The 57,263-nt window shown below is 72.2% G+C and carries 48 protein-coding genes, 1 other RNA gene, 1 pseudogene and 1 riboswitch (1 of these 51 running past the window's edge); of the genes and pseudogenes, 14 read left to right on the top strand and 36 right to left on the bottom strand.

Annotated features, from left to right (window positions below; genetic code table 11):
• Window positions 1-83, bottom strand: partial view of an immune inhibitor A domain-containing protein gene (locus AB0C36_RS11560; protein WP_358352546.1) — the 5' end (the start) only. It extends 1,819 nt beyond the left edge of the window; the window shows 83 of its 1,902 coding nt (coding positions 1-83); the start codon lies at window positions 81-83; its stop codon lies beyond the left edge, outside the window.
• A gap of 171 nt (window positions 84-254) precedes the next feature.
• On the opposite strand from AB0C36_RS11560, the gene AB0C36_RS11555 reads away from it, so the two are divergent.
• A complete protein-coding gene (locus tag AB0C36_RS11555; RefSeq protein ID WP_358352544.1) occupies window positions 255-500 on the top strand; it encodes a hypothetical protein in 246 nt (81 codons plus the stop codon).
• 112 nt (window positions 501-612) lie between these two features.
• Here the strand turns inward: AB0C36_RS11555 and AB0C36_RS11550 are convergent, their stop codons facing one another.
• The 5 genes from AB0C36_RS11550 to hppD form a co-directional block, all read right to left on the bottom strand.
• Window positions 613-1,308: an RDD family protein gene (locus tag AB0C36_RS11550; RefSeq protein WP_358352543.1), complete on the bottom strand. Its 696-nt coding sequence runs from the start codon at window positions 1,306-1,308 to the stop codon at window positions 613-615.
• A gap of 68 nt (window positions 1,309-1,376) precedes the next feature.
• Window positions 1,377-2,300, bottom strand: a complete 924-nt coding sequence (locus tag AB0C36_RS11545) for an RDD family protein (protein WP_358352541.1) — start codon at window positions 2,298-2,300, stop codon at window positions 1,377-1,379.
• 60 nt (window positions 2,301-2,360) lie between these two features.
• A complete protein-coding gene (locus AB0C36_RS11540) occupies window positions 2,361-2,948 on the bottom strand; it encodes a DUF4240 domain-containing protein (protein WP_358352539.1) in 588 nt (195 codons plus the stop codon).
• A 65-nt stretch (window positions 2,949-3,013) separates the two neighbouring features.
• Window positions 3,014-4,411 carry an FAD-binding oxidoreductase gene (locus AB0C36_RS11535; RefSeq protein ID WP_358352537.1) on the bottom strand — a complete coding sequence of 466 codons (1,398 nt, stop codon included), beginning with the start codon at window positions 4,409-4,411 and terminating at the stop codon, window positions 3,014-3,016.
• 210 nt (window positions 4,412-4,621) lie between these two features.
• Window positions 4,622-5,755, bottom strand: a complete 1,134-nt coding sequence (gene hppD / locus AB0C36_RS11530) for a 4-hydroxyphenylpyruvate dioxygenase (protein ID WP_358352535.1) — start codon at window positions 5,753-5,755, stop codon at window positions 4,622-4,624.
• A gap of 218 nt (window positions 5,756-5,973) precedes the next feature.
• Here hppD and AB0C36_RS11525 point away from each other — a divergent pair, with 218 nt between their 5' ends.
• Window positions 5,974-6,444, top strand: a complete 471-nt coding sequence (locus AB0C36_RS11525) for an Lrp/AsnC family transcriptional regulator (RefSeq protein WP_358352532.1) — start codon at window positions 5,974-5,976, stop codon at window positions 6,442-6,444.
• Between the two features lie 69 nt (window positions 6,445-6,513).
• Here the strand turns inward: AB0C36_RS11525 and AB0C36_RS11520 are convergent, their stop codons facing one another.
• From AB0C36_RS11520 to AB0C36_RS11510, 3 genes are all read right to left on the bottom strand, one after another.
• A complete protein-coding gene (locus AB0C36_RS11520) occupies window positions 6,514-7,281 on the bottom strand; it encodes a S16 family serine protease (protein ID WP_358352530.1) in 768 nt (255 codons plus the stop codon).
• 7 nt (window positions 7,282-7,288) lie between these two features.
• Window positions 7,289-8,002, bottom strand: coding sequence for an IclR family transcriptional regulator (locus AB0C36_RS11515; RefSeq protein WP_358352529.1), 714 nt, complete (start codon window positions 8,000-8,002; stop codon window positions 7,289-7,291).
• Between the two features lie 734 nt (window positions 8,003-8,736).
• Window positions 8,737-10,521, bottom strand: a complete 1,785-nt coding sequence (locus AB0C36_RS11510; protein WP_358352527.1) for a DEAD/DEAH box helicase — start codon at window positions 10,519-10,521, stop codon at window positions 8,737-8,739.
• Window positions 10,522-10,884: 363 nt separating this feature from the next.
• On the opposite strand from AB0C36_RS11510, the gene AB0C36_RS11505 reads away from it, so the two are divergent.
• The gene (locus AB0C36_RS11505; protein WP_358352525.1) at window positions 10,885-11,550 is read left to right on the top strand and encodes a hypothetical protein; all 666 of its coding nucleotides are present in this window, start codon (window positions 10,885-10,887) and stop codon (window positions 11,548-11,550) included.
• Between the two features lie 30 nt (window positions 11,551-11,580).
• The gene (locus AB0C36_RS11500) at window positions 11,581-11,991 is read left to right on the top strand and encodes a hypothetical protein (protein ID WP_358352523.1); all 411 of its coding nucleotides are present in this window, start codon (window positions 11,581-11,583) and stop codon (window positions 11,989-11,991) included.
• 134 nt (window positions 11,992-12,125) lie between these two features.
• Here the strand turns inward: AB0C36_RS11500 and AB0C36_RS11495 are convergent, their stop codons facing one another.
• Window positions 12,126-13,601, bottom strand: coding sequence for an MFS transporter (locus AB0C36_RS11495; protein ID WP_358352521.1), 1,476 nt, complete (start codon window positions 13,599-13,601; stop codon window positions 12,126-12,128).
• A gap of 148 nt (window positions 13,602-13,749) precedes the next feature.
• Window positions 13,750-14,412 carry a DUF4097 family beta strand repeat-containing protein gene (locus tag AB0C36_RS11490; protein ID WP_358352520.1) on the bottom strand — a complete coding sequence of 221 codons (663 nt, stop codon included), beginning with the start codon at window positions 14,410-14,412 and terminating at the stop codon, window positions 13,750-13,752.
• A gap of 249 nt (window positions 14,413-14,661) precedes the next feature.
• Between AB0C36_RS11490 and AB0C36_RS11485 the strand changes: the two genes are divergently transcribed.
• Window positions 14,662-15,396 (top strand): helix-turn-helix domain-containing protein, encoded by a 735-nt coding sequence (locus AB0C36_RS11485; RefSeq protein WP_358352518.1) that lies wholly within the window; start codon window positions 14,662-14,664, stop codon window positions 15,394-15,396.
• Window positions 15,397-15,414: 18 nt separating this feature from the next.
• Here the strand turns inward: AB0C36_RS11485 and AB0C36_RS11480 are convergent, their stop codons facing one another.
• A complete protein-coding gene (locus AB0C36_RS11480; protein WP_358352516.1) occupies window positions 15,415-16,626 on the bottom strand; it encodes an MBL fold metallo-hydrolase in 1,212 nt (403 codons plus the stop codon).
• Window positions 16,627-16,676: 50 nt separating this feature from the next.
• A complete protein-coding gene (locus AB0C36_RS11475; RefSeq protein ID WP_358352514.1) occupies window positions 16,677-17,603 on the bottom strand; it encodes an SDR family oxidoreductase in 927 nt (308 codons plus the stop codon).
• A gap of 104 nt (window positions 17,604-17,707) precedes the next feature.
• On the opposite strand from AB0C36_RS11475, the gene AB0C36_RS11470 reads away from it, so the two are divergent.
• Window positions 17,708-18,385 carry a TetR/AcrR family transcriptional regulator gene (locus AB0C36_RS11470; protein WP_358352512.1) on the top strand — a complete coding sequence of 226 codons (678 nt, stop codon included), beginning with the start codon at window positions 17,708-17,710 and terminating at the stop codon, window positions 18,383-18,385.
• A gap of 124 nt (window positions 18,386-18,509) precedes the next feature.
• On the opposite strand, the gene AB0C36_RS11465 is transcribed toward AB0C36_RS11470, so the two are convergent.
• The 5 genes from AB0C36_RS11465 to AB0C36_RS11445 all read right to left on the bottom strand — a co-directional run bounded on the left by AB0C36_RS11465 (window position 18,510) and on the right by AB0C36_RS11445 (window position 24,333).
• Window positions 18,510-20,699, bottom strand: coding sequence for a xanthine dehydrogenase family protein molybdopterin-binding subunit (locus tag AB0C36_RS11465; RefSeq protein ID WP_358352510.1), 2,190 nt, complete (start codon window positions 20,697-20,699; stop codon window positions 18,510-18,512).
• A 4-nt stretch (window positions 20,700-20,703) separates the two neighbouring features.
• Entirely contained in the window at window positions 20,704-21,978 is a 1,275-nt protein-coding gene (locus AB0C36_RS11460; protein ID WP_358352508.1) for a (2Fe-2S)-binding protein, read from the bottom strand.
• Between the two features lie 165 nt (window positions 21,979-22,143).
• Entirely contained in the window at window positions 22,144-22,959 is an 816-nt protein-coding gene (locus tag AB0C36_RS11455) for an FAD binding domain-containing protein (RefSeq protein WP_358352591.1), read from the bottom strand.
• A 317-nt stretch (window positions 22,960-23,276) separates the two neighbouring features.
• Window positions 23,277-23,567, bottom strand: a complete 291-nt coding sequence (locus AB0C36_RS11450; RefSeq protein ID WP_358352507.1) for a DUF3039 domain-containing protein — start codon at window positions 23,565-23,567, stop codon at window positions 23,277-23,279.
• Window positions 23,568-23,775: 208 nt separating this feature from the next.
• Window positions 23,776-24,333 carry a YqgE/AlgH family protein gene (locus AB0C36_RS11445; RefSeq protein WP_358352505.1) on the bottom strand — a complete coding sequence of 186 codons (558 nt, stop codon included), beginning with the start codon at window positions 24,331-24,333 and terminating at the stop codon, window positions 23,776-23,778.
• 277 nt (window positions 24,334-24,610) lie between these two features.
• Between AB0C36_RS11445 and murA the strand changes: the two genes are divergently transcribed.
• Window positions 24,611-25,954, top strand: a complete 1,344-nt coding sequence (gene murA / locus AB0C36_RS11440; RefSeq protein ID WP_358352503.1) for a UDP-N-acetylglucosamine 1-carboxyvinyltransferase — start codon at window positions 24,611-24,613, stop codon at window positions 25,952-25,954.
• 332 nt (window positions 25,955-26,286) lie between these two features.
• On the opposite strand, the gene AB0C36_RS11435 is transcribed toward murA, so the two are convergent.
• The gene (locus tag AB0C36_RS11435; RefSeq protein WP_235057057.1) at window positions 26,287-26,568 is read right to left on the bottom strand and encodes an HU family DNA-binding protein; all 282 of its coding nucleotides are present in this window, start codon (window positions 26,566-26,568) and stop codon (window positions 26,287-26,289) included.
• Between the two features lie 350 nt (window positions 26,569-26,918).
• Window positions 26,919-28,328, bottom strand: coding sequence for an NAD-dependent malic enzyme (locus tag AB0C36_RS11430; protein ID WP_358352501.1), 1,410 nt, complete (start codon window positions 28,326-28,328; stop codon window positions 26,919-26,921).
• Window positions 28,329-28,900: 572 nt separating this feature from the next.
• Here AB0C36_RS11430 and AB0C36_RS11425 point away from each other — a divergent pair.
• From AB0C36_RS11425 to AB0C36_RS11415, 3 genes are read left to right on the top strand one after another with little or no spacing between them, the layout of a single operon-like run.
• Entirely contained in the window at window positions 28,901-30,160 is a 1,260-nt protein-coding gene (locus AB0C36_RS11425) for an AGE family epimerase/isomerase (protein ID WP_358352499.1), read from the top strand.
• Window positions 30,157-31,170, top strand: a complete 1,014-nt coding sequence (locus AB0C36_RS11420; RefSeq protein WP_358352498.1) for a carbohydrate kinase family protein — start codon at window positions 30,157-30,159, stop codon at window positions 31,168-31,170. The genes AB0C36_RS11425 and AB0C36_RS11420 overlap by 4 nt, the downstream gene beginning before the upstream one ends.
• Before the next feature lie 14 nt (window positions 31,171-31,184).
• A complete protein-coding gene (locus tag AB0C36_RS11415) occupies window positions 31,185-31,409 on the top strand; it encodes a KTSC domain-containing protein (protein WP_358352496.1) in 225 nt (74 codons plus the stop codon).
• A 139-nt stretch (window positions 31,410-31,548) separates the two neighbouring features.
• Here AB0C36_RS11415 and ssrA read toward each other — a convergent pair.
• The 6 genes from ssrA to ftsE form a co-directional block, all read right to left on the bottom strand.
• Window positions 31,549-31,916: a transfer-messenger RNA gene (gene ssrA / locus AB0C36_RS11410) on the bottom strand.
• 180 nt (window positions 31,917-32,096) lie between these two features.
• Window positions 32,097-32,609, bottom strand: coding sequence for an SsrA-binding protein SmpB (gene smpB / locus AB0C36_RS11405; RefSeq protein WP_358352494.1), 513 nt, complete (start codon window positions 32,607-32,609; stop codon window positions 32,097-32,099).
• A 149-nt stretch (window positions 32,610-32,758) separates the two neighbouring features.
• Window positions 32,759-33,946 carry a S41 family peptidase gene (locus AB0C36_RS11400; RefSeq protein ID WP_358352492.1) on the bottom strand — a complete coding sequence of 396 codons (1,188 nt, stop codon included), beginning with the start codon at window positions 33,944-33,946 and terminating at the stop codon, window positions 32,759-32,761.
• A gap of 83 nt (window positions 33,947-34,029) precedes the next feature.
• Entirely contained in the window at window positions 34,030-35,289 is a 1,260-nt protein-coding gene (locus tag AB0C36_RS11395; protein ID WP_358352490.1) for a M23 family metallopeptidase, read from the bottom strand.
• A 192-nt stretch (window positions 35,290-35,481) separates the two neighbouring features.
• Window positions 35,482-36,396, bottom strand: a complete 915-nt coding sequence (ftsX, locus tag AB0C36_RS11390) for a permease-like cell division protein FtsX (protein ID WP_358352488.1) — start codon at window positions 36,394-36,396, stop codon at window positions 35,482-35,484.
• 160 nt (window positions 36,397-36,556) lie between these two features.
• Entirely contained in the window at window positions 36,557-37,246 is a 690-nt protein-coding gene (gene ftsE, locus AB0C36_RS11385) for a cell division ATP-binding protein FtsE (protein WP_358352486.1), read from the bottom strand.
• Between the two features lie 333 nt (window positions 37,247-37,579).
• On the opposite strand from ftsE, the gene AB0C36_RS11380 reads away from it, so the two are divergent.
• Complete coding sequence (locus tag AB0C36_RS11380; protein ID WP_358352484.1) at window positions 37,580-37,768, top strand: hypothetical protein; 189 nt, start codon at window positions 37,580-37,582, stop codon at window positions 37,766-37,768.
• Window positions 37,769-37,944: 176 nt separating this feature from the next.
• On the opposite strand, the gene AB0C36_RS11375 is transcribed toward AB0C36_RS11380, so the two are convergent.
• The 5 genes and pseudogenes from AB0C36_RS11375 to AB0C36_RS11360 all read right to left on the bottom strand — a co-directional run bounded on the left by AB0C36_RS11375 (window position 37,945) and on the right by AB0C36_RS11360 (window position 44,124).
• On the bottom strand, window positions 37,945-38,676 hold the full coding sequence (locus tag AB0C36_RS11375; RefSeq protein WP_358352483.1) for a hypothetical protein: 732 nt from the start codon (window positions 38,674-38,676) through the stop codon (window positions 37,945-37,947).
• 291 nt (window positions 38,677-38,967) lie between these two features.
• Window positions 38,968-40,080 carry a peptide chain release factor 2 gene (prfB, locus tag AB0C36_RS11370; RefSeq protein ID WP_358352481.1) on the bottom strand — a complete coding sequence of 371 codons (1,113 nt, stop codon included), beginning with the start codon at window positions 40,078-40,080 and terminating at the stop codon, window positions 38,968-38,970.
• Window positions 40,081-40,179: 99 nt separating this feature from the next.
• Entirely contained in the window at window positions 40,180-41,133 is a 954-nt protein-coding gene (locus AB0C36_RS43370; protein WP_494410245.1) for a DUF8189 domain-containing protein, read from the bottom strand.
• A 6-nt stretch (window positions 41,134-41,139) separates the two neighbouring features.
• Window positions 41,140-42,315: pseudogene (locus AB0C36_RS11365) on the bottom strand (serine/threonine-protein kinase); the annotation flags it as partial.
• 183 nt (window positions 42,316-42,498) lie between these two features.
• Window positions 42,499-44,124, bottom strand: a complete 1,626-nt coding sequence (locus tag AB0C36_RS11360; RefSeq protein ID WP_358352480.1) for a serine/threonine-protein kinase — start codon at window positions 44,122-44,124, stop codon at window positions 42,499-42,501.
• A gap of 284 nt (window positions 44,125-44,408) precedes the next feature.
• Here AB0C36_RS11360 and AB0C36_RS11355 point away from each other — a divergent pair, with 284 nt between their 5' ends.
• Window positions 44,409-47,051: an FHA domain-containing protein gene (locus AB0C36_RS11355; RefSeq protein ID WP_358352478.1), complete on the top strand. Its 2,643-nt coding sequence runs from the start codon at window positions 44,409-44,411 to the stop codon at window positions 47,049-47,051.
• Window positions 47,052-47,078: 27 nt separating this feature from the next.
• On the opposite strand, the gene glyA is transcribed toward AB0C36_RS11355, so the two are convergent.
• Window positions 47,079-48,371, bottom strand: a complete 1,293-nt coding sequence (glyA, locus tag AB0C36_RS11350; protein WP_358352476.1) for a serine hydroxymethyltransferase — start codon at window positions 48,369-48,371, stop codon at window positions 47,079-47,081.
• A gap of 87 nt (window positions 48,372-48,458) precedes the next feature.
• A riboswitch (ZMP/ZTP riboswitch) is annotated at window positions 48,459-48,550 on the bottom strand.
• Between the two features lie 287 nt (window positions 48,551-48,837).
• Between glyA and AB0C36_RS11345 the strand changes: the two genes are divergently transcribed.
• Window positions 48,838-49,218 (top strand): hypothetical protein, encoded by a 381-nt coding sequence (locus AB0C36_RS11345; protein WP_358352475.1) that lies wholly within the window; start codon window positions 48,838-48,840, stop codon window positions 49,216-49,218.
• Window positions 49,219-49,228: 10 nt separating this feature from the next.
• Here the strand turns inward: AB0C36_RS11345 and AB0C36_RS11340 are convergent, their stop codons facing one another.
• The 3 genes from AB0C36_RS11340 to AB0C36_RS11330 form a co-directional block, all read right to left on the bottom strand.
• Window positions 49,229-50,239, bottom strand: a complete 1,011-nt coding sequence (locus AB0C36_RS11340) for an LppU/SCO3897 family protein (protein ID WP_358352473.1) — start codon at window positions 50,237-50,239, stop codon at window positions 49,229-49,231.
• Window positions 50,240-50,545: 306 nt separating this feature from the next.
• Window positions 50,546-55,426, bottom strand: coding sequence for an NAD-glutamate dehydrogenase (locus AB0C36_RS11335; protein ID WP_358352471.1), 4,881 nt, complete (start codon window positions 55,424-55,426; stop codon window positions 50,546-50,548).
• 331 nt (window positions 55,427-55,757) lie between these two features.
• Window positions 55,758-56,030 (bottom strand): isoamylase early set domain-containing protein, encoded by a 273-nt coding sequence (locus AB0C36_RS11330; protein WP_358352469.1) that lies wholly within the window; start codon window positions 56,028-56,030, stop codon window positions 55,758-55,760.
• A gap of 219 nt (window positions 56,031-56,249) precedes the next feature.
• Between AB0C36_RS11330 and AB0C36_RS11325 the strand changes: the two genes are divergently transcribed.
• Entirely contained in the window at window positions 56,250-56,816 is a 567-nt protein-coding gene (locus AB0C36_RS11325) for a DJ-1/PfpI family protein (RefSeq protein WP_358352467.1), read from the top strand.
• A gap of 177 nt (window positions 56,817-56,993) precedes the next feature.
• Here the strand turns inward: AB0C36_RS11325 and AB0C36_RS11320 are convergent.
• Window positions 56,994-57,263: aldehyde dehydrogenase family protein (locus tag AB0C36_RS11320; RefSeq protein WP_358352466.1), on the bottom strand; the 270-nt coding region annotated here is incomplete at its 5' end.

Genomic DNA, 57,263 nt, shown 5'->3' with positions numbered 1-57,263 from the left:
GTGGCGCCGCCCGGGCCCTGTCCGGTACCCGCGAGAAGGCAGCAGGCCAGCCCCGCGACGGCCAGGGCGGCGGCCGGGCGCACCCCTCGGTGCGTCCTTCCGTTCCCCGGGAGATTCCTCAAGTCACCCATGGCAGCTCCGTGTTCGCGGTGTTCGCCGACAGCTTCCGGTGGGAACGCCTACGGGGGACGGAGTACCGTGGCCCGAGGACCCGGGCCATGAGGCCCCGGCCAAGGCGGGGAGGTGGGCCGGCCGTGAACCGACTCGACATCACCCATCTGTCGTTTGGAGCGCTGGTCGCAGTCACCGCGACCGCGTTGTTCCTCGTGCTCTCCGGAACCCGGTCTCCGGGCGGCGCCGCGGTCGCGGCACTGCTCGGGGTCGTGCTCGGGACGGCGACTGTCCTGCATCTGACCCGGGCTCCGGTCCGGTCGAGGGCAGTGCGCCGCAGGAGCCACGGGACGGGATCGGGCCGTACGCCGTCGGACCGCCGGCGTTAGGGCTCTGTCGCGTCCCCCGGGGGCCGAAGCCGCCCGAGGGAGCCACCAGGGAAAGGCGCGGTGCCGGGCCACGTTGGGAGTGGCCCGGCACACCCGCGTTCGGGGCCGCACGTCAGACGCGGATCACTGTGGTCTTCGCGGCCTTGTCGTGCAGGCACTGCTGCCACGGCTGGTCCCACAGGTGCCACAGGCAGTTCACCACGAAGAAGACGATGCCGGCGCACGGCACGACGAGCGGCAGCGCGAACACGCCCGCTCGCGTCCAGGCCGGCGAACCCTGGACGGGGCCGCCGTCGGCGACCCGGACCACGCGGATCTTGGTCGCCATCTTGCCGAGCGTCTGGCCGTTGTTGTTGAGCATGAAGCCCTCGTACAGGAAGTACAGGACCGTGGCCACGGCGCCCGCCCCGGCCTGCTTGCCGAAGTCGACGTCGTCGGGGTCGGTGCCGACGAACGCGAGGCCGATCGCACAGCTGAAGGCGAGGTACACCAGCAGGTCGACGAGGCGCGCGAGGAAGCGGCGTCCGCTGCCCGCGAGCACGGGGCCGGCGTTGAAGCCGGTGTCGTAGCCGCCCGGCGGGGGCGGCATCTGGCCGTACGGCGGCTGCCCGTACGTGCCGCCGGGAGGCTGCTCGCCCGGCGGTCGGCCGTACGGCGGCTGCTGCCCGGGCGGCTCCTGGCCGTACGGCGGCTGCCCCGGCCGGTCCTGGCCCGCGCCCTGCCCGAACGGGTCCTGGCCGGCCGGATCCTGGCCGGCGGGATCCTTCCGGAAGGGGTCCGGGGGCTCCGGGGGTTCGCTGGTGCTCATGGCGACCAGTAGAAGCGATGGTTAGTACGTTTTTGTGCAAATAGCCCATTTGAGGGCATGGCGCGTCGTCACCGGCGCGCCCGGCGCCGCCCGCCCGCGGTGGCGGCACTCGCCGCGCGGCCGCGCGCCGCACCATTGCCCGCCGCGCCGCGTGAACCGCCGGCCGGGCCGCTCGGGCCGCCGCCCGAGGCCGCCGCGCGCCGCTCGCTCTCCCCGCCCACGAACGTGCGGGCCGCCTGGTCGTGCCACATCCGCCGCGCGGGCGCGTCCAGCGCGCCGCGCACCAGGCCCACGACGCCCACCAGGAGCAGTCCCGGGACCACGAACACGAGCCACCGCACCGTGGACTGACGGAACGTCGGCGGGGCGTGCGTACCCACGTCCGCGACACGCAGCCCGAACACCCGTTTGCCGAGCGAGCGGCCCCAGCGCCAGGTGGGGAGCACCTCGTACAGGAACATCGCGGCCAGCACGGCCCCCAGGACGCCCAGCGCGGCGGCCGTGGTGGTGCCGTCGACCAGCCACACGGTCTCGGTGCGGCCCTCGTAGCGCACCCGGTCCATCTTGTCCCGCACGTGCTCGACGGCCGGCGGGACCATGACGGCCGCGACCCCGGCGCCGACGCCGAGGGGCACGACCAGGTCCACGAGCCGCGCGAGGAACCTGCGGGACAGGACCGCGGGCCGCCAGCGGGGCTGCGGGAACAACTCCTGCCGGGGCGGGGGGATGAACGGCACGTCGCCGTGGGCCGGTCCGCTCTGCGGTCCGCCGGCCGGGCGTGCGGCCTCCTCCGGCGCCAGGTGGTCGAACGGCACCGACTCGGCCGCGATGACCTCGCCCTGGATGATTCGACCGTGCGCCTGCTCGAAGTCGGCGCTAGGCCGGCTCGATTCCGGATCCCAGGCCGCACCGTCCCAATAGCGCACGTATCCGTCGTGCTCGGGATCGGGATACCAGCCCGCGACCGGTATCGAGGAGTGAGGCGTCGCCATGGCCCAGCATCTTGCCGCACGCCCGCTCCCCCGCGCACGGCAACAACCCCGGCCCGGCGCTCAACCACGCACGAACAACGCAGCGAGGCGAGGCAATCTGCGGCGCATCTCGTCGTCGTCGAAGCGGAAGTACTCGCCCATGGAGTCGTCGCCCACGTCGCCCACGGCCTCGGCGGCGCCCGCACCGGCGCCCGCCTCCTCCTCGTGTCGCTCCAGTGCGGCGTGGAAACCGTCCAGGTCGCCGGTGACCCGTTCGTACGCCATGGCGGCGGCGTAGCCGACCTCCTCCTGCGCGAACACCTCTTCGAGGCGTGCGCCCGACCGCTCGGCCGCGTCGGGGTGGCCGGCGAGACAGTCCGGATCGGCGGCGGCCCGTTCGTACCAGGTGCGGCCCGCGGCGATCAGCCCGGCGCGGAAGTCGACGAAGCCGTCGTCGGAGCAGCCGCCGAAGATCAGGTACGCCGCGGCCCACATGTCCCAGCGGTAGACCGCGTCGTGGGCCTCGTCGTAGCGCACCCCGTACGCCAGGATCTCCGGTACGGACAGCTCCGAGAGCCGGTCCACGAGCACCTCGTGCACCGGCACGCCGCTCTCGCGCGCCGCCGTGCGGGCGTCCTCGACGATGGCCCAGAACCGATCGATGTCCATGAGCCCGCACTGTGCCAGGCGCCTGCGACGCCCGCGGCGGCGGGCGCTCCGAAGCTGACGAACCGTCAGGAAGCGATGACCTTGCCCGGGTTGAGGATGCCCAGGGGGTCGAAGGCGGCTTTGACGGCCTGGTGGACGCGTACCCCCACCGGGCCCAGTTCGCGGGCGAGCCAGTCGCGCTTCAGGGAACCGACGCCGTGTTCGCCGGTGATGGTCCCGCCCAGCGCGAGACCGAGGCCCATGATCGCGCCGAACGCGGCGGACGCGCGTTCCGCGGCGGCCGGGTCGGCGGCGTCGAAGATCACGATGGGGTGGGTGTTGCCGTCGCCCGCGTGCGCGCACACACCGATGACGGTGTCGTGCTCCTCGGCGATCCGGGCGACGCCGTCCAGCATGTCGGCCAGGCGCGAGCGCGGCACCGCGACGTCGTCGATCATGCCGGTGCCGAGCCGTTCCAACGCCGGGAGGGCGAGGCGGCGGGCGGCCAGGAACATCGCCGACTGCTCGGCGTCGTCGGCGGCCAGCACCTCGAACGCGCCGGCCTCCTCGCACAGCCGTCCGATGGCGGCGAGTTCGGGGCCGGGGTCGGGCGTGTCCACGGCGACCATCAGCAGCGCCGCGGTCTGCGCCGGCAGGCCCATGTTGGCCAGGTCGTTGACGGCCCGCACGGTGGTCGCGTCCATCAGCTCCATGAGCGACGGGACGTGCCCCGCGGCGGTGACGGCCGCGACCGCGCGCCCCACGGCGGCGGTGCTGTCGAACTGCGCGACGAGGGCGAGCGCGGGCGGCGGGGTGGGGCGGAGCGCGAGGGTCGCGCGTACGACCACCCCGAGGGTGCCCTCGGCGCCCACGAACAGGCGTGTCAGGTCGTATCCGGCGACGCCCTTCGCGGTACGCCGCCCCGTGCGCAGCAGTTCGCCGTCGGCGAGGACGACGTCGAGGCCGAGGACGTACTCGGCGGTCACGCCGTACTTGACGCAGCACAGGCCGCCCGCCCCCGTGCCGATGTTCCCGCCGATCGTGCAGGTCTCCCAGCTCGACGGGTCGGGCGGGTACGTCAGCCCGAACTCCCCCGCGGCCTTGGACAGATCGGCGTTGACGACACCGGGTTCGACGACCGCGACCCGGTCCACCGGGTCGATCTCCAGGATGCGGTCCATCCGGACCAGCGACAGCAGGATGCAGCCGTCGACCGCGTTGGCCCCGCCCGACAGGCCGGTGCGGGCGCCCTGCGGCACGACGGGCACGCGCAGCCGCGTGGCGACCCGCATCACGTGCTGCACCTGCTCGACCGTCTCGGCCAGCACCACCGCCGCGGGACGTCCGGCGGCGCACAGATTCGCCATGTCGTGCGCGTACGAGGCCGCCACGTCGGGGTCGGTGACCAGCACTCCGTCCGGCAACCCGTCCCGCAACGCGGCGATCGTGTCCTCGGGACCGCGCATATCCGCCACCTCCGCCATAACCGCAGGGTAGCGCCGGGACACGGCAGGTGCCGGGGACGCCCGGGGCCGGGCCACCCGCGTTCGAGCCCTGTGTTCAAGCCCTGTGTTCAAGCCCTGTGCTCAAGCCCCGCGGGCGGGACCTGCGAACGGAGCCTGCGGACGGCGTACGCGAAGAGACCGGCCGCTCGGGCGCCGAACGGCCGGTCTCCTGACGGGAACTACGCGGGATCAGAGGTTGCCGCGCTTCTCCTGCTCGCGCTCGATGGCCTCGAACAGCGCCTTGAAGTTGCCCAGCCCGAAGCCCTGCGAGCCGTGCCGCTCGATGATCTCGAAGAACACCGTCGGGCGGTCCTGCACCGGCTTGGTGAAGATCTGCAGCAGGTAGCCGTCCTCGTCGCGGTCCGCGAGGATCTTCAGGTCGCGCAGCGTGTCGACGGGCACATGGGTCTCGCCGACCCACTCGCCGAGGGTGTCGTAGTACGTGTCGGGCGTCGCCAGAAACTCCACTCCCGCGTCGCGCATCGCGCTCACCGTGGCCACGATGTCGTCGGTGGCCAGGGCGATGTGCTGGACGCCGGGCCCGCCGTAGAACTCCAGGTACTCGTCGATCTGCGACTTCTTCTTCGCGACCGCGGGCTCGTTGATCGGGAACTTGACCTTGCGCGTGCCGTCGGCGACCACCTTGGACATGAGCGCGGAGTACTCGGTGGCGATGTCGTCACCGACGAACTCGCGCATGTTCGTGAAGCCCATGACCCGGTGGTAGAACTCCACCCACTCGTTCATCCGGCCGAGTTCGACGTTGCCGACGCAGTGGTCGATGCCGGTGATCCACGGCTTGTCGGGGGCGGGGGCGAGCGGCCCGCGCGCGGTGTATCCGGGAAGGTACGGGCCGGCGTAGTCGTGCCGGTCGACCAGCGAGTGGCGGGTGACGCCGTACGTCGCGATCGCCGACCGCACCACCGTGCCGTTGTCGTCGCGCAGTTCGACCGGCTCCTCGACGCCGGTCCCGCCATGGCCGGTGGCGAAGGCGTACGCGGCCCGCGCGTCCGGCACCGCGATCGCGAGGTCGACGACGCCGTCGCCGTGCTCGGCGACGTGCCGGGCCAGGTCGGTGTCGGGGTGCAGCGGCGCGGTGACGACGAAGCGCGCGTCGCCGGACTCCAGGACGTACGAGACGCTGTCGCGGTTGCCGGTCTCCGGTCCCGAGTAGGCGACGCAGCGGAACCCGAAGGCGGTCGAGTACCAGTGGGCCGCCTGGCGCGCGTTGCCGACGGCGAAGACGACCGCGTCCATCCCGAGCACGGGGAAGGGGTCCTGAGCGGTGTTCCCGGCCTCGGCGCGGTGCAGCATCTCGGTCATGACGACTCCCGGGTCGATCGGGTGAACAGGTTCGGTCGGACGGGTGCGGGGCACGTACGCACGGGCGCATGCCGTCGGCGAGACGGACCGTGCCTCTCCTTGCAGCGTCTCCCCACCTGGCAAGTTGCGCAACAGGTGACGATTTCGCTGGGCAATATGTACAGTCAGGCCGGGGAGTCAGCGGGATTTCTGTACACCCTGACCAGAGGGAGTGGACTGTGGCCATCGACGGCCTCGACGCCGCGCTGATCCGGCTGCTCGACGAGGAGCCCCGCATCGGCGTCCTGGAGTGCTCGCGGCGGCTCGGCGTCGCGCGCGGCACCGTGCAGGCGCGCCTCGACCGGCTGCACGCCCGCGGGGTGGTGCGCGGCTTCGGGCCGCACCTGGACCCGGCGGCGCTGGGGTACGCCGTGACGGCGTTCGCGACGCTGGAGATCCGGCAGGGCCGGGGGCCGGACGTCCGTGCGCACCTCGCGTCGATCCCGGAAGTGCTGGAGCTGCACACGATCACCGGGCGCGGCGACATGCTGTGCCGGCTGGTCGCCCGGTCGAACGCCGACCTGCAGCGGGTGATCGACCACGTGGTGGAGTTCGAAGGCATCCTGCGCGCGTCGACGGCCATCGCGCTGGAGAACCCGGTGCCCTACCGGGTGCTGCCGTTGGTCGAGGCCGCGGTCACGGAGGACTGACGGCGCGCGGCCGGAGCCGTCGGGCCGCCCGGGGCCTGGGCCGGCCAGGGCACCCGCAGGGCCCGGCCCTCAGCAGGACGGGACCTTGCCACCCGTCTGAAAGGCGATCAGGGCGTCGACCGCGCCGTTCAGGGTCTCGACCGGGATGAGCCGCAGGCCCCCGGGGGCGACCTCCTTGGCCTTGTCGCACTCCTGCTTCGGCAGCAGGAACGCGACCGCGCCGTCGCGCTTGGCGGCCTTCGTCTTCAGCTCGACGCCGCCGATGGGCCCGACCTTGCCGGCGTCGTCGATGGTGCCGGTTCCCGCGATGATCCTGCCGCCGGTGAGGTTCTGCGTGCCGAGCTGGTCGACGATGCCGAGCGAGAACATCAGGCCCGCGCTGGGTCCGCCCACGTCCGCGAGGTTGAGCTTGACCTTGACCTGGTTCGGGTCGAGGCCCAGATGGTTCAGCGCGGCGATGGCGGCGTGGTCCTGGGACTCGACCATGTCCTTCGTGTTGTCGGCGATGATCTCCTTCTTCGACTTGCCCTCGGCGTAGACCGACTTCTTGGGCACCACGGCCTCGTCGTCGTCGAACCACGCGTCGAACAGGTCGGAGAGGTACAGCTTTTCGTCCGGGTCGGTGGCCCGGATGGTGACCAGCAGCAGCTTGCCGTCGGTCGGCTGCGGCGTCGCGCCCTCGATCTGGATCACCGGCACCCCGTTGTCGGTGCCGAGGGTGTCGGCCGTGTCGCCGGGGATGACCAGCGTGTACGGCAGCGGTACGGCAAAGCTGAACACGCCGAGGATCACGACGAGCAGGACCGACAGGACGAGGTTGCGCTTGGAACGGGCCACCCGGAGATTAAATCAGCGCGCTCTCGTCCGGCACCGCCTCCTCCTCGCGGGGCGCCGGCACCTTGGGGCCGCCGCCCAGCGTCTCGGCCAGTTCGAGGGCCGCCTCGGCGACCCGCGGGCCGAACCGCTCGCTGTCCAACTCACTGAAGGACAGCACTCCGACGCTCGCCTCGACCCCGGCCAGCGCGGGCACCGCCGCGGCGATGCCGGGGGCCGACCGGTGGCCGTCGCCGGGCACGTGCACGTACGGCACGGCCGGGTCGAGTCCGGCGCGCACCCGGCGCGCGGTGAGGATCGCCAGGCCGGCCGCACCCTGTTCGAGGGGGTGGCGCGAGCCCACGCGGTACGCCACGTGGTAGTCGGTCCAGGTCGGCTCGGCGACCGCGACGGCCAGCGCGTCGAGGCCGTCCACGATGGTCAGGTGCGCGGTCGCGCCGGTCTCCTCGGCGAGACGGCGCAGGCACGGCACGGCGGCGTCGCGCACCAACGGGTGTGCGCGCCGCGCGAGTTGCAGTGCCCCGAGGCCCAGACGCGTACGCCCCCCGGCGTCGCGGCGTATCAGGCCGTGCTGTTCGAGCGTCGCGAGTATGCGGTACACGACGGTACGGTTGACACCGAGCGCCGCCGAGATCTCGGGCACGGTGAGCCCTTCGGGGGCGTCGGCCAGTTGTGCGAGGACCTTGAGTCCCCGGTCCAGGGTCTGTGATGTCTCCGCGGCCACGAGAAGCCTCCCTTGCACGCGTGCTCTGCATTCCCGGGATTACCAAATCCCCGGGTCCCCACCGGCGCGACTCCGGGCGCGGCCTGGTGGCGGACGCCGGGGTCACGATGCTGTTGCGCGGCGCCAGGTCGTGGTTGCGCGGACAACTCGTCTACCGCCCTCGGCCAGGGCAGGTTCGGGCGGTATGTCGGCTGCCTGGGGCTCTTGTCCCTGGCGCGGCCGTCGTCAATCACGGTAATTCGGGGTCAGCCCCCAGGTAAGCGAGTTTCCGGAATGTGGACGGATTCTCAGCGAGATCTCAGTGTCAAAGAGCCTCAAAGCTGGGCAAAGGTCGCAGTTTCCTGCGAGGTGACACGTGCGACACGAGAAGTTGATCTCATGATGTGGACGACCGGACGTCCGAATGGCACGCGTACCGTCCGGTAGGCGGAGCCGTTGCACCGATTCAACGCGCGTGGACTGCGCGAAGCGTCCCGCGTTTCAAGATCGTTTGCAAGATTCCCCGTGTGAACCCCTTATTACAAAACGATCTTTCGCAAACTCGTGGAAAGTCGCGAAGGAAGCCTGCAAAAGGGGTGGCTCACGCAACGTGCGGATCCGGTCGGCGCCGTGCGCGGTGCCTGCGGACGGCGTCCGCGGGTCGTCGCCCGACCGCGGCGCGGTGTGCCACGCGTGTCGCACCACGTGTCGGCACACCATGTCAGCAGCCGATGTCAGCGCGCAATGGCGACGCGTCACCGCGACGATGTGGCCCACTGCTGGATCTTCGAGATCCGGTCCTGCAACTGCCCCGCCGACGCCTGCGCGGTCGGCGGGCCCCCGCACACCCGGCGCAGCTCGTTGTGGATGACGCCGTGCGGCTGCCCGCTGCGATGGTGCCAAGCCGCGACGAGGGTGTTCAGCTCCTTGCGGAGACCGGACAACTGACGGTGCGTCACGACGGGACGCTGGGCCGCCGTCTTCTCCGAGAGGTCGGCCTCCTCGTCCGGCTTCTTCCGGCTGCGCGCGAGCTGCCGCGCCTGCCGGTTCTGCAGCAGCATCTGCACCTGGTCCGGCTCCAGCAGGCCCGGGATGCCGAGGTACTCCTCTTCCTCCTCGCTGCCCGTGTGCGCCTGGAGGCCGAACTCGTTGCCGTCGTACAGCACCCGGTCGAACCGGGCCTCGCTCTCCAGCGCCTCGAAGGAGAACTGCTCCTGCTCGCCGGGCGTGTCCTTCTCCTGGTTCGCCTCCGCGAGCAGCGCGTCCTCGGCGTCGTAGAGGCCTTCCTCGGCCTTCTTCTGCCGGTCGAGCACGTGGTCGCGCTCGACCTCCATCTCGTTCGCGTGCTGGAGCAGCGTCGGGACGGACGGCAGGAAGACGGACGCCACCTCGCCGCGCCGCCGGGCGCGTACGAAACGGCCGACCGCCTGCGCGAAGAACAGCGGCGTCGAGATCGTGGTGGCGAACACCCCGACTGCGAGGCGCGGTACGTCGACGCCCTCGGAGACCATGCGCACCGCGACCATCCAGCGGGAGTCGTCCGCGCTGAAGTCCTCGATCTTCTTGGAGGCGCCGGTGTCGTCGGACAGCACGACGGTCGCGCCGTGCCCGGAGATCTCACGGATCATCTTCGCGTACGCGCGGGCCGACTCGTGGTCGGTCGCGATGACGAGCGCCCCCGCGTCCGGCACGGATTTGCGTACCTCGGTCAGGCGTTTGTCGGCGGCCCGCAGCACCTGCGGCATCCACGACCCGTGCGGGTCGAGCGCGGTCCGCCAGGCCTGGTTGATGGCGTCCTTGGTCATCGGCTCGCCGAGGCTGGCGGCCACCTCGTCGCCGGACTTCGTACGCCAGCGCATCTCGCCCGAGTAGGACATGAAGATGACCGGCCGCACGACGTGGTCCGCGAGGGCGTGGCCGTAGCCGTACGTGTAGTCCGCGGCGCTGCGCCGGATGCCGTCCGAGCCCTCGATGTAGCTGACGAACGGAATCGGGTTGGTGTCCGAGCGGAAGGGCGTACCGGTGAGGGCGAGGCGGCGGGTGGCCGGCTCGAACGCCTCGAACACCGCGTCGCCCCACGACTTGCTGTCGCCCGCGTGGTGGATCTCGTCCAGGATCACCAGCGTCTTGCGGTTCTCCACCCGGCGGCGGTGCAGCATCGGGTGCACGCCGACGCCCGCGTACGTCACCGCGACGCCGTGGTACTCGCGGTTGGCCGGCCCGGAACTGCCGGAGTAGTTCGGGTCGATCCGGATCCCTATGCGGGCCGCCGCCTCCGCCCACTGCTTCTTCAGGTGCTCGGTCGGCGCGACGATCGTGAGCTGTTGGACTATGTGGCGGTCCAGGAGCTCGGAGGCGATCCGCAGCGCGAACGTCGTCTTGCCGGCGCCGGGCGTCGCCACCGCGAGGAAGTCGCGGGGCTGCCGCTCCAGGTAGGTGTCCAACGCCCCCTGCTGCCAGGCACGCAGCTTGCCGGCGGTGCCCCAGGGAGCACGCGCGGGAAAGGCCGGGGACAGATGCGACGCGGCTGAAGTACTCACTGCGGGAGATGCGCTCCGGGCATGCGGGGGCCGCGCTCCGGACGGCTTCCGGAGGCGTCCCGGGGGGACGGGCGGGAACGGCTCAGGCTACCCGAGCGCATGAGCCGTCCGAGGCAGCGACGCGGTTGGCAGTGGGGGTAATTGGTCAGCTTTTAGGGTGGTTTGGAATGGCTTTTCGCGTGCCGGAGAGCACCCTCCGGCCTCCCGCGCGCCGGTGGCCGCCGCTGTCGGCGGCTCGTGCGGACAGCCCGTACCGCACGCCGAATTCCCGTACGCTGCTTGGGCATCGCCGACCACCGACGGCAAGCGCGCACGCGGGCCCTCGGGTACCGCACCCCACCCCCGCCGCGACGGAGGCGCCCCATGACCGAGACGACGCGTTGGGTGTTCGTCTGGGACGGCTACTTCTGGTATCCGCAGCGGATCCCCCGCGCGGATCCCAACCTCGTGACGGCGGTCGACACGATCCTGACGCCGGCGTGCGACGTCGAGCGGGCCGACATGCTCGTGGACGCGTGGGCGGAGAACGAGGCCAACGGCGTGCTGCCGTGCCGGATCGGCACCGAGGGCGGGATCGCCGAGCGGGTGTCCGCCCGCGAGGTCCGCCTGCAGGACCTGTGGAACCAGTTCGAGGACACCGTGATGGCCGCCGACGAGTTCGCGGGCGTGCTGGACGCGTACGCCCATGCCCTGCGGACGACACCGGTCTGGACGTTCACGCGCCGGGAGGGCCGGCCCGCCGGGTACCGGCTGCCGGAGACGCCGGCGTGCCTGCGCACCGTCGCCGAGATGTTCCTCGCCCCGCTCACCTCCTCCGAGCAGGTCGAGGCGCTGCTCGACGACTGGCGCGAGCAATTGGTGGACGAGGAGGACCCGTACGCGGCCGAGTCCGGCGGGGTCGTCGCGCGGCGCCTCGACGGCGTCCGGATCACGCTCACGGACCTGAGCAAGAAGTTCGACGTGGTGTGGGTGTCCAACGCCGAGTTCGAGCACATCCTCGACGCCTATGCCAAGACGCTACGGTCCTGACAAGGACTCCCGGGAAGGACGGCGGCATACGTGTCCATGTGGTTGCACCTCGCCAAGGTCGACGCCGCGGTCGCGGCGGATGTGCGGTCGAATCCGGACCTCGTCGACGACCTTTTGGACGGCGCCCATCCGGCGGACGAGACGCACGGTGAGGACTACCGGGCCGTCGACCAGATCGCCGAGGGCCGTGCGGACGTCGAGGAGGGCGCCGCGGATTGGCGCGAGGCCTACCCCTGGCTGGGCAAGGCGACCGGCGAAGGCGGCGGCGAGATCGACGGCACCGACTTCGGCTACGGGCCCGCGTTCCTGCTCGACGCCGACGAGGTCCGGCAGGTCGCGGACGGACTCGCCGCCGAAGGCTGGTCCCGCTTCCTGGAGTTGGGGCCGTTCTACGCGAAGGCGGCGGCCGAGGGGAAGTGCGTCGTCGGCGCCCTGATCTGAGCCGGCCGAGGGCCCGCCGTCCGTGGCAGGCCCTGGCGTACCGCCGCGCGCCGCGCCCTTGTTCGGTTGCCCGACCGTCGCGGGTCGAGTCGGTGCGACCGCTGATGCCTCGGGTCCGGTGGACCACGACGGGGTCAGCCGGTCCTCCGGGGGCCGCGGAGCCCGGGGTGACGGGGTGGCCGGGGGTCCGCCGCCGAGCGGGGCGGGCGTACGCGCGGGGCTATGAGGGAGCCCAGCAGGGCTATGCCGAGCATGACGGCGAAGATGAGCGTGAACACGTCCGCGTCGCGGCCCTCGCTCTCGTGGAGTGCGGCGAACAGCGCGCCGCCGAGCGACAACAGCGTCACCGTGCCGAGCGCGTCCGAGACCTGCAGGGCCGCCGAGTTGCCGCCGGCCTCCTTGGGTGCGGACAGTTCCAGCGTGAGCGTGCTCATCGCCGACATCGCCATGCCCATGCCCATGCCGCCCAGGAACCACGCGGGCAGCACCGCGTACGCCGTCACTCCCGGCACGAGTGCCAGCGCGGCCCCGCCGATCGCGCACGCGACCAGGACGAAGCCGACCGCCACGAGGTAGGGCCGCCGCCGCGCCGAGGTGCGGCCCTGGAGCCACGAGCCCAGCGCCCACGACAACGCCCCCGTGGTGAGGGTGAGTCCGGCCTTCGTCGGGGAGAAGCCGTGCTCGCTCACCAGCATGAGCGGCACGAACGACTCGACGGTGAAGAACGTCCCCGCGATGATGCCGCGCGACAGGATCACCGTCGGCAGCCCGCGCCGGGCACGCAGCGTGCCCTTCGGCAGGAGCCGCGGCACGGTCGGCACCATGCACGCGAAACCCGCGAGCAGCACGACCACGCCTGCCACGGTGAGGTGTTGCCCGCCGTACTGCACGAGGCCGGTCCCGAGTGCCGCGCCCGCCGCCGCGCCGATCAGCCGGCGGTCGATGCGCGGTCCCGCGTCGCCGGAGGCTATATCGGCCGCGATCTCCGCCTGGACACGGCGCAGTTGCGGCACGATCGCCAGCATCGGCAACACGACGAGCGCGGGGATCGCGAGGAACACCCAGCGCCAGTGCAGGTGGTCGGTCACCGCACCCGACACCGGCGGTCCGACGATCGACGGCAGCACCCACGCCGAGGCGAACGCGGAGAACACCTTCGGGCGCAGGGAGTCGGGGTACGCGCGGCCCACGACGACGTACAGCGCGACGATCACCAGCCCGCCGCCGAGCCCCTGCACCGCGCGCCCGAGGACGAACGGCCACATCGACTGGGCGGCCCCGGACAGCACGAGCCCGATCGCGAACGCCGCGATCCCGCCCAGCAACGGCACCCGCGGCCCGCGCGTGTCGCACCACTGGCCGGAGAACACCATGGCCGGCAGGCTCGTCGTGTAGTACGCGGAGAAGGCGAGGCCGTAGAGCGCGGTGCCGTCGAGATCGTCCACCGCGACCGGCATGGCCGTGCCAACGGCCATGGCCTCGAACGCGATGAGCAGGATCACCGAGACGATCCCCAGGGTCAGCGCCCGGTACGGCCGCCGCATCACCGAGGCAGGCAGGCCGGTATCGGCGGTGTCCGGGGATATCTCCCCCTTGTCCAGGGTCGTCACCGGGACAGCCTAAGTGGCCCTGCCGACCTCGCCGTCCCGCGCCGACCCCGGCTCGTGCGTCCGTCCCCTCCGGGAAGGGCCGGGAACGACGGAGGGGACCGCGCTGCCGCCCGGAGCGGCGTGGCGCGGTCCCCTCGGGGCCGACGGTTCAGAGGCTGCGGGCGGTGATGTCGCCCTGCATGGTGGTGGCGCGGATGTCGAGTCCGATGGTGCCGTCGTTCTTGAGGCTGTTGTCGATGCGGCCGTACGAGGTGCGTGCGTCGAGCGAGCCCGAGACGCCCGCGGCGGCGGCGACGGTGATGTCGCCGGACTGGGTGCCGAGCACGACGGTGCCGCGGCCGGCCTCGGCGACGGTGATGTCGCCCCGGGTGGTGCTGACGTCGGCGTCGCCGGTCAGCCGGCCGATCTCCACGTCGCCGTCGACGGCGGCGAGCCGGACGCCGGCCGCCTCGTCGATCTTGATCTGCCGGTACGCGCCCTCGACGGCGACGTCGCCCAGGCGGCCGACGGCCCGCAACTCGCTTGCCGCCGCCTTCATTTCGATGCGGGAGCCGGCGGGCAGCCGCACGGTCACCTCGATCGCGCCCGACGGCCCGACGTACTGGTTCTTGACCGGGACGTCGATCCGCAGGACGCCGTCGGCGTAGTCGACCGCGGTCTGCTCCGCGGCCTTGGCGTCACGGCTCTTCGAGGCGTTGAACGGCCGGATCTCGACGGTGGTGTCGGCGCGGTCGGCGGCGATGACCTGGATGCGCCCGGCGGGGACGTTCAGGACGGCGGCGATCGGGGCGGGGGTGGCGAAGGTGTTCATCGTGGGCTCCTTGTCGGCGGGGCCGGTTGTCGGCGGGTCCGGCTCGTTGTTTCGAACGATGGAAAAGCTACGTTGCATTCGGACTCGCGGCAACACGAACGTTGCAAGATAGCCACGTTATTGCAGGTCAAATGGGTTAATTCGTTGCATCGACCCTGACGATAACGCAACACTCATCCATAGCTTCGTTGCAATAGGATGCGCCCGAACGCTACGCTGCGGACCACAAAACACACCCAGGAGGCCGTGATGCCGGGAGGCAGACTCACCCAGCCGGAGCGCCGGCAGATCGCGCAGGGCCTGGCCGACGGCCTTGCGTACGCCGAGATCGCCAGGGGGTTGGGGCGTCCGACCTCGACGGTCACCCGGGAGGTGATGCGCAACGGCGGCCCCACCTCGTACCGCGCGGACCTGGCCCACCGCGCCACCGAACGCCGCGCCCACCGCCGCAAGCCCGCCGGCGTGCAGGGCGGGCAGGAGGCACCGCAGCCGTACGGGCGCGACCCGGACGCGGTGCGCGACTACGAGGAGCGGTTCACCACCGTGATGATGCAGTCCGGCCTGCCCGGGACGATGGCCCGCGTGCTGACCTGCCTCGTCACCGCCGACACCGGCAGCCTGACCGCGGCCGACCTGGTACGCCGCCTCCAGGTCAGCCCCGCCACGATCTCGAAGTCGATCGCGTTCCTGGAGAGCCAGACCCTGGTACGCCGGGAGCGCGGCGACGGCCGCCGCGAACGCTACGTCGTCGACGACGACGTCTGGTATCAGTCGATGCTCGCGAGCGTCCGCTCCCTGACGCAGCAGGTCGAGATCGCCAAGGAGGGCGCCGGCGTCCTCGGCCCCGCCACCCCGGCCGGCGCCCGCCTGGAGAACATCGCCCGCTTCCTCGACTTCGTCGCCGAAAGCCTCGCCCGCGCCGCCGACCAGGCCCGCGAAGTCCTCAACACCAAACCCGCCTTCCGCCCCTCCGACCAGGACTGACGGAAGACACCCCGCCCGTCACGCAACCGAGTGCGTCTCCTCCCGCATGGCAACAGCCTGGGAAGTCGCCCCCGCCGCACGGGCATTGGCATTCGGGGCCGCGGGGGCTTCGGGGGTGGCGGTCAGGGGGCGCCACCAGGGGGTGCCGGGGAGGTGGGCGGTGGTGGGTTCGAAGGGCTCGCCGGGGCGGGGGATTGCCACGGAGGTGCCGGTATTTGCGGCTGCTTCGACAGTGCCTTCGGCGGGCTCCGCCCAGGGGTGCATGGCGAGGTTGAAGGTGCCCCAGTGGATCGGCATCATCACGCCGTCGGGCCGGCCGCCTTGCAGGTCGAGGTGCGCCCGCAGGCCCTCGGCGGGGGTCATGTGGATGTCGGGCCAGTACTCGCTGTACGCCCCCACCTGGATCATCGTGGCGTCGAACGGCCCGTGCCGCTCGCCGATTTCGCGGAATCCCGGGAAGTACCCGGTGTCGCCGCTGTGGTAGATCCGGTGCCGCGGGCCGGCCACCGCCCACGAAGCCCACAGCGTGTGCTGCTTGTTGCGCAGGCCGCGGCCGCAGAAGTGCCGTGCGGGGGTGGCGGTCAGCTCGATGCCGGCGACGGTGGCCGACTCGTTCCAGTCGAGTTCGCGGAGCCGGTCCGGGGCCACGCCCCAGCGCTCCAGATGCGCCCCGATCCCCAGCGGCACCGCGAACACCGTGTCGGTACGCGCCAGTCGCCGGATCGTGGGCAGGTCGAGGTGGTCGTAGTGGTCGTGCGAAATGACGACGACGTCGACCGGTCCGAGGTCGTCGAGCGGCACCGGAACCGGGTGCAGCCGCTTGGGGCCGACCAGCGACGACGGCGCGACGCGCTTGCCCCACACCGGGTCGAAGAGCACCCGGCTGCCGTCGATCTCGGCCAGCACGCTGGAGTGGCCCATCCAGGTCAGCCGCAGCCCGGTGGACGGCGGTCGGTGCAGCGCGGCGAGGGTGTCGGGGTGGAGCGGGATGTCCCCGGTCGGCCTGCGGCGTACCCGCTGCTCCCGGTCGAGGTACGACTTCACGAACCCCGGCATGCGGTCGCGTGGCGGCCCGATCCGCACGCCGACCGGGTTCTGGAACCTGCCGTCGGCGAAGTTCGGCGAGCGCCGGATGCGGTCCATGCGCTCGCCCGAGGGGTCGGCGCCGAAAGCGGGCAGCCGCAGGGCGCGGAGCGGGGAGCGGCGGGGGGTGGTCGTGCGGGCGGTCATCGGATCTCCTGGGTGCCGTTGGGGCGGGGTGACAGTTGGTCGGGTCGGCCTCAGGCGGCGTACTCGGCCAGGCGTACGCCGGTCAGCTCCTCCGCCGCCGCCCACAGCCGCTCGTTGACCGCGTCGTCGAGGGCCCGCTTGGTCACCTTGGCCGGGCCCGTGGGGCCGACCAGGCCGAAGCGCTTGCTCGGGCCGTAGTAGCCGCCTGCCGCGGCGCCCGGGTCCGCCGCGGCGAACAGCAGGGGCTCCGCGCCCTGTTCGACGCCCTGGGACGGCAGGAGGTTCGCCATCCGGCCGCTGAAGACGCCGGTCGCCTTGTCGCGTCCGAGGCTCGGGCCGTTGCTCTGCAGGTTGGTGCGGGTGAAGCCGGGGTGCGCGCCGGTGCTCACGAGGTTCCAGCCCCGGGCGGCGGCGATCGCGGCGAGTTGCCGGGTGAGGATCAGGTCGGCGAGCTTGGACTGCCCGTACGCGCGCATCGGACGGTAGTTGCGCTCGGACTGCAGGTCCCCGAAGTCGATGCGCCCGGCGTTGGCCACCCCGCTGCTCATGGTCGCGACCCGCGGCGCTGGGGCGGCGAGCAGCGCCGGGAGCAGGCGCACGGTGAGTGCGAACGGGCCGAGGAAGTTGCTGCCGAACTGCAGCTCGAAGCCGTCGGCGGTGGTGTTGCGGTCGGGCGGCATCATCACGCCGGCGTTGTTGACCAGGACGTCCAGCGGGGTGCCGTCGGCGAGGATGCCGTCCGCGAACTCGCGGACCGAGGCCAGGTCCGCCAGGTCGAGCCGGCGCACCTCCAGGTCCGCGCCCGGGTGCCGGCCCAGGATCTCGGCGCGGGCGGCCTCGCCCTTCGCGGGGGTGCGCACGGCCATCACGACCCGGGCGCCGGCGGCGGCGAGGCGGCGGGCCGCCTCCTTGCCGGTGCCGCTGTTGGCGCCGGTGACGATGACGGACTTGCCGGTCTGGTCGGAGACCTCGTACATGGCTGACACCTTCCGGAGAGTTAAAAGACTGCCGGTCTGTTGAAATCGACAGTAGCAGACCCCCGGTCTCTTAACAACAGACCGCAGGTCTGTAGAATCTCGGTATGACCACGTTCCAACGCGCGCGCAGCGACGAGCAGCGCGAGATCCGCCGCCGGGCGATCCTCGACACGGCGAGCGCGATGCTCGCGGAGATGCCGGTCTCGCAGGTGAGCCTCAACGAGCTCAGCCGCCGGGTGGGCCTCGCGAAGTCGAACGTGCTGCGGTACTTCGAGTCGCGCGAGGCCGTCCTGCTGGAATTGCTCGACGTCGCCCTGCGCGAATGGCTGGAGCAGTACGAGGCCGAGCTGACGGCCGCGGTGGCCCCGGGGACTCCGCCGACCCGGCGTGCCCGGGAGATCGCCGCGGTCACCGCGGAGACGCTCGCGGCCCGTCCGGTGCTGTGCGACCTGATCAGCTCGCAGGCGGCGGTGCTGGAGCGGAACGTGTCCGCCGAGGTCGCCGCCACCTACAAGCACAGCACGATCGCGAACGTCGGCATCCTGGTCCGGATTCTGGGCACGCACCTGCCGGAACTCGGCGAGGAGGACACCTTCCAGTTCGGCGCCGCCACGGTCCTGGTGGCCGGCTCCGTGTGGACGCACGCGCATCCGTCCGCGGCGATGCTCGCCGCCTACGAGGCGGACCCCGAACTCGCCGCGATACGCCTCGACTTCACCGACACGATGCGGGGCGCGCTCGAAGTCTTCCTGCGCGGACTACTGGCCCGCGCCGCGGACTGACCGGCAACGGACCGACCGGCAACGGGCTGACCGGCACGGAATGCGGACTTGCCGCGGACCTTGCCGCGAACTTGCCGCGGGCCGACGCCCCGAGCCGCGCTCGTACGGGAACCAAGCGCCGCACTCAGCGCGCCGCGACCGCCTTCGGGGTCAGGGGCAGGCTGGGCAGTTCGAGGCCGGTGGCGTCGCGGACCGCGGCCGCCAGCGCGGCCGGGACCGGGACCACGGCTGCGTCGGCAAGCCCCTTGGCCCCCAAGGGGGTTCCCGGCTGCGGCTCCTCGTGCCACGCCGCGACCGTCACCGGCGGGATGTCCAGCGGTCCCGGGAGCGCCCACGCGACCGGCCCGTGCAGGCGCGCCGCCGCGAGATCCTCGGTGAGGGCCAGGCCGATCCCGAGGGCGACCGCGCCCTCGATGCGGGACAGCGCCTGGACGCGGTCGAGGACGCGGCCCGCGTCGTACGCCCCGGTCACGTCCACCACCTGCACAGCGCCCGTCTCCGGGTCGACGTCGGCGACGATCCGGCACGCGGCGAAGGCCACCGCCGGGTACGCGTCCCCCTGCCCCGCGTCGTCGAGCGGCTCGGTGTGCCGCGCCCGGGTTGCGCCCGCGGTCGCGGCGACCTCGCGGCCCTCGGTCATGACGGAGGCGGGCAGGTCGACCAGGCCGTCGTAGGACACGATCCGTCCGTCGCGGATGTCGAGGAGCGCCGCCGTCATGCCGTACCGCGCGGCGATTGGGGCCAGCAGCCCCGCCCGGATCTCCCGGGCGGCCTGGTCCACCGCGCCCGCGGTGAGCATGGTGTGGCGGCCGAGGCCCGCCGGTCCCGCGCTGGGCAGGGCGGTGCCGGCCGGGAGCACGATCGCGTCCGGGATTCCGAGGACGTCCTCGACGATCTGCCGGACCAGGTACGTGAAGCCCTGCCCGACCTCGACCGCCGCGCACGTGACGGTGACGACGCCGTGGTCCAGGCGGACCGTCGCCGTCGACGACTCGTCGGCGCCTTCGATGCCCAGCAGCGGGACCAGGCCGACGGCATGCCCGACGCCGCGCCGCAGGCCCGGTGCCGGCTGTGCGGACGGCTGCGGCGCGAGCGCGACGGCACGGAGCAACTCCCCTGCCGGGGCCGGCCCGTCGAGGATCTGACCGGTCGTCAGCATGGTGCCTTCGCTGAGCGCGTTGCGCAGGCGAAGCTCGACCGGGTCCATGCCGAGCGCGTCCGCGAGGCGGTCCATCTGCGCCTCGTAGGCGAAGCAGACCTGGGTCGCCCCCGGGCCGCGCATGGTTCCGGCGGGCGGGTTGTTGGTGCGTACCGCCCACACGTCGACGGCGGCGTGCGGCACCATGTACGGCCCCGTCGCGCAGCCCGCGAGACGGCCGACGACCTCGGGGGACGTCGTCGCGTACGCCCCTCCGTCCAGCAGGATTTGCGCCTCGACGGACAGCAACCGCCCTGTGCGGTCCGCCCGATGGGTGTACTTCAGGCGCGCGGCGTGCCGATGGCCCCCGCCCGTGAGCGCATCCGCGCGCTCCACAACGGACTTGACGGGGTGTCCGGTACGCGCGGCGAGCCACGCGACGACCGACAGCAGCCCGATGTCCTCACGCGTGCCGGCCGAACCGCCCACACCCGTCGGCATCAGCCGCAGCGTGCCCGGCGCGAACCCGATGCACTGGGCGACTTGGTCGCGGTCGCCGTGCGGCCACTGCGTGGCGACGTGGAGTTCGATGCCCCCGTCGGCGCACGGCAGCGCGAGCGCGGCGTCGGTGGCGGGGTTGGCCTGGTCCTGCGCGCCGATGTCGTACAGGCCCTCGACCACGACCTCGTCGACGGGCGACCCGTCGGGCCGGCGCTGCACGGGACGGCCGTGACGCAGCGCGATGTGCCGGAAGACGTTGCCGTCCGGGTGCAGCGGCGCGCTGGCGAACGCGTGCTCGGGGTCCAGGCGGGCATCGAGCGGCTCGTAGTCGACGTGCACGGCCTCGGCGGCGAGCTTGGCGGCGTGCGGGGTCTCGGCGGCCACCGCCGCGACCGCCTCGCCCGCGAACCGCACGACGTCGGACGCCAACACCGGGCGGTCCGCGACGACGGGCCCGTGGTACGACTCGGGCGGCAGGTCGGCGGCGGTCAGGACGGCGCGTACGCCGGGCACCGCGAACGCGGCCGAGGTGTCGAGGCCGACGATGCGCGCGGACGGGTACGGCGACCGCACCAGCACGCACCACAACATGCCCGGCGCCCACAGGTCGGCGGTGTAGGAGAACCGGCCCCGGGCCTTGTCGTTGGCGTCGGGCCGCTCGACGGTGTCGGTCACGGCGTCACCTCGCGGGCGGGGCGGTCGGCCCGGAGGCAGCGCCCGGTGGGAAGCCGGGGATCCGCACGATCCCGGTCGACGTGGTGAACTCGCTGCCCTGCGGTGCGATCGCGTAGCTGCCCGTGGCAGTGGCGGAGGCCCCTTCGGTTCGGTCCGGTCCGGCAACCGCGGCTCCGGCCCCCGTACTTGCCACGCCTGCGCTGCCGACGCCTGTGCTCCCGGTGCCTGTACTCCCGGTGCCTGCGCTGCCGGCCGCCGCGCCTTCGGAGCCGGCGGGCTCGAACAGCGATGCGCCGGTTGCGCCGGGTTCGCCGGAGGCGACCGCGCACACGGCCGCGACCATGCGGTTCGGGCCCGCGCAGCGGCAAGGGTGCCCGGCGAGAGCGCGGCGTACGGTCGCTTCGTCCGGGTTCGGAATGCGCGCCAGGAGCGCATGCGCGCTGACCACGACGCCCGGTACGCAGAACCCGCACTGCACGGCACCGTGCGCGATCAGCGCCTGCCGGACGGCAGTTGGCATGCCGTGGTCGGCGAGGCCCTCGACGGTGGTGACCTCGCGGTCGCCCATCGTCGCGCCCGGCAGCATGCAGGACACCGCGGGGGCGCCGTCGACAAGCACCGTGCAGGTGCCGCAAACCCCTTGCCCGCACCCGTCCTTGGCGCCCGGCAGGCCGAGACGCTCGCGCAGTACGTACAGCAGGCTCTCGCCGAGCCATGCCCCGTCGACCACGTGCATGGCGCCGTTGACGCGCAGCGTGTAGGAAACGAGCGGGCCGCCCGGGGAGCCGAACGGGTCGACACCGCCGATCGGCGCCGTCGAGGACGCCCCGCCCGGCGCACCGAACGGCGTGCCGGGATCGGCGGGGTACCCGGGATGGCCGCCGAGTGCGGCCGGGTTGAGGACACCTGCCATGTGCAGGGGCCGCGGGGGGATCACGGGCGCAACGCCTGCGTCGTCCACGCGGAGGACTGGGTCGTGTTGCCCCGGCGGCGGCTCCGGTCGCGGCGCGGGGAAGCCGATCGGCAGGGACGGTTCCGCGCCGGGCGCCGCAGGCGCCACGGACGTGCCGACGTGGCCGCCGTCCGGGGCGGGCGACGGCGGCAACGTTCCGGTCGCGGCTCCGCCCACGGCGCCGCCCGGGTACTCGTGGTCACCGAAGTGCCCGCCCGCGAAGTCTCCGGCGGCCTCCGCCGCGCCGCCCGGCATCAGGCCGTCGACCGCATGTGCGAACGAGGGGATGTCGGAGGGTGACCCGCCGGGTGCCGGGATCCGGGTCATGCGATCGCCTCCCGGCCGCACCAGCCGGAGCCCGAGGCGCGCCGGTCCGGCCGTCCTTGCCCGTCCATCAGGTCCCCTCCCCTGCCCTTGGCTCTGCCTTGCCGCTCGCCGACCGCGTGTCGCCCGTTGCGTGTCGCCCGTCGCGCGTCGTCGGTTGCCTACTGCTCACGCCGAGAACGCCCGCTCGGCCGCGCGCTTGGCCAGCGTCGCGACGACGCGCGCCTGGAAGGCCCGGTTCGAGCGCGACCCCTCGCGCGGCGCCACCTCGTCCGCGACCAGCGCGCCGAAGCGGGTCGGCGCGGACGGGTCGGTCAGGCGTCCGGTCCCGGGGTCCACCCGTTCGGCAAGCCATTCCTCGGCGCGCGCCACACGTTGCGCGCCCGGGCGTATGCCGCCGACCGCGCAGCGTACGCTCCGCGCGCCCGGGTCCGCGACCAGCGCCAGCGTCGTGTGGAAGCCCTGCGCGGTACGGGCCTTGAGGAACTCCTGCGGCCCGTGCAGAACGGGTACGCGTACGCCGGTGATCAGCTCCCCCGGACGCAACTGCGCCGCGGGCTCGCCGTCGCACACGAATTCCCGCACCCCGCCCGGCGACCGCACCACGACGGCCGCGTCCAGGGCGGCCAGCACCGGCACCGCGTCGGCCTCGCGCGAGCGCGACGCGAGGTTGCCGCCCAGCGTGCCCATCATGCGGATCTGCGGCGTCCCCACCTGCCGCGCGGCGGTGGCGAGGGCCGGGACCAGGGCCGCGAGGTCCGGGCCCGCGAGACGGGCCCAGGTGACGCCGGCGCCGATGACGGAGCTGCGGCCCTCGTACTGCCACAGCCGCATCTCGGCGATGCCCGCCAGCCCGATCAGGGCATGCGGGCGCATCAGACCGGCGTTGACGCGCGGCATCAGGTCGGTTCCGCCGGCCACCGGCAGGGCGGCGGGCTCGCGGGCCATGGCGTCCACGGCCTCGTCGAGCGAGTGCGGCAGCATGATCGCTTCGTTCACAGCGGGACAACGCTACTGCGCCGAGCGGGTGACGCGCGGGCGACTTCGTTCAGCCCGCACCCGAAAGGCCCGGCAGCGCGGCCCAGGACGGCTTTCGCGGCTGCCGGCGACACGCGCGGACACGCACGTGGACACGGCGCGGCCGTACGCGCGGACCTCTGCTCAGGCCCTGTGCACGGACCCTGTACGCAGCCCTTGTGCGCGGACCTACGCGCGTACCGGCCGACATGCCGACAACCGGCATGCAGACAAGAAGCGCCGGAGCCGCATGGCACCGGCGCCCTCGTACGACTGCGGAGCGGCTACTTGTCGCCGCCCTTGTCCCCGCCGCCGGTGCCCATGGTCTCGTAGATCTCCTTGCACATGGGGCACACGGGGTACTTCTTCGGGTCGCGGCCCGGCACCCACACCTTCCCGCACAGCGCGATCACGGGAGTGCCGGAGACGGCGCTCTCCATGATCTTGTCCTTCTGGACGTAGTGCGCGAAGCGCTCGTGGTCGCCGTCGCCGTGGGAGACCTGGGGGGTCTCCTCGATGAGCGTCCCCGTGCCCGTTCCGCGCTCGGGCTCGGGATAGTCCTGCGGAGTGGTCATAGGTCCGATTCTAAGCGGGCCACACGTTCGGCCCCGCCTCGCCCGTGAGACGCCCCCGCGGATGCGGCGGAAGGCCAGTACGAGACGCCGCACAAGGCACCGCACCGGCCGTCGTACGCGCCGTCACCGAACGTTGTCGGCCAACACTGGCCGTCACGGACCGCGTCACGGGTCGCGGGTCACGTCACGGGTCACCTCACGAGTCGCGTCAGTTGAGCGACGGGTCCTCGGGATAGGTGGCGACCATCGCCAGCTCACCCCGCTGCCGCCGGAGCACCGCGCGCCACAGCCGCTCCGGGTCGGGGCTGAAGGCGTCGCCGGGCTCCGAGTCGACGACGTACCAGGCGCCGTCGGTCAGCTCGGACTCCAACTGCCCGGGCCCCCAGCCCGAGTAGCCGGCGAAGATCCGCATCGCCCCGAACTCGGTGGCGATCAGCTCGGGCGGCGCGTCCAGGTCGACCATGCCGAGGGCGCCGAAGACGCGGCGCCACCCGACGGGCTCGCCGCCGCCCGGGACCGACGCGATGGCCAGCGCGGAGTCCATCGCGACCGGGCCGCCCTGGAAGACCACCGCGGGCGCGGTGACCGCCTTGGACCAGCTCAGCAGCACATCGTGCACGTCCACGGGTGTGGGGCGGTTGAGGACGACGCCGTGCGCGCCCTCGTCGTCGTGGTCGAGCACCAGCACCACGCACCGGTCGAAGTTCGGATCGGTCAGCGCGGGGGTCGCCACGAGCAGGCGTCCGGTGAGCGAGACCTCGGTCATGGGCTCATGATCCTGCATCCCGGCGACAGTGTCCGGGTCTCACCCGGATCGACCGCCGACACGGCCGACACACCCGCCCGTGCGACCGTCCATCCGTCCGTTCCGCCCGCGCCGCGCCCGGCGTCCGCTGCCCCCAGCTTCGGCATCGCGCCCCCTCGTTCCCGGCCCTGCCAAGATCCTGTGCCCGCCCGCGAGCCGGACAATGCACGTCGGAGCGCATCGAGCGCGTACCGTTGTTCGCTGTTGCCCGTGGCCCCCGTCCAGGAACGCGAGATTCATGCAAGACGACGTACTGTTCGTTCACGGTGGTTCCCCCCTAGAGGGCGAAGTCCGCGTCAAGGGCGCCAAGAACCTGGTGCCCAAGGCGATGGTCGCGGCGCTTCTCGGCGAGGAGCCCAGCCGCCTGCGCTCTGTGCCGGGCATCCGGGACGTGCACATCGTGCGCGGCCTCCTGCAACTCCACGGTGTCGCGGTGTACGAGGGCGACGAGGCGGACGAACTGGTCATGGACCCGTCGTCGGTCGAGCTGGCCAACGTCGCCGACATCGACGCGCACGCGGGTTCCAGCCGCATCCCGATCCTGCTGTGCGGCCCGCTGCTGCACCGCATCGGCCGCGCGTTCATCCCCGATCTCGGCGGCTGCCGCATCGGCGACCGGCCGATCGACTTCCACCTCAACGTGCTGCGCGAGTTCGGCGCGACCGTCGACAAGCGGCCCGAGGGGCTGTACCTGGAGGCGCCGCACGGGCTGCACGGCGCGAAGATCGAACTGCCGTACCCGAGCGTCGGCACCACCGAGCAGGTGCTGCTGACCGCCGTACGCGCCGAAGGCACCACCGAGCTGCGCAACGCGGCCGTGGAGCCGGAGATCATAGACCTCATCTGCGTGCTCCAGAAGATGGGCGCGATCATCTCGGTGGCCACCGACCGGGTGATCAGGATCACCGGTGTGGAGCGGCTGGGCGGCTACACCCACCGCGCGCTGCCGGACCGCCTGGAGGGCGCCTCGTGGGCCTGTGCGGCCCTCGCCACCGGCGGCGACGTATTCGTACGCGGCGCGCGGCAGTTGGACATGATGACGTTCCTGAACGTCTTCCGGCAGGTCGGCGGCGCGTTCCAGGTCGAGGACGACGGCATCCGGTTCTGGCACCCGGGCGGCCGGCTGCGCGCCATCGCCTTGGAGACGGACGTGCACCCCGGCTTCCAGACCGACTGGCAGCAGCCGCTGGTGGTGGCGCTGACCCAGGCGAGCGGGCTGTCGATCGTGCACGAGACGGTGTACGAGAGCCGTCTCGGATTCACCTCGGCGCTCAACCAGATGGGTGCCACGATCCAGCTCTACAGCGAGTGCCTGGGCGGTACGCCGTGCCGGTTCGGGCAGCGCAACTTCCAGCACTCGGCGGTCATCTCGGGTCCGTCGAAGCTGCACGGAGCCGACCTGGTGATCCCCGACCTGCGCGGCGGGTTCTCGTACCTCATCGCGGCACTGGCCGCCGAGGGCACCTCGCGCGTGCACGGCATCGACCTGATCAACCGCGGCTACGAGGGCTTCCACGCGAAGCTGGACGCGCTCGGCGCGCGCGTGGAACTCCCGCGGGGAGAACGGCAGGGCGTCGCCTAGCGGACCCGATTCACCTACGCCGAAGGGCGGTTCCCCGCGGGGAACCGCCCTTCGGCGTTCACTGCCGTGCGCGCGGCACGTCGTGCCCGGCGCCATGACGCCGTGTGCCTCGCGTTGTGCGCTCCGTGCGTGGCGCCGGCCTCGGAGGACCTGTGCGCTCCCGTGCGGCCCGGACGACCGGGGCCGACTCGTACGAGCCGCTCCCGGGCGTCCGGCGGTCCGGTACGGACCGGCACACGGGGTCCCGTGCCGGACAGACGCCACGGCCCGCCGCGGACCGTGCACGGCGCCCTGCGGCGCCGTGTCGGACCCGCGGAGGGGTCACGTGCGGGTCACTTGCCCTTGGCGGCTTCCTTGAGCTTCGAACCCGCGGAGACCTTGACGCTGTAACCGGCCGGGATCTCGATCGGCTCGCCGGTCTGCGGGTTGCGCGCGGTGCGCGCCGAGCGGTGGGTCCGCTCGAAGCTGAGGAAGCCGGGGATCGTGATCTTCTCGTCGCCCTTGCTGACGATCTCACCGACCACCTCGGCGAAGGCGTTCAGCACGGCGTCCGCGTCCTTGCGCGTGACGTCGGCCCGCTCCGCGAGGGCGGCCACCAGCTCACTGCGGTTCATGTGTATCTCCCGTGGTCTTTCCAACTCGCTGTTCTTGCCCCGGGGACGAATCCTGCACGTATCCGGGCCCGGAACCTAATCAGGGACACGCCGAATCACGCGGAAAGCCCCGCGATTTGGCCGTTCGCGGCAGATTTCACGTCCGAAACGACCTCGAACGCACCTGCCACACCCCGACCATACGACCAGCATCACGTACGCTCGTCACACCGCCCCCGGCGCGGCGAGGGTGGATTCCGCAGCCGAACGGTCGGTTTTCACCGTACCGACAAGGCGGTTGGCCCGGTGCCGCGGACCGCTCGCGGATCACTCGCTGGTCACTCGCTGGTCACTTGCGGACGACTCGCGGACTACTTCGCGGTCTCCGCCTGACGGTCCGCCAGCACTGCGTCGCGCACCGCCGCGGCGACGACGTTCGACACCTCGGGGTGGAACACACTCGGCACGATGTAGCTCGCGTTGAGCTCGTCGTCCGTCACCACCGACGCGAGCGCACGCGCCGCGGCGATGAGCATGTCCGTCGTGATGTGCCGGCTCTGCGCGTCGACGAGGCCGCGGAACACGCCCGGAAAAACCAGCACGTTGTTGATCTGGTTGGGGAAGTCGCTGCGCCCGGACGCGACAACCGCCGCGTGCTCCTGCGCGACCGCCGGGTAGATCTCCGGCTCGGGGTTGGCGAGTGCGAAAACGATCGCGTCGTCGGCCATCCGCGCGACGTCGCCCGCGTCGATGACGTTCGGCGCGGACACCCCCACGAACACGTCCGCGCCGACCACCGCCTCCTTCAAAGTCCCGGTCAGACCTTGCGAGTTGGTGTGCTCGGCGACCCAACGCAGGTCCTCGCCCAGGTCGTCGCGGCCGGTGTGCACCACACCGTGCACGTCCGCCACGACGACGTGCGCGACGCCGGCCGCCATGAGCAGCTTGAGGATCGCGGTGCCGGCCGCGCCCGCACCCGACATCACCACGCGCACGTCGCCGATCTTCTTGCCCACCACGCGCAGCGCGTTCGTGAGCGCGGCGAGCACGACGATCGCGGTGCCGTGCTGGTCGTCGTGGAAGACCGGGATGTCCAGCGTCTCGCGCAGCCGCCGCTCGATCTCGAAGCAGCGCGGCGCGGAGATGTCCTCCAGGTTGATGCCGGCGAACCCGGGCGCCATCACCTGCACGGCGCGCACGATCTCGTCCGGGTCCTGGGTGTCGAGGCAGATCGGCCACGCGTCGATGCCGGCGAAGCGCTTGAACAGCGCTGCCTTGCCCTCCATGACCGGCAGCGCCGCCTTCGGGCCGATGTTGCCCAGGCCGAGCACCGCGGAGCCGTCGGTCACGACCGCGACGGTGTTGCGCTTGATGGTGAGGCGGCGTGCGTCCTCGGGGTTCTCCGCGATCGCGAGGCACACGCGGGCGACGCCCGGCGTGTAGATCATCGACAGGTCGTCGCGGTTGCGGATCGGGTGCTTCGCCTGCATCTCGATCTTGCCGCCGAGGTGCATCAGGAAGGTACGGTCCGACACCTTGCCGAGAGTCACGCCGTCGATCGCACGCAGCGCCTCGACGAGCGCGTCCGCGTGGTCCGTCGAGGACGCGGCAATCGTCACGTCGACCCTGAGACGGTCGTGCCCGGACGCGGTGACGTCCAGGCCGGTCACCGAACCACCGGCGGATTCCACGGCGTTGGTGAGCTGGCTGACCGCCCGGCCCCCGGCCGGGACCTCGAGGCGGGCGGTGATCGAGTACGAAGCGCTCGGCGCTGCGGGCATGAAGGTGTCTCCTCAACGAGTGCGGTGCCATGGCACGGCACCGCAGACGATCGTCTCACTTCGCGGACCGGCACGACGACCGGCCGGTTCACCGCACCGAGAGTGCGGCCTATGTGCAACCGTGCGTGCACCCCGCGTATACGCGACGCCTGCCCGCCGACGACGCGTGCGGACCGCCCGTGGAACCACGTCGAGCACCGTGTCGAACGCCCGTGTCGAACACGGTGTCGAAGCCACCCCGAAGGCGCGCCGAACCCGTGTCGCACCCGCGTCGCGCGCCTCGCCCGGGCGGCGGAATATGCGCGGCTACCCTGCCGCCGGAGCCCCGCAAACTGTGATCCGCATCCTTCTTCCGCACGCCGCGAGGTCGGTTACTCTGTTCATGGCACCGGCTCGATCCAAGCCCCCGGGCCCAACCATTAGTCCCTACGAGGGACCACTTGCCGAGAGGCGAGCATTGGCGGGTCGGTGTCGTAGGCGTAGGAACCGGCGGTCCCTCGGGGCCGCCGGTTCGCATTTCCCGGCGCGTTACGTCCCTCTCCGACGGGGTGCCCGGTGGGACGATGGTGGCGATGAACGCCTCACACCACGGCTCGCGCGACGGCTCCTGGGTCGCCCTGGCCACGCACCGCGACTGGCTGGACGCCGAGGCCGGGCGCCTGCTCCGCTTCGGGGCGGCGGCGCGCGATCCGCGCGGCGGGTTCGCCTGGCTCGACGGCGACGGCGTCCCCGACCCCGCCCGAGGCGTGCAGTTGTGGATCACCACGCGCATGGCACACGTGTTCGCCCTCGCGCACCTGCGCGGCGTACCGGGCGCGGGTCCGCTCGCCGACCACGGCCTCGCGGCCTTGAGCGGGCCGCTGCGCGACGCGGAGCACGGGGGGTGGTATCCGGCCATCCCGGTCGGCGACGGGCCGCAGGAGGGCCGCAAAGAGGCGTACGGGCACGCTTTTGTGCTCCTCGCCGCGTCGAGCCTCGCACTCGCCGGCCGCCCCGGCGCGAAGGGGCTCCTCGCCGAAGCCGCGGCCGTGTTCGAGCGGCGCTTCTGGGACGACGAGCGCGGTTGGGTGCGCGAGTCGTTCGACCGGGCGTGGACCGAGCCGGAGGCGTACCTCGGGGCCAACGCCAACATGCACGCCGTCGAGGCGTTCCTCGCGGCGGCCGACGCGACCGGTGACGGGGTGTGGCGTACCCGGGCGCTGCGCATCGCGGAGTTCTTCGTGCACCAGGTCGCGCGGGCGCAGTGGTGGCGGGTGCCGGAGCACTTCGCCCCGAACGGGCGCATCCTGCCCGACTACAACGAGGACGCGAAGGACGACGCGTTCCGGCCGTACGGCACGACCCCCGGCCACTCGCTGGAATGGGCCCGCCTGCTGCTCAACCTGGAGGCCGCGCTGCCCGACCCGCCCGACTGGCTCGCGGACGCCGCGCGGTGGCTGTTCGTCGTCGCGGTCGGCGCCGCGTGGAACCGCGACGGGCGCCCGGGGTTCGTCTACACGATCGACGGCGAAGGGCGGCCCGTCGTGCGCGAACGCATGCACTGGGTGGTCGCGGAGGCGATCGCGGCCGCGGCGGCGCTGCACCGCCGGACCGGCGATCTGGTGTACGAGCACTGGTACCGGGTGTGGTGGGACTACGCCGCGGAACACATCGTCGATACCCGCCACGGGAGTTGGCACCACGAGTTGGACCCGGGGAACCGGCCGTCGTCGACCGTGTGGTCCGGGAAGCCGGACATCTACCACGCGTATCAGGCCACGCTGCTCCCGCAGTTGGGGCTCGCCCCCACCGCGGCGGCGGCGCTGCGCGCACGGCTGGACGGCGCCTCGTGAGCACGGATGCGGCTGCGGCGGCCGGCGCGGGCGCGGGCGACGGGCCGGCCACCCTCGCGGTCGCGGGCGAGAACGTCGTCGACCTGGTCCCGGTCGACGGAACCCCCGACTCCTACCGGGCACTTGTCGGCGGCAGCCCGGCCAACATCGCGATCGCGGCGGCACGGCTGGGGACTTCGGCGGCGCTCGTCGCACGGATCGGCGCCGACGCGTTCGGCCGCCGCGTACGCGAGCGCCTGGCCGCCGGCGGCGTCTCGCCGCGCTACCTCGTCGACGCCTCGGAGCCGTCCAGCCTCGCGGTCGTGTCCTTCGACGAACACCGGCGCGCGTCCTACGACTTCTGGTTCACCGGCACGGCCGACGGGCAGTGGACGGGCGCGGAACTCCCCGACCCGCTCGGCGCGGACGTCCGCGCGCTGCACGTCGGCTCGGTCGCGCTGCACCTCTACCCGGGCGGTGCGGCGCTGCTGCGCATGGTGCTGCGCGAGCACGCGCGCGGGGCGGTGACGCTGACGCTGGATCCGAACGTACGCCCGGACATCTCCGGCGACCTGGCCGCGGTACGCCGCCGCCTGGAGGCCCTCGTCCCGCTCTGCGACGTCGTCAAGGCCAGCGACGAGGACATGCTGCACCTCTACCCCGATCTCGACCCGGTCGAGGCGGCGCGCCTGTGGCGGGACTCGGGGCCGGCCCTGGTCGTCGTCACGCAGGGCGCGGACGGCGCCACGGCGGTGATGGAGCACCAGGCGATCGCGGTGGCCGCCCCCGAGGTCGAGGTCGCCGACACCGTCGGCGCGGGCGACGCCTTCATGGGCGCGCTGCTGCACGCCCTGGACACGCGCGGTCTGCTGGGCGGGGACCGCGTGGGGGCGCTGCGCACGGTCACGCCGGACGATCTGCGGCGGATCACCGAGTACGCGGCAGCGGCCGCCGCGTACACCTGCACCCGGGAGGGCGCCGACCCGCCGACCGCGGCGGAACTGGACGCGTGGCGGGAAAGCCTGGTCTGACCGAGGCTGGACGCATGCGCCGCGTCCGGGTCCGTTCGTCCAGCCTTGCCGCCGTCGGCTACGACGAAGCCGGGCGGATCCTGGAGGTCGAGTACAGAAACGGGGCGGTGTACCAGTACTTCGCCGTTCCGCCGGCAGTGCATCTCGCGCTCATGGCCGCGCCCAGCCTGGGGCGCCACATGAACGCGTACGTGAAGCCGGTGTTCCGCTGCCGAAGGGTGCGTGCGGCGTCCGCGTGAGCGGGGGCGGCAAGCGCGACGTATGCCACGGGGACGGTGCGTGCCACGGGGCACGGCCTCACCCGCGGCGCCCACCGCGCCCCGGGGGAACGACGAAGGCCCGGCACACGTGGCGTGTGCCGGGCCTTCGTCGCAAAAGGGGTGGAGGTGGCGGGAATTGAACCCGCGTCCTGAAGTGCGAGACCAGAGCTTCTCCGAGCGCAGTCCGCTGTGCTTTTCTCGGCCCCGGCAATCACGCGGACAAGTTGCCGACGGGCCCAGTTACTGTTTGATTTTCCGCATTACCCCGTAACCGGGCAGTGCGGTGGAGTCCCCTTGATTATGCCAGGATCCGGGACGGGGACGCGCCCGGTCTGACACCTTCGAAACTCGCTCAGGCGGCGAGGGCGAAGGAATCGCGCTTGTTATCGGCGATTATTGGTTTCGGCATGTGGTTAACGAGATCATTGCCGCTTCCTCGGCTCGCTTCCTCTGCTCCGACATCTCCAGTCGAAACCGATCACCCCCTGTTGAGTTTTCAAGCGGCGGTCAAACTGTCGCTCGACGGTCGCGCGGGCGTACTGCCTGAGCCCGGCGGCCGGTGTCATCGTACGGAACAACCCCGGCGGCGGTCCACTTCATTCCCCCGCGTCGGCGCGGGACCCCGGAACGGTGCGGCGACCAGGTCCGTGCAAACGACGACGGGTGTCACTGCGTCTGGCGCCGGATGGCGGCGCTCATCGCCCGCTGCGCCTCGCGCTGGCCCTGCTTCTCGATGAGCGTCTGGCGCTTGTCGTAGAGCTTCTTGCCGCGGGCGAGCGCCAGTTCGACCTTCACCCGGCCGTCCTCGTTGAAGTAGATGCTCAGCGGGACCAGCGTGGTGCCGGAGTCGTTGAGCTTGTTCTCCAGCTTGGCGATCTCGTCGCGGTGCAGCAGGAGCTTCCGCGGCCGGCGCGGCGCGGAATTGTTCCAGGTGGCCTCCAGATATTCGGGGATGTGCGCGTTGCGCATCCACACCTCGTGGTTGTCGACGGTCGCGAATCCGTCGACGAGCGAGGCCCGGCCCTGCCGCAACGACTTCACCTCGGGCCCGGTCAGCACCACGCCGCACTCGATGGTGTCGTCGATGTGGTAGTCGTGCCGCGCCTTCTTGTTCTGCGCGATCATCTTGCGCTTGGGGGCCGCCTGCGCCTTCTTCGACTTGGTCGGCTTCCCAGGCATCTGAACGATGGTTGGTCTCTTCGCCATGGTCTCCGCATTGTCGCCCATCGGACGGCCCGCGATCCACGGGGTTGCGCGTCGGCGGCGCGGCGCGGGTGGCGCAACCCGGGTGGCGCGGCCCAGGTCGGCGCGGGGCCGGCCGGCGCGGTTCAGCTGCCGCGTGCCTCGGCGAGGTCGGCGAGGACCTCGCGGGCCCGGGCATCGGCGGCCTCGGACGGCGCCGGGATGTCCGGGGCCACCCCGCGGCCCTCGACGCTGCGGCCGTCCGGCGAGTACCAGCCGCCCACGGTCAGTTCGAGGACGCCGCCGTCGGCCAGGACGGTGGGGGCCTGCACCGAGCCCTTGCCGTACGTCGTCGACCCCACCACGACCGCCCGGCCGCGGTCCCGCAGCGCGGCGGCGACCACCTCCGCGGCGCTCGCGCTGCCGCCGTCCACCAGCACGACGACCGGGGTGGCGGTGTCGCCGGGCGGGGCGGCGGCACCCAGCTCGCGGCGTACGCCCGAACCGTCGTCGTAGCCGACCACCGGCCCGGGGCGCAGGAACGCGGAGGCGACGGAGGCGGCCTCGTCGATCAGGCCGCCGGGGTTGCCGCGCAGGTCGAGCAGCACTCCGGCGGGCTTCGCGGCCAGTGCGGTGCGCACCTGGTCGGCGGTGCCGCGCCCGAACCCGGCGACGCGGATCCGGACCAGGCCGTCCACCGGGACAGGGGTGCCGGCCGCGTCGAGCGGCTCGACCCTGACGTCCGCGCCGGTGAGCAGCTCGCGCGTGACGACGACTTCCCGCGGCGGCCCGCCGGAGGCGACGGTGAGGGTGACGGTCGTCCCGACCGGTCCGCGCAGTCGGGCGACCACTCCGGCGACCCCCAACTCGGCGGCGGGGACGGAGTCGACGGCCGCGAGGGTGTCCCCCGCGACCAGCCCGGCGCGGTTCGCGGGGCCGCCGGGGGTGACGTACGTGATGTGCACCGCGCCCTCGGCCTGACGGACGGTCAGCCCGACGCCGGGGAAGGTGCCGTCGACGCGCTCGCGGTGGTCCGCGGCGGTGCCGGGCGGGTAGTACGCGGCCCAGCGGTCGTCCAGCACGGCGAGCAGGCCCTGCGCGTGGTCGGCGTCGAGGTCGGCGCCGTCGAGTGCGCCGCCGGCGGGTGCCCCCCGCGGCGCCTGCGTCGGCTGCTGCGTCGGCGGTAACTGCTGGGGTACGCGCGGACGTGCCTCCGCGGGGCGCGGGCCGGGAATGCCCACGCCGTCCCAGGCGCCCGTCGCCGCGCCGGTCGTGAGGGCAGCGCCGAAGGCCAGGGCGAGAGCGGCCCTGCGGCGTACCCGACCGGACGTCATGTCGGGAGCATAAAGCAGCGCAAGACGACGCAAGGTCAGCCTGTGGATATGTGGATGATGCCTGTGTGCCGCTCAGGTACGTGTCACAACCAGGTGAGCGGATCGGCGAACTCGCCGTCCACCAGGACCTCGAAGTGCAGGTGCGCGCCGGTCGAATAGCCGGTGTTGCCGACCAGGCCGACCGTGCCGCCGCGGCGCAGGCGTTCGCCTTCGGCCACGTCGACGCGCGAGAGGTGGTTGTAGGTCGTGGTCAGTGCGACGCCGCCGACCCGGCCGTGCGAGACCACGACGCGGTAGCCGTACGCCGGGTTGTAGCCCGCGGCGATCACCGTGCCCTCGCGTGCCGCGCGTACCGGGGTGCCCTCGGCCGCGCCGAAGTCGGTGCCGCTGTGCAGCTTCACGTACTCGAGGATCGGGTGGAAGCGCATCCCGAAGCCCGAGGTCACGTCCGCGTCGACCGGATAGGACAGTGCGCCGCCCTGTCCGCGGCCCACCCCGCCGACGCCGCCGGTGGCGGCGCGCGACGGCGACGGCGCGTTGAACCGGTTGACGAGCTCGGTGAGCCGGCGCTGTTCGACCACCAGCGCCTGGTACCGCTGCTGGTCGGCGGCCTTCTCGGCCTGGGCCGTGGCCAGGGCGCCGCGGCGCTGCTCGACCAGGCGTTCGACGGCGGCGTTGGCGGCCACGGCCTCCTTTTCGAGCGCGGTCACCTTGGCCAGTTGTGCGGCCGCGGCCTCCTGCTCGCTGCGGACCCGGTCGCGCGCGCGGGCGAGTTCCTTCTGCTGCCCGTCGGTCTCGCGGTGCACCTGGCCGAGCCGGTCGAGCGTCTCCTCGTCGGCGCGCAGCACCGAACGGAAGCCCTCCAGCCGGCCGATGAGCTGCGCGGGCGTCTCGGCCTTCATGATCACCGAGAGCTGGGTCAGCGATCCCTGCTGGTACGCGCGCCGCGCCACGCGCCCGAGTTCCTCGCGCATCTCGGTCATCGCCGACTCGATGTCGCGCAACTGCGCCTGCGCGCGGGCCTCGTCCTCGACGGCGATTTCCAGGCGCCGCCGGGTGTCGGTGTCCTGCACGCGCGCGGCGTCCAGCTTGCGGCGGGCCTCGGCCAGCGCGGCCTGGGCGGCCGGCATGCGGGTGTTGGCCTCGGCGTACGCGGTCTCCGCCGCGGCCAGGCGGCTCGCCGACCCGTCGAGGTCCGCGCGGACGTCGCGCACCTGCGCGTCGACGCGCTTCTTGTCGTCGCGCGGGTCGTCGTCGGCATGTGCGGTGCCCCAGCCGATGGCCGCCGCGGTGGCGGCGACCAAGGCGAGGAGGCCGAGCCGCCGACTGTGCGTGGGGCGCATGGGCGTCGCCTCCTGCCTGCGGGACCGGCGGCCGGTCGGACGACCGGCCGTTCAGACAACCTCGGTCCCACAGGTATCAGGCGTTACGGCCCAAGTACGCCATATAACCCACTTTTCACTTGATATGGCACTCGTACGGCCTACCGCGGCGCCGCCGGACGAGGCCTCGCGCACCGCGGCAGGCGAACGCCATCAGACCTTCAGGTACTTCCGCAGCGTGAAGAACGACGCGATAGCCGACATGCCGACCCCGAGGATGAACAGCCACGGGAACACCGCGACCACCGAGTCGAAGCCGATGAGCTGCTGGCTGAGCAGCTCGATCGCGTCGGCCAGGCCCTTCTTGATGCCGAAGTAGTAGCCCAGCGTCAGGAGTCCGGACGCGACCAGGGCGCCGGCGAGCCCGGCGACCGCGGACTCCAGGATGAACGGGCCCTGGATGTAGAAGTTCGACGCACCGACCAGGCGCATGATGCCGGTCTCGCGGCGGCGGCTGAACGCCGACACGCGCGCCGTGTTGACGATCAGCAGGACCGCCACGACCAGCATGAACGCCATGATCCCGTAGGCCGCGTACTGGGCACTGCGCAGCAGGTCGAAGAACGGCTTCAGCAGGCTCTTCTGGTCCTGCACGTCATGCACGCCGGACCGGTTGCTGAACGCGCTGGAGATGATCTCGAACTTCGTCGGGTCGTGCAGCTTGACGCGGAAGGACTCCGGGAGTTGGTCGGGCGTGAGGGTGTCGCCCAGCGCCGAGTCCTTGTTCTGCTCCTTGAAGTGCTTGAACGCGTCCTGCTTGCTCTCGTAGTAGATCGTCTTGACCTCGGGCATCTTGTCGAGGTCGGCCTTGATGGCATCGCGATCGACGTTCGTGACCTCGCCGTTGGCGCAACCGTCCTTCTTGGGGTCGGACTTGTTGCACAGGAAGATCGAGACCTCGACCCGGTCGTACCAGTAGTCCTTCATGGAGTTCGCCTGGGAGCTCACCAGAAGGCCGGCCCCGAACAGCGTCAGGGACAGCGCCACACTGACGACGACCGCGATCGTCATGGTCAGGTTTCGGCGGAGACCGATGCCGATCTCTTTCAGCACGAACTGGGCGCGCATGATGTCCTAAGTCGTTCGGGGCGCCCGTCGCGCGGACGCCGGGTGCCGAGGTCGTGTGCGGATCGGGGTGCCAGGTCGTGAACCCGTCCGTGAACCGGATCGTGAACCGGATCGCAACCAGGTCGCGGACCGGGCCGGGTGCCGGGCCGTGGGCGCCGGGTCAGTGCTGGTAGCCGTAGACGCCGCGTGACTGGTCGCGGACGAGGTGGCCCTGCTCCAGCTCGATGACGCGCTTGCGCATCTGGTCGACGATCGCCTGGTCGTGGGTGGCCATCACGATCGTCGTGCCGGTCCGGTTGATCCGGTCGAGCAGCTTCATGATGCCGACGCTGTTCTGCGGGTCGAGGTTGCCGGTCGGCTCGTCCGCGATCAGGATCATCGGCCGGTTGACGAACGCGCGCGCGATCGCGACGCGCTGCTGCTCGCCACCGGACAGCTCGCCCGGCATGCGGTCCTCCTTGCCGGCGAGGCCGACCAGGTCGAGGACCTCCGGGACCACCTTGCGGATCGTGCCGTGCGGCTTGCCGATGACCTCGAGCGCGAACGCGACGTTCTCCCGGACGGTCTTGTTCGGCAGCAGCCGGAAGTCCTGGAACACCGTGCCCATCTGGCGGCGCAGTGCGGGCACCTTCCAGTTGGACAGCCTCCCGAGGTCCTTGCCGGCCACGAAGATGTTGCCCGTGGACGGCCGCTCCTCCTTGAGGACCAGGCGCAGGAACGTCGACTTCCCGGAGCCGGACGAACCGACCAGGAAGACGAACTCGCCCTTCTCGACCTCGAGCGAGACGTCCTGCAGCGCGGGCCGCGGCTGCTTGGCGTAGGTCTTGGTGACGTTGTCGAATCGGATCACGGTTGCATCACAGCGCGCCATCCTAGGGGGCAAGGGCGTCGTACGGGGGCAGAGCAGGTGAAGGGTGCTCCACCGCTCGGGAGGGCCGTCAAGGCCCGGGCGGTCACGCCCCGCGGTACGGATCGTGTCCGTGGCCCGGGCCGTGGCTCGTGCGTCCCAGGGACCGTACCGCCACCGCGGCCGGGCGCGAAGGCCAGGGGCGGTACGTCATGGGACGTGGCCATCCCAGGAGTGTAAGCGGCACAGTGGAAGGCGGTGGGAACTTCCCGGGGCCTCGAAAGCGTTACAGCAGACGACCAGGCCGGTCGGGCCCGCAGGGCCGAGGAGGACGTTATGACGTGGGAGCACCTCGTGTGCGCCAACTGCTCCGGCCCCGTGAGCGAGGGCCGGTGCTCGGTATGCCGTGCCTCCCGCCAGCGCCTGGCCGACGAGCGGGGCCCCCAGATCTCCCCGACGCTGCTCGCCGTGCTCGCGGCGGTCGTGATCGTGGCGGCGCTGCTGGTGCAGCGCTTCGCGGGCTGAGCGCAGCGTCCGGCACGGGCCCGCGCGACCGCGGCGGGCTGGGCGCCCGGTACCGCGCACAACGGTTCGAACGGCGGTACGCACCGTACGACGGACGACGTGACAGGTGAGGGCCCCGGGGCAGTCCCCGGGGCCCTCACCTTTTGTGCTGTCACAGATTGTCCGGCCTCACGAGGTCACGCGGTCGCGGTGCCCGCGCCGCGCCGGTTCAGCCGGCCCGGCAGGACCGTGAAGGCGAATCCGCCCGCGGCCATCGCCGAACCGCCGACCACCACGAACGCGAGGTTCGCACCCTGGCCCGTGTTCGCGAGCTCGGTGCCGGCGCCCGCCGTGGTACCGGTCGAACCGGCCGCCGCCGCACCCGCGCTCGGCGTCGAGCCGCCGCCGTAGTTGCGCTGCGGTCCTCCGCCGCCCTCACCGGAGGACGCGGAGGGGCTCTTGGCCGCGGTGCCGCAGTCGACGCCGCCGCGTGCGATGTCGCACTGCTGACCCGGGGTCGTGGCAGGCGGGCTCGCGGGCGGCGTGGTCGACGGCGGCGTGGTGGCCGGCGGGCCCGTGACCGGCGGCGTCGTGCCGGTCGCGGGCGGCTGCGACGAGGTGGTGCCCGTCGCGGGCGGCGTGGTCGACGGCGTCCCGGAGGACGGCTCGTCGTCCTTGCCACCCCCGTTGTTGTTTCTGCCGTCCTCGGCCGTCGTCTCGGTCCCCGTGTCCGGTACCGGCAGGAGGCCCTCCTGCTCCGGCGACCCGCTCGCCGACGGCCCGATGCCCAGGTCGAGTTCGCAACCCGAGGCGAAGGGGTTCGTCGCGCACCGGTCCGGTTCCTCCGCGGCCGCCATGCCCGCGACCGCGAGCGAGGCGCCCGCGACGAAGACAACTGCCGCGGCTATGCGAGCCGTTCGGGCGCGCATTGTGTTCGTCACTCCTGCAACCCCCAGCTGATCTTTCTTCCCGTCCGGCGGTCAAGCCTTGCCAGGAGGCTTGCCAGGCGTCAATGACGATCTGCGTGGGGTTGCCGGGTGATATCCCTTTTCGCCTTAAGTTTCGCTCAAGAATTGAGGGAGTTGAGGAGGGATTCCGGGCGCCGGGTGGGTATAGCGAATCGGGCGAATCACGCAACTACCAGGTAGGCAGGCAACTACCAGGCAGGCAGCGTGGCGCGATGCCGTCGGGCAGATCCGCCCGTTACCGCCGGGCTCCGACTACGCGCTCGCCGTCTGCTGCTGCTTGCGCCAGCGGATGCCCGCCTCGATGAACCCGTCGATGTCGCCGTCGAGCACCGACTGCGGGTTGCCGACCTCGAACTCGGTCCGCAGGTCCTTGACCATCTGGTACGGGTGCAGGACGTACGAGCGCATCTGGTTGCCCCAGGACGATCCGTCGCCCTTGAGCGCGTCCATCTTCGCCCGGTCCTCCTGGCGCTGCTTCTCCAGCAGCTTGGCCTGGAGGACGGCCATCGCGGTCGCCTTGTTCTGGATCTGCGAGCGCTCGTTCTGGCAGGAGACGACGATGCCGGTGGGCAGGTGGGTCAGGCGCACCGCGGAGTCGGTGGTGTTGACGCCCTGGCCGCCGGGGCCCGAGGACCGGTACACGTCGACGCGCAGCTCCGACTCGTCGATGTCGACGTGGTCGGTCTGCTCGACGACCGGCAGCACCTCGACACCCGCGAACGAGGTCTGGCGGCGGCCCTGGTTGTCGAACGGCGAGATGCGCACGAGGCGGTGCGTGCCCTGCTCGACGGAGAGCGTGCCGTACGCGTACGGCGACTTCACCGCGAAGGTGGCGGACTTGATGCCCGCCTCTTCCGCGTACGAGGTGTCGTAGACCTCGGTCGAGTAGTTGTGGCGCTCGGCCCAGCGGGTGTACATGCGCAGCAGCATCTCGGCGAAGTCCGCGGCGTCGACGCCGCCCGCCTCGGCGCGGATGGTCACCAGCGCCTCGCGGGCGTCGTACTCGCCCGAGAGCAGCGTGCGCACCTCGAGCTCGTCGACGGTCTTGCGGATCGCGGTGAGCTCGCCTTCGGCCTCGGTACGCGTGTCCGCGTCGTCCTCGGCCTCGGCCAGCTCGAAGAGAACCGGGACGTCGTCGATGCGGCGGCGGAGGTCCTCGACCTTCCGCAGCTCGCCCTGGAGGAACGACAGGCGGCTGGTGACCTTCTGCGCGCTCTCCGGGTCGTCCCACAGGTCGGGCGCCGCCGCCTGCTCGTTGAGCTCGGCGATGTCGGCCCGCATCTTGTCCAGGTCGAGGACCGCCTCGATCGACTCCATGGTGGATTCGACGGACTTCAGCTCTTCGGAAGGATCAATGGCAGCCACGCCCCCATCGTACTGGTCCACGCGTGTCCGCTTCGTCGGCGGATGCGGGCGGTGCGGCCGGGGCGTGCGGCGGGGGTCCCGCGGTCGGTGCCGCGGCGGTCACGCGGGGACGGCGACCTGCACGCGTCCGTTCTGCCCGCGGACGTACACGTCGACCCGCTCGGGAGTCGCCGCCACCGCGGCGACTCCGTCGGGGGCGGTGGCGTCCAGGGACACCGGCCGCCACGCGTCGCCGAGGCTCACCGCGCCGACCAGGTGCCCGGCGCTGCCCTGCGGCTGCCCGGACGGCCCGGTCGGGGTCGCCGCGGGCTCGCCCTGGCCCGCCTGGCCGCCCAGTTCGGGGACGACGACCGCCAGCCCGCCGTTCGGAGTCCACGCGGTGGCGGGCCGCCCGCCCGCGCCGAACGTGCCGACCCGCTGCGGCTCGCGCCAGTCGCCTGCCGCGAACGTCACCTGCAGCAGCGCGTGGTCGCCGGCGCGCACGACGAACGCCTCCATCGTGCCGGGCACGGACGCGGTCAGCGCCGGGGCCTGCTCGATGATCCCGGCCTTGTGGACCTTGGTGAAGCCGGTCCAGTTGGCGCCGGCGAGCGTCCCGTACATGAGCGCGTCGCCGGAGCGCACGACCACTTCGAGGCGGTCACCGTTGCCGGTCGCCGCGGGGGCGCCGGTGATCCTGGTCCTGGTGTCGACCCGCATCCAGTCGCCCCAGCCGCCGTCCGCGAAGCTGCACCGGTAGAGCAGCCGGTCCGCGGCGCCGACCGCGAGCACGTCGACCCGGCCAGGGCCGGGCGCGGTCACGGCCAGGTCCTCCGCGGTCTTGAAGGCGGGGAGCTTCTGCCAGTCGCCGAACTTCGCGCCGTCGCCGGCCGAGTACCAGGGCTGGCCGGTGCCGTCACGCTGCACGACGTACGTCTGCGCGCCCGTGGGGCGGGCGGCGCCCGGGCCGCCGACGAGCGACACGGGTGCGGCGGGCAGTTGCGTCCACTTGTCCCACACCGGAACGCGCGCCGCCCGGTCACCGGAGCCCGACGAGGCGGGCGGCGGCGGCACGGCCGCCGGTGCGGCAGCGGCGGGCGTCCCGGACGGCGAGACGGTCGAGCCGACCGGCTCCTGCTTCTTCGGGGCTTCGTCGTCCTTGCCGAACAACCACCAGCCGGTGCCGCCCGCGACCACCAGGACGAGGACGGTGCCGACCACGGCGGCGGTGCGGTTGCGGCGCTTGCGGTGCGTGCTGCGGCGCCGCGACGCGGCGATCGGCGGCGCGGCGAAGGTCGGGCGGGCGAGGTTGGTGTGCGTGTCGCGGGTCGCGTCGGGCTCGGCTCCGGACACCAGCGGCACGACGCCCGCGGGCAGCGGGGGCGGCGTCTCGCCGCGGTCGGGGTGGCCGCCTCCGTCGGGTGCCGGTACGTCGAAGCGCGGCAGCCCGGCGAGCGCGGGCTGTGCGGCGCGCAGCCGCTCGCCGACCTCGCGGGCCGTCAGACGGGCCGCCGGGGCCTTCGACAGGCAGGCGGCGAGGACTTCGGCGACCGGGGCGGGCAGGCCGGGGATGCCGGGGACCGGCTCGGTGACGTGGCGGCGCAGCACCGCGCCGGGGTGGCCGCCGCCGAACGGGGTCCAGCCGGTGAGGAGTTCGTACAGCACGGTGCCGAGCGCGTACACGTCGACGGCGGCGGTGGGCTGCAGGCCCTCGATGATCTCGGGTGCGAGGTAGTCCGGCGTTCCGATGATGCGGGTGGCCCGGGTGCGGCGCGGCGCGTCGACGAGGCGGGCGATGCCGAAGTCGGTGAGTTTTGCCCGGACTTGGCCGTGCGCGGTGTCCAACAGGACGTTCTCGGGCTTCACATCGCGGTGGATCACGCCCTCGGCGTGCGCGGCGGAGAGGCCTTCGGCGACGTCGGCGCACACGGCCGCGGCCAGGGCCGGGGTGAGGACGCGCTCCTTCTCCAGCCGGGTCCGCAGGTCGGGGCCGTCGACCAGGTCCATGACGAGGGCGAGGTCGGAGCCGTCCACGACGAGGTCGTGGATGCCGACGATGCCGGGGTGGTCGAGGCTGACCAGCGCGGTCCGCTCCTGGACGAAGCGCGCGACGAGCACCTCGTCGGACGCGAGGTCTTCGCGCAGCAGCTTGATGGCGACGGGACCCTCGGGTCCCTCGCCTGCCCAGACGGTGCCGCTGGCGCCGCGCCCGAGGACTTTCAGGGCGACGTACCGGCTGCCGATCCTGCGTGCCACTGCTGCTCCGTGTCCTTGGCATGCCTCGACTTCGGACTTCCGTGCCCGAAGGCTACCTGGCGCACACCTCGAACCAGCGTGGTGTGGCGGATCCGCGACCGGGTGTCGCGCCGTCATGGAAGCGCTTTGTCGATCTTTGGGCGGCGCGCGACAGGCCCGCGGGGGCCTGCGGGGCCTCGCCGGTCACGGGCTCGTGTCGGCGCCTCCGGTGCCACCGTTGCCGCCGCCGTTGCCGCCGTCACCGCCGCCGTCGAAGAAGTCCTTGGTCTTTTCGTACCAGCCCTTTACCTCGCCGAAGACGTCGATCGCGTTGTTGACCCAGTCGCGCAGCGGGCTGAACCAGTAGATGGCGAACAGGATCGCCGCCATCACGACCAGCCGCATGAGGCAGCCGAGCGTGCACCCCACCCCGGGGATGCGCGACGGACGGAAGCCGCCCCTGCGCCGGGGCTCCCGCGGTTCCCGCGGCTCGCGCCGCCGGCGCGGCGGTTCGACCTCGGGCGGGCGCTGCGAATCGCGGCGCTGCGGGGGCGGCGGAGGCGGTTCGCGGCGCGGCGGCGGTTCGGGCGCACGGTACGGCGGCGGGGCGGCGGGAGGCCCGGCGGACGGGCCGCCGCCCTGGCGGGCGTACCCCGGCTCGTCGCGATAAAGCGGCTGCTGCGGGTACCCGGACGGCTGCGACGACGGGCGGTAGGGCGGGGGCACTTCGTCCATCACGCGCGTGCGGTCGGGCGCGGGCGGCTGCGGCGGACGTTGCGCGGGCGGCGGCGGGGGCGGCGCCGACGGCGGGCCGGGTACGCCGGAGCCCGAACGCGGCACCACGCGGGTGGGGTCGTCGGCACCCGGGGCACCGAGGCCGCCGGGGCCGCCCGGCCCACCAGGTCCGCTGCCCGAGCCGAAGCCCGCGGCACCGGCCGCACCGCCGACCGCCGCCGCTCCCCCGATCGCCGCGGCGTCGAGCATGCGGCGCAGCGACCCGTCGTCGGCCCGGCTGCCCTGCAGCACCTCGGCGGCGTGCCGGAGCACGTTGCCGAGGCCCTGCGCGTCGGGGCGCCGCTCCGGCTGCTTGGACAGGCAGCGCTCGACCACGAGCCAATAGGCGTCGGGCATGTTCGCGGGCCGGGTCGGCGTTTCGGCGAGGTGCCGGTGCAGCAGCGCGATCGGGTTGGAGTCGGTGAACGGCGGGTGGCCCGCGACGAGCTCGTACAGCACGACGCCCGCGGCGTAGATGTCCACGGACGGGGTCAGCGGGCGGCCCTCGGCGGACTCGGGGGCGACGTAGCTGGGGGTGCCGACCAGTTCGTGGGTGCGTGTCAGCGCGGGCGATTCGGCGAGGCGCGCGATCCCGAAGTCGGTGAGCATCGGGTAGAGCGAGTCGCCGTTGCGGTTGAGCATGATGTTGGCGGGCTTGAGGTCGCGGTGGATCACGCCGTCCGCGTGTGTCACGTGCAGCGCGTCGCATACCTGGGCCATCGTCAGCGCCGCGGCGACGGGCGGCAGCGGGCCGTTGTCGCGCAGGTACGTGCGCAGGTCCGGTCCGTCGATGAGGTCCATGACCAGCGCGAGCAGCTCGCCTTCGACGACCAGGTCGCGCACGCGCACCAGGTTCGGGTGGCTGAGCCGCAGCAGCAGGGAGCGCTCGCGCAGGAAGCGCGTGACGACGTCGGGGTCGCCCGCGAGCTCCTCGCGCAGCACCTTGACCGCGACGACCTCGCCCGTGTCGCGGACTCGCGCGCGCCACACGGTGCCGCTGGCGCCCCGCCCGAGCGTCTCCTCGAGCAGGTACTTGCTTCCGACCGGCCGGTCCACTGCGCTCCCCAGACGTACTGACAGCTGTTCGCACACCTTAGGGCGCACGCAGGGGCCGGCACAGCGCCCCTCGCGGGTGGGGACGCAGCCGAGCCCGGAACCGGTTCATCACGCACAGTCCCACCGGTCGGCGGACGCGATGTGCCCCGCAAGATCATTCCCATCCGCGTTCAAGGAGTGCCATCCTCGTCGCGGATGCGAGGATGCGTACTGTGCACGTCGCATAACTCGTGCGGTTCACGCGCGGTACGCAGGCAACGCTGTGGCAGGGCGGACGGAGGAGCATGCAGATCCGGCTGACCGTGCTCGGGTCCCGTGGCGAGGGACCGGGGGCGGACGTGCTCGTCACCGCCCCCACCGGGACGACGTTCGGGGCCGTCGCGGGCGCGTTGCGGTCCACGTCGGGGACCGACGGGCAGCGGTTCTGGGTCGGCGACACGCGGCTTGCCGACAACACCCCGCTGGGCCGACCGCCGCTCGTGGACGGTGCGTTGGTGACCGTCGGGCGTCCCGGCCCCGCGTCGCCGGCCGTCGGATCTCCCGAACTGCGGGTCGTGGGCGGGCCGGACGCGGGCGGCGTGCATCTGCTGCGCCAGGGCACCGTACGCATCGGCCGCGCTCCCGAAGCCGAGATCCGGCTCGGCGACCCCGATCTGTCGCGCCTGCACGCGGAACTGACGATAACTCCCGGCGCGCGCGGCCACGTTCGCGTCGCCGACCTCGGTTCGACGAACGGCACCACGCTGGACGGCATGCCGGTCGGTGCCGAGGCGATGCGCCTGGAACCCGGCTCGCTGCTACGGCTCGGCGAGACGACCCTGACCGCGGTGCTGCCGCTGCCGTACGACCCGGATCCACACGCCGCACCCGACGCCCCGCGTCCGGACGGCCTGGGCCACGTCGTCCTGCCCCGCCTGCCCCGGCAGCCCTCACCGCCCGTCGAGCAGGTACGCGTCGACCTGCCGGACGAGCCCGCCGGCCGCAGACTCGGGCTCGCCGGCCGCCGGCGTGCGGTGGCCGCCGAGCGCGCCCGTCTGGAGGACCAGGCCCGGCTCGCGGTCGTCGAGGAGGTCCGCAGACGCCGCGCGCACAGCCCCGATCTCGCCGCGCTGCTCCTCGCCGCCCTCGACGCCGGTGCCGCGGAGAGCGGCAGGCCAGCGGTCCCGGTCCGGATCTGGGAGCGGCACGGCGACCCGGCCGAACGCCTCGCGGTCCGCCTCGGCACCGGCGACATCCCCTCCGAGGTCTCGGTCACCTCCAGCGAGGGGGTGCGCAGGCTCACCGCGTACGCCGCACCGGTGACCGTCTCGCTGCGCGACTCCGTCCTGGGACTGGCCGGTCCGCGGCCGAGGCTGCTCGGTCTGGCGCGTTCCGTGGTCGCCCAACTCGCCGCGCTGCACGGCCCGCACGAGCTGGAACTCGTGCTGCTGTGCGCGGATCCGGCGACCGCCGCCGACTGGGCGTGGCTGCGCTGGCTGCCCCAGCTCCGCCCGACCGACGGCCAGGACTGCCGCCTCCTGCTGGGCCTGAACCGCGACCAGGTCCTGGCCCGCACCGGCGAGTTGCTGGACCGCCTCGACCGCGACCGGGGCGGGCGCGGACGCCGCCGCACCGTCGTGGTCATGGACGGCGCGGGCACGCTCACCGCGCGGCCAGAACTCGTCCGGCTGCTCGCCGAGGGGCCCGCGGCGGGCGTCCATGCGCTGTGCCTGGACGACCGTGCCGAGGAACTGCCGTTGCAGTGCTCGGTGATCGGCCGGGTGGCCGGCGAGGTCGGCACGCGGCTGTCGCTGATCGGCCCGGGCCCGAACCGGATAGAGGACATCGTCGCCGACGCGGTCTCCCCCGCCTGGGCCGACCGGTTCGCCCGGGCACTGGCCCCGTTGCGCGAGGCGGCCGCGCGTACCGTCTCCCCGCTGCCGGAGACCGTGCGCCTGCTCGACCTGCTCGGGTTCGACCTCATGACGCCGGCCAAGGTGCTCGGCTCGTGGCGCGACGGGGGCCGCAGCCCGCGCGGCGTGCTCGGCGCGGATGTGCGTGGCGCGGTCACCGTCGACCTCGACAACGACGGCCCGCACATGGTCATCGGCGGTACGGCGGGCTCCGGCAAAACCGAACTGCTCGCCGCGTTCGTGACGTCCCTCGCCGTCGCCAACCGCCCCGACCAGCTGGGCGTCGTCCTCGTACGCGGCACGCCGATCGACCCCCAGGAAGCACCCGACGGCATCGCCGCGTGCGCGGAACTCCCGCACACGATCGGCTACCTCGACGAGCCCGACGCCTCGCGCGCCGCCGACGCCGTGTCCGCCGTGCTGCACGAACTCGCGCGCCGTGAACACCTGTTGCGCGGCGACCGGTTCGCGTCGTACCGCGACGAGCACGGTTCCCCGCTGCCGCGCGTGCTCGTCGCGGTCGACGACATAGAGCGCCTGGCCGGGCGCTTTCCCGGGCTCGTCAAGGGCCTCGCCGACATCGTCCACCGCGGCGGCGCACTCGGCGTGCACCTCGCGGTCGCGACCGGCCAGCCCGCGCTGGCCGGGTCGATCGAGGCCACCGCCGAGGCCGAACTGCGCGTCGCCTTGCGCACCGACGACGCGACCGCGTCCCACGCCCTCATCCACATCGACGACGCCGCGACGCTCGACGACGAGTACCCGGGCCGGGCCCTGATCCGCGGATCCGACGGCGCCGTGCACCCGTTCCAGGCGGGCCGTGTGACGGGCCGCATGCCGCGCACCGCGACGCTGCGCCCGACCGCCGTCCGCCAGGACTGGACCGACATGGGGGCGCCGCTTACGCGCCGCTCCACGGCCACCGCGGCGAGCGGGCGGCCACTCATCGGACCGACCGATCTCGCGCTGCTCGTCGGCACGTTGCGCCGCGCGGCCGACCAGCTTGGTGCGGCCCCGCTGCCCCGGCTCTGGTGAGCCGGGGCAGCGGCCGCGCCACCCGGGTCAGTCGACCGGCAGGCCCGGCGCCGGGTAGGCGGCGGTCAACTCGCGGACCTCGGCGCGTACTTGCTCCTCGACCCCGGTGCGGCCGGTGCGTACCGCGTCGACGACGCGGTCGATCCACGTGGCGACCAGGGGCATGTGCTCCTCGCCGATGCCGCGTGAGGTGAGCGCGGGGGTACCGATGCGGATGCCGGAGGGGTCGAAGGGGCGGCGCGTGTCGTACGGAACGGCGTTGTGGTTGACGACGATGCCGGCGCGGTCGAGGGCCTTCGCGGCCGGCTTGCCCGGCACGCCGCGCGAGGTCAGGTCGACGAGCAGCAGGTGGGTGTCGGTGCCGCCGGAGACCAGGTCGAAGCCCCGGGCGGCCAGTTCCTCGCCCAGGCGGCGGGCGTTGGCGACCACCGCCCGGGCGTAGGCGCCGAATTCGGGCGTCGCGGCCTCGCGGAGCGCGACCGCGATCGCCGCCGTCGTGTGGTTGTGCGGACCGCCTTGCAGGCCCGGGAAGACCGCCTTGTCGACGGCCTTCGCGTGCTCGGCGCCGCACAGGATCATCGCGCCGCGCGGGCCGCGCAGCGTCTTGTGGGTGGTCGTGGAGACGACGTCGGCGTGGCCGATCGGGGACGGGTGCACACCGGCGGCGACCAAGCCGGCGATGTGCGCGATGTCCGCGACCAGGACCGCACCGACCTCCCGGGCGATCTCCGCGAAGGCGGCGAAGTCGATGGCGCGCGGCACCGCCGTACCACCGCAGAAGATGAGTTTGGGGCGTTCGTGCAGGGCGATCGAGCGGACCTCGTCGAGGTCGATCCGGCCGGTGTCCCGGCGCACGCCGTACGAACTGGACCGGAACCACCGGCCGGTGGCCGACACGTCCCAGCCGTGCGTCAGGTGCCCGCCCATCGGCAGCGACATGCCGAGCACCGCGTCGCCGGGCTTCGCGAAGGCCAGGTAGAGGGCGAGGTTGGCGGGCGAACCGGAGTACGGCTGCACGTTGGCGTGCTCTGCGCGGAAGAGGGCCCGGGCGCGGGCGCAGGCCAACTCCTCGACGGGGTCCACGACCTGCTGGCCCTCGTAGTAGCGGCGGCCCGGGTAGCCCTCGGAGTACTTGTTGGTGAGCACCGTGCCGGTGGCCTCCAGCACGGCCGTGGAGACGTAGTTCTCGCTCGCGATCATCCGCAGCGTCTCGGTCTGGAGGCGCTCCTCGTCGCGGACGAGTGCGGCGATCTCGGGGTCGGTGGCGTGGAGCGCGGGCCGGCGCTGCCCGGACTGACCATCCGGGGACGGACTGGGCACGGACGGACTGTGCACGGACGTACGGGTGGTCGGGGATGCTTCGACGGATGCCACGGGCTTCCTCCCGGGTCGGCCTTCAGGTCGGGACCCGGGTGCCCAGGCGGACGGCACCGCGCGCAATCGCTCGCTGCCGCTTCCTCGTGGTCGGTTCCACGTCGACGCCAGTCGCGGCACGAACAGGCTATTCCACCGGAGCCGGACGCGGCCACCGACTTGGCCCACGATCGTTACAGATCCGCCACCATGGGGGGTCGCCGAGTCTGGCAAGGTCCATCAGGCGTAACGTGATTAACAAATAACACGGGGATTGCCCCAGTAAGACCGGTTGGAGAGGCTGCCTGGGGCGGGTAGGAAAGCGGGGGCACAAATGAGGGGCAGCCGCCGAACAGCGCTGCTGCGTACGCTTTATGCCGTATTGGCGGTAGAGGGGACCGCGCTACTTCTCGGCGCGGGGACGCTGGGCGTCATGGCCGCCGCGGTTCGCCAGGAGGAGAGCGACCGGCTCTCCGGGCTCGACGGAATGCTGGCACTGACCGCGATTCTGTCCGCCGCGCTGGCCGCATTGTGCGCGGGGAGCATATTCGCGGTCCGCAGTACGCTCCGCCACGGGTACGGTGCGCTCGGCCGCGCCGCGACACTCGGAATGTTCCACCTGTGGGCGGCCATGCTCGTCGTCACGCTCAAGGGCCCGCTGTGGCTGCTCGCACCGACGGGGGTGCCCGCCGCGTTCTACCTGAGCGCGTGGTGGCTGCTGAAGGACCGCAGGCGCGACGACCTGCTCCTGCTGGAGAACGAGATCCCGGCGCCGCGCCGGCCCGAAGCGGCCGAGCGCGCGTCACGTCCCTGACACTCTGTCATCAACCGCTTCCGGCACGTTCATTCGGTGCCACGCACCACACGTCGGTACGGCCGTCTCGGTGGACCACCATCGGATCTGTGGCGCCCTGCACGACGGCGCAGGTCGTCGCGTCCGCAGCGCCCTTGAAGACCTCCAGGACGGTGTACTTCGCGGCACCGCTTGTGCAGTCCATCGGCTTGACGTCGGTGCCGCCCAGCGCCGCGATGCAGCTGCCTTCGCGGACGCCCGCGGGCTCCCCGTCGTAGAACGTCCAGCCCCAGTAGCCGAAGACGCCGAGGCAGGCGACCACGGCGAACGCCAGTAGTCGGCGCATCGGCCGTCCGAGGCGGGCGCGCCCGGCGTCGTGGCCCGCTCGGCTCCCGCGCCCGTCCTCGCCCTCCCCGCGGCCCGCGACCTCCCTGCGCTCCCGGCGCGACGGGACGCTTGCGGGTTCGTTGGCGCGCGGGACCAGCGCGCCGGACGGCCGCTCGTCGGCTGCGGGGCGGCGAGGGTAGTACTGCTGACCCGCCGGGGGATTTGCCTGGTTTATCGCGGACATCTCGCCCGGTCGCGGCCGATACGCGTGCATGCCTCCGCCGTACGAAGGGGGTTGGCCGAACTGGTCGCCCTCGCCGCGGTATCCGTGGGCACCGTAGTCGTACGGCTCGTACCGGTCCAACTGCTGGTACGGCGTCGGCGGCTCGTCGAAGTCGCCCGGTCCGTACTGCGGCGACCCGTAGTGCGCCTCGTACTGCGCGCCGTAGTGCGCCCCGTGGTCCGAGCCTCCGAACTCCGAACCACCGTATTCCGGGCGGCCGTACTCCGGACCGCCGTACTCGGGGGCGCCGTACTCCGGACCGCCGTACTCGGGGCCGGCGTAGGCGGGCCCAGCCGGGTCCGGCCCGAGGCCCTGGTCGTGCTCGAACGCGTACTCGCGTCCGTACTCCTGCTCGTACGACGGAGCTCCGTCGAGCCAAGCGGGCAGGTACGGGGTCGGTTGGACTTCGTCCGGTTCCGGTCGGTCGTGCATCCAAGCCTCCGAAACACGAACGGCGGCGGGCGAAACAGGGCCAGGTGCGAAAGGTACTGACGTACGGATGTGCTGACGTACCGGCGCACGTGTGACCGTACCGGTGTACGCCGACGTACGGACGTGCCCGCCAACCTTCGACTATTGACCCGCGTTCATCAAGGGATGACCAGCCGGAGACGACAGCGGGGCCGCAAGGAGAACACCTCCCTGCGGCCCCGCACAAGCCCAAGCCCGTCCGAACCGCCCGGTTCAGGCCGAACTTGACACTGCGTCAGTTCACGCTTGCGTCAGTTCACGCTTGCGTCAGTTCATGCTGCCGCTGCGCAGCAGGGTCCGGATCACGCGCATGGCGACCGAAAGCGTCGCCAGGTCGTACGTCTCCGCCTCCTGCAACTCCTCCAGCGTCGTCCGCGCCCGGTTGATCACCGACGCGTTCCGCTCCTCCCACGCCTTGAACCGCAGCTCCGGCGTGTCCTCCGGCCCGCCCGACGACAGCACGTCGAAGGTGAGGCCGGCCTGCGCCGCGTACAGGTCCTCGCGCAGCGACGCCCGGGCCATCGACTTCCAGCGGTCGTCGCGCGGCAGCTCGATGATGCGGTCCAGCATCATCGCGATCGGCAGCCGGTCGACCAGATCGAAGTACACCTCGGCGACCTCGATGACGCCGTGCCCGGAGTCGCGGGACACCTCGACGATGTCGAGCGCGGCGTACGCCGACGAGAACCCGGCCACCACCGTCGCCAGGTCGTGCGGCACCCCGGCGTCGGTGAACTCCTTGTAGAGGCCGTCCATCCACTCCAGGTCGCTGCCGCGCAGCAGCTTGGGCAGGTGCGCCGCGACGTCCGCGACGCCCTCGGAGAAGAACGCGATCTGCGCCGCGACGTCGATCTCGCGCCGGTTGCTGAGCATCCAGCGCGTGGAGCGCTCGACCAGCCGCCGCATGTGCAGCCGCATCCGGGTCTGGACCGCCGCCGGGACCTGGTTGTCCAGGGCCTTGATGCGCTCCAGGACGTCGTCCGCGCCGAAGATCTGACGCGCCGCCAGGTGTGCGCGGGCCACCTCGTGCGCCGAGGCGCCCGACTCCTCGCGCATGCGGAACATGAACGAGATGCCGGCCAGGTTCACCAGGTCGTTGACCACGCGCGTCGTGATGATCTCCCGGCGCAGCGCGTGGGCGTCGACCTGTGCCCCGAACCGCTCCTGCAGCGCGGTCGGGAAGTACCGGTGCAGTTCGCCGTTCAGGTACTCGTCGTCCGGCAGGGCGGAGGCCAGCAGGTCCTGGGCGAGCACGATCTTCGTGTACGCCAGGAGCACCGCCAGCTCCGGCTGCGTCAGCCCCACGCCCGCCTGCTGGCGGTCGCGCAGCTGGCGGTCGCTCGGCAGGAACTCGATGTCCCGGTCGAGCTGCCCGTCGCGCACCATCTTGCGCAGGTAGCGCATGTGCACGTGCAGCAGCGCCGGGGCCTGGGCGACCGCGTTGGCCAGCGCGTAGTTCTGGTCGTAGTTGTTCTCCAGGACCAGGCGCCCGACCTCGTCGGTCATCTCGGCGAGCAACGTGTTGCGCTGCTTGCCGGTCATGTCCCCGGCCGAGACGACCTGGTTCAGCAGGATCTTGATGTTGACCTCGTGGTCCGAGGTGTCCACACCCGCCGAGTTGTCGATCGCGTCCGTGTTGATCCGGCCACCGGCCAACGCGAACTCCACGCGCCCGAGCTGCGTGCAGCCCAGGTTGCCGCCCTCGCCGACCACCTTGACGCGCAGCGCGCCGCCGTCGACGCGGATCGCGTCGTTCGACTTGTCGCCCACGTCGGCGTTCGACTCCGACGACGCCTTGATGTACGTGCCGATGCCGCCGTTCCAGAACAGGTCGACCGGCGCCTGCAGGATCGCCTTCATCAGCTCGGCCGGCGCCAGGCGCGTCACCGACTCGGCCAGGCCCAGGCGTTCGCGCACCTGCCTGGTGATCTGCACCGACTTGGCGCTGCGCGGGAACACCCCGCCGCCCGCCGAGATCAGGTCCGGGTTGTAGTCCGCCCACGAGCTGCGGGGCAGGTCGAACAGGCGGCGGCGCTCGGCGTACGACACCGCCGCGTCCGGGTCGGGGTCCAGGAAGATGTGCCGGTGGTCGAACGCCGCGACCAGCCTGATGTGCTCCGACAGCAGCATGCCGTTGCCGAACACGTCGCCGGACATGTCGCCGATGCCCACGACCGTGAAGTCCTGGGTCTGCGTGTCGTGGCCCAGCTCGCGGAAGTGCCGCTTGACCGACTCCCACGCGCCGCGCGCGGTGATGCCCATGCCCTTGTGGTCGTAACCGGCCGAGCCGCCCGACGCGAACGCGTCGCCCAGCCAGAACCCGTATGCCCCGGCCACCTCGTTGGCGATGTCCGAGAACGTCGCGGTGCCCTTGTCGGCCGCGACCACCAGGTACGTGTCGTCGCCGTCGTGCCGCACCACCTGCGTAGGCGGCACGACCTCGCCCGCCACCAGGTTGTCGGTGATGTCCAGCAGGCCGGAGATGAAGGTCTTGTAGCAGGCGATGCCCTCGGCGAGCCACGCCTCGCGGTTGGCCTGCGGGTCGGGCAGGTGCTTGCACACGAACCCGCCCTTCGCGCCGACCGGCACGATGACCGTGTTCTTGACCATCTGCGCCTTGACCAGGCCCAGGATCTCGGTGCGGAAGTCCTCGCGCCGGTCGGACCAGCGCAGGCCGCCGCGCGCGACCGCGCCGAAGCGCAGGTGCACGCCCTCGACGCGCGGCGAGTACACGAAGATCTCGAACTTCGGTCGCGGCGCCGGGAGATCGGGGATCTGCTGCGGGTCGAACTTGAGCGAGACGTAGTCGTGCGCCTCGCCGTCGCTGCGGCGCTGGAAGAAGTTCGTGCGCAGCGTCGCGCCGACCATCGCCACGAAGGCCCGCAGGATGCGGTCCTCGTCCAGGCTCGCGACCTGGTCGAGCGCCCCCTCCAGCTCCTCCACCATGCCGTCCACCAGCTCGGTGCCGGCCTGCTGGTGGCCCGGCGAGAAGCGGGCCTCGAAGAGGTTCACCAGGAGGCGCGCGATGTGCACGTTCCCGACGAGGGCGTCCTCGATGTAGTCCTGGCTGAAGGTGGAGCCGGCCTGGCGCAGGTACTTGGCGTACGCGCGCAGCACCATCGCCTGGCGCCAGTTCAGCCCGGCGCGCAGCACCAGGGCGTTGAAGCCGTCGGACTCGGCCTTGCCGGTCCACACGGCGGCGAACGCCTCCTGGAACAGCTGCTTGACCTCGTCGCCCGCTTCGAGCGTCGGGTCGTGGCGCAGGCCGAAGTCGTAGACCCACGCGATGCGGCCGTCGCTGCGGCGCAGCTCGTACGGCCGCTCGTCGACGACCTCGATGCCCATGCGCTGCAGGATCGGCAGCACCTCGGACAGCGACAGCGGGCCGCCGGTGCGGTAGATCTTGAAGCGCCGCTCGCCCGGCAGTGCTCCTATCGGCTGGTACAGGTTGAGGGTGAAGTCCGTACCGGCGTCCCCCGGGTCCAGCGCCTCGATGCGGCGCAGGTCGGCGACCGCGGTGCGCGGGGTGAAGTCGGCCTTGTAGCCCTCGGCGAAGGCGTTCGCGTACGCCCGCGACAGCTCGGCGGCCGGCTCCTCGCCGCACTCGGCGACCAGCGCCTCGGCGAAGTCGTCGGCCCACGAGCGGGTCGCCGCGGCGAGCAGCTTCTCGATGTGCTCGACGTCCGGGTCGCCCAGCGACGAGCCGCGCGGCACCCGGACCGTGAAGTGCAGCCGGGCGAGCACCGACTCGGTGTTGCGGGCGGTGAAGTCGATGACCGAGCCGCCCAGCTCGCGCAGCAGGATGTCCTGCATCTTGAGGCGGATCTCGGTGGTGTAGCGGTCGCGCGGCAGGTAGACGAGGGCCGAGTAGAAGCGGCCGTACTCGTCCTTGCGCAGGAACAGCCGCAGGCGGCGGCGCTCTTGGAGGTACAGCACCGACAGGACGATGTCGTACAGCTCCGGCACCTGGATCTGGAACAGGTCGTCGCGCGGGTACGTCTCGAGGATCTGCAGCAGGTCGCGGCCGTCGTGGCTGGCCGCCGGGAACCCGGCCATCTCCAGCACCTGCTGCACCTTGCGGCGCACCACCGGGATGCGCGTGACGCTCTCGGTGTAGATGGACGACCCGAACAGGCCCAGGAAGCGGCGCTCGCCGACCACGTTGCCGTCCGCGTCGAACTTCTTGACGCCGATGTAGTCGAGGTACGACGGCCGGTGCACGGTGGACCGCGAGTTGGCCTTGGTCAGGATCAGCAGCTTCTTCTCCCGGGCCTTGGCACGGGCCTCCGGGGACAGGCGGCTGAACGAGTTAGACAGGTCCTGGTCCGGGCGCAGCAGGCCGAGGCCGGTGCCGGGGACCGCTCGCAGGCTGTCCTCGCCGTCCTCGACGACCAGGTCGTACTCGCGGTAGCCGAGGAAGGTGAAGTGGTCCTCGGCGAGCCAGCGCAGCAGCTCCCAGGCCTCGCCGATCTCCTCGCTGGGCAGCGCGGGGGGCTCGTCGGCCAGCTCGTCGGCGAGCCGCACCGCCGTCTCGCGCATCTTGGTCCAGTCCTCGACGGCCTCGCGCACGTCGTCCATGACCTGCTTGAGACCGGTCTCGATGACGCGGATGTCCTCCCGGTCGCTCTCCCGGTCGATCTCCACGTGCATCCACGACTCGACCACCGCGTCGTCGGGCACCGCGGCCGCGTCGGAGGTGTCCAGGATCTCCATGAGGTTGCCGGTGATGTCGCGCCGGACCACCAGCTGCGGGTGGATCACCACGTGGATGGCCCGGTCCTGGCGGGACAGTTCGTTGGTGACCGAGTCCACGAGGAACGACATGTCGTCCGTGACGATCTCGATGACGGTGTGGCCGGAGGCCCAGCCGTTCTCCTCGACCGTGGGGGTGTAGACCCGCACCTTCGCCGTGCCCTGCGGGCGGGACGCCGCCAGTCGGCAGTGCGAGATGGCCGCCCCGTACACGTCGACCGGGTCCCGTTCGACCAGGTCGTCGGGGGCGGTGTGCCGGTAGTAGCGGCGAAGCAGGACGTCCAGGTCGATGTGACCGGCGCCTTCGCCGCCTCCGTGCTGTGACGATGCCTGCCGGGCCGCCTCCGCCGCCCGGGCCAGCAGATTCGCTTTCGCCTCGTCCAGCTTGCTCTGCATGATGCCGTCGCTCCTGTCGCGCGCCGTTGCGTGACCGACTACTGCGTTGTCTGTTTTGCGAGTCTCCCCGAACGGCAGCGACGTAGCGCAGCGCCACGGCGGTTCCTTCCGGCGTCTTTGCCGGACCGGTTCCGGCCACCGGGACACCCTTGTCCAGGCGGCTCGGCCGTGAGGCCGTACGTTGCGGGCCGAGGGAAACCCACGCCCGCCAGGCTACCCGCGCCATCCCGCGGCGGTACGGGGGCCCCGGCCCCCGCACGGGCACAAGCTGTCAGCAATCCACCGGGCGCGACGACAATGCGTCAAACGGACACCCGCGGGGGCGGAGCGGTCAGACCGTGACGATGCCGTTCTGACCGTCGTGTTCGGCCGATTCGTCGTCGAACCAGACGCCGTTCTCCGCTAGGTAGCGGAACCGCACGGTCGCGCCGGGCTCCAGCGTCACCGCCACCGAGCGGGTGCCGTTGCTGCGCCGCACAAGCGTGTGCCGCCCGGGCTCCCAGTCGTTGAAGTCGCCCACGACGCTCACCGGCCCCGCCGGGTCGTCCACAGGTAGGCAGAAAGTGATCCGCGTCGAGCCGTTGTCCCTGGCGCGCTTGATCACGTCGTCCCCCTCACTCCGGCCGCTGCGGCCTGTCCTCGGTGGTCACCCGGAATGCGCACAGCACAGCACATGCTCATGTCGTACTCGTGCCGAACGTATTGCAGGATTCCGCTCCCGTCACCCCCTGTCCACATCCGGTAGCCCATTGCCGATTTGCGGACGGCGGGGCACGGTGGACAGACGCCACCAGATCGGGGCGCACTCGGGGAGGCGATCGTCATGGCACGCAGGGTCCTGATCATCACCGGAGACGCGGCGGAGTCGCTCGAGGTGCTGTACCCGTACCAGCGGCTGCGCGAGGAGGGGTACGACGTGCACATCGCCGCACCCTCGCGCAAGAAACTGCAGTTCGTGGTGCACGACTTCGTGGACGGCTTCGACACGTTCACCGAGAAGCCCGGGTACACCTGGCCCGCGGACTTCGCCTTCGTCGAGGTGCGCCCGGAGAACTACGTCGCGCTGGTCGTCCCGGGCGGGCGGGCGCCCGAGTACATCCGCAACAACCCGGTCGTGCAGCGCCTCGTGCGGCACTTCTTCGAGAACGACAAGCCGGTGGCGCACCTGTGCCACGGGCCGCTGATCGCCGCGGCCGCCGGGGTCCTCGACGGGCGGCGTACGTCGGCCTACCCGGCGATCGCCCCGGACGTACGGGCCGCGGGCGGCACCTTCGTGGACGGCGAGGCGGTCGTCGACGGCACTCTGGTCTCCGGGCGCACCTGGGTCGACCACCCTGGCTGGATGCGCGAGTTCATGCAGGTCCTGCGCAGCAAGGCACCGGCGATCTGACCGGTCGGGGACGCAATCGGGGACACAGTCGGGGAACCGTTGTGCCTGCGGGCGCGGCGACTTGCGGGTAATTCGCCCGAACGGCCCAACGACCGAACTGACATGGCCACATGGCCACATGGCTAGTGGTGGTGTGGCGGTGTGGTGGTCTGCCCGTGCGCCTGTGCGGTCGGGCGGTCAGCCGCGGCCCTTGAAGGCGTCCTTCATGTCGTTGGCGAACTGCGAGACCTGGCCCATGACGCCCTTTTCCATGTGGGGGTAGTGGTAGTCGGTGGGTGGGACGAAGGTCTCCTTGATGGTGCGGGTGCTGGTCCACCGCATCAGGTTCTGCTTCGCGCCGGCCTTGTCGTTCGTCCCCGACCCCCGACTCCCACCGAACGGCTGCTGACCCACCACCGCACCGGTCGGCTTGTCATTGACGTAGAAGTTCCCCGCCGCGAACCGCAG

Source organism: Streptodolium elevatio (assembly GCF_040649515.1).
GTDB classification, from domain to species: Bacteria; Actinomycetota; Actinomycetes; order Streptomycetales; family Streptomycetaceae; genus Yinghuangia; species Yinghuangia elevatio.
The sequence above is the reverse complement of the archived record's forward strand: the minus strand, read 5'-3'. Positions and strand labels throughout refer to the sequence as shown.

Excerpts from the sequence above, each read along its gene's own strand:
- AB0C36_RS11380 (WP_358352484.1), top strand. The coding sequence starts at position 37,580 with ATGACGTGGGAGCACCTCGTGTGCGCCAACTGCTCCGGCCCCGTGAGC.
- AB0C36_RS11435 (WP_235057057.1), bottom strand. The coding sequence starts at position 26,568 with ATGAACCGCAGTGAGCTGGTGGCCGCCCTCGCGGAGCGGGCCGACGTC.
- AB0C36_RS11325 (WP_358352467.1), top strand. The coding sequence starts at position 56,250 with ATGGCACGCAGGGTCCTGATCATCACCGGAGACGCGGCGGAGTCGCTC.
- AB0C36_RS11540 (WP_358352539.1), bottom strand. The coding sequence starts at position 2,948 with ATGGACATCGATCGGTTCTGGGCCATCGTCGAGGACGCCCGCACGGCG.
- hppD (WP_358352535.1), bottom strand. The coding sequence starts at position 5,755 with ATGACCGAGATGCTGCACCGCGCCGAGGCCGGGAACACCGCTCAGGAC.
- AB0C36_RS11335 (WP_358352471.1), bottom strand. The coding sequence starts at position 55,426 with ATGCAGAGCAAGCTGGACGAGGCGAAAGCGAATCTGCTGGCCCGGGCG.
- AB0C36_RS11535 (WP_358352537.1), bottom strand. The coding sequence starts at position 4,411 with ATGGCGGAGGTGGCGGATATGCGCGGTCCCGAGGACACGATCGCCGCG.
- AB0C36_RS11480 (WP_358352516.1), bottom strand. The coding sequence starts at position 16,626 with ATGACCGCCCGCACGACCACCCCCCGCCGCTCCCCGCTCCGCGCCCTG.
- AB0C36_RS11375 (WP_358352483.1), bottom strand. The coding sequence starts at position 38,676 with ATGCGCGCCCGAACGGCTCGCATAGCCGCGGCAGTTGTCTTCGTCGCG.
- AB0C36_RS11340 (WP_358352473.1), bottom strand. The coding sequence starts at position 50,239 with ATGCACGACCGACCGGAACCGGACGAAGTCCAACCGACCCCGTACCTG.
- AB0C36_RS11455 (WP_358352591.1), bottom strand. The coding sequence starts at position 22,959 with ATGCTGCCGCACTCGCTCGACGAGGCCGTGGACGCCATGGCCCGCGAG.
- smpB (WP_358352494.1), bottom strand. The coding sequence starts at position 32,609 with ATGCCTGGGAAGCCGACCAAGTCGAAGAAGGCGCAGGCGGCCCCCAAG.
- AB0C36_RS11355 (WP_358352478.1), top strand. The coding sequence starts at position 44,409 with ATGCAGATCCGGCTGACCGTGCTCGGGTCCCGTGGCGAGGGACCGGGG.
- AB0C36_RS11460 (WP_358352508.1), bottom strand. The coding sequence starts at position 21,978 with ATGACCCGGATCCCGGCACCCGGCGGGTCACCCTCCGACATCCCCTCG.
- AB0C36_RS11550 (WP_358352543.1), bottom strand. The coding sequence starts at position 1,308 with ATGAGCACCAGCGAACCCCCGGAGCCCCCGGACCCCTTCCGGAAGGAT.
- AB0C36_RS11450 (WP_358352507.1), bottom strand. The coding sequence starts at position 23,567 with ATGACCACTCCGCAGGACTATCCCGAGCCCGAGCGCGGAACGGGCACG.
- murA (WP_358352503.1), top strand. The coding sequence starts at position 24,611 with ATGCAAGACGACGTACTGTTCGTTCACGGTGGTTCCCCCCTAGAGGGC.
- AB0C36_RS11430 (WP_358352501.1), bottom strand. The coding sequence starts at position 28,328 with ATGCCCGCAGCGCCGAGCGCTTCGTACTCGATCACCGCCCGCCTCGAG.
- AB0C36_RS11445 (WP_358352505.1), bottom strand. The coding sequence starts at position 24,333 with ATGACCGAGGTCTCGCTCACCGGACGCCTGCTCGTGGCGACCCCCGCG.
- AB0C36_RS11470 (WP_358352512.1), top strand. The coding sequence starts at position 17,708 with ATGACCACGTTCCAACGCGCGCGCAGCGACGAGCAGCGCGAGATCCGC.
- AB0C36_RS11345 (WP_358352475.1), top strand. The coding sequence starts at position 48,838 with ATGGCCGCCGCGGTTCGCCAGGAGGAGAGCGACCGGCTCTCCGGGCTC.
- AB0C36_RS11425 (WP_358352499.1), top strand. The coding sequence starts at position 28,901 with ATGAACGCCTCACACCACGGCTCGCGCGACGGCTCCTGGGTCGCCCTG.
- AB0C36_RS11395 (WP_358352490.1), bottom strand. The coding sequence starts at position 35,289 with ATGCGCCCCACGCACAGTCGGCGGCTCGGCCTCCTCGCCTTGGTCGCC.
- ftsX (WP_358352488.1), bottom strand. The coding sequence starts at position 36,396 with ATGCGCGCCCAGTTCGTGCTGAAAGAGATCGGCATCGGTCTCCGCCGA.
- AB0C36_RS11475 (WP_358352514.1), bottom strand. The coding sequence starts at position 17,603 with ATGTACGAGGTCTCCGACCAGACCGGCAAGTCCGTCATCGTCACCGGC.
- AB0C36_RS11400 (WP_358352492.1), bottom strand. The coding sequence starts at position 33,946 with ATGACGTCCGGTCGGGTACGCCGCAGGGCCGCTCTCGCCCTGGCCTTC.
- AB0C36_RS11505 (WP_358352525.1), top strand. The coding sequence starts at position 10,885 with ATGACCGAGACGACGCGTTGGGTGTTCGTCTGGGACGGCTACTTCTGG.
- AB0C36_RS11415 (WP_358352496.1), top strand. The coding sequence starts at position 31,185 with ATGCGCCGCGTCCGGGTCCGTTCGTCCAGCCTTGCCGCCGTCGGCTAC.
- AB0C36_RS11485 (WP_358352518.1), top strand. The coding sequence starts at position 14,662 with ATGCCGGGAGGCAGACTCACCCAGCCGGAGCGCCGGCAGATCGCGCAG.
- AB0C36_RS11545 (WP_358352541.1), bottom strand. The coding sequence starts at position 2,300 with ATGGCGACGCCTCACTCCTCGATACCGGTCGCGGGCTGGTATCCCGAT.
- AB0C36_RS11490 (WP_358352520.1), bottom strand. The coding sequence starts at position 14,412 with ATGAACACCTTCGCCACCCCCGCCCCGATCGCCGCCGTCCTGAACGTC.